The sequence below is a fragment of the Streptomyces sp. AC627_RSS907 genome, from assembly GCF_019049165.1.
This window is the reverse complement of the sequence record NZ_JAGMUE010000023.1, coordinates 1-44458: the sequence shown is the minus strand read 5'-3', so window position 1 is coordinate 44458 and position 44458 is coordinate 1. Positions and strand designations below refer to the sequence as shown.

The 44458-nt window shown below is 72.1% G+C and carries 39 protein-coding genes and 1 pseudogene; 8 read left to right on the top strand and 32 right to left on the bottom strand.

Going from position 1 to position 44458, the window contains the following annotated elements:
• Positions 1-494, top strand: a pseudogene (locus tag KUM32_RS06930) (diacylglycerol kinase); the annotation flags it as partial.
• A gap of 101 nt (positions 495-595) precedes the next feature.
• On the opposite strand, the gene KUM32_RS06925 reads toward KUM32_RS06930, so the two are convergent.
• Positions 596-1102 carry a GbsR/MarR family transcriptional regulator gene (locus tag KUM32_RS06925; protein WP_217140907.1) on the bottom strand — a complete coding sequence of 169 codons (507 nt, stop codon included), beginning with the start codon at positions 1100-1102 and terminating at the stop codon, positions 596-598.
• A gap of 74 nt (positions 1103-1176) precedes the next feature.
• Here KUM32_RS06925 and KUM32_RS06920 point away from each other — a divergent pair, with 74 nt between their 5' ends.
• Together KUM32_RS06920 and KUM32_RS06915 are read left to right on the top strand one after the other, a co-directional pair.
• Positions 1177-2085 (top strand): ABC transporter ATP-binding protein, encoded by a 909-nt coding sequence (locus tag KUM32_RS06920; protein ID WP_217140906.1) that lies wholly within the window; start codon positions 1177-1179, stop codon positions 2083-2085.
• A complete protein-coding gene (locus tag KUM32_RS06915; RefSeq protein WP_217140905.1) occupies positions 2082-3698 on the top strand; it encodes an ABC transporter permease in 1617 nt (538 codons plus the stop codon). Before KUM32_RS06920 ends, KUM32_RS06915 begins: the two co-directional genes overlap by 4 nt.
• Before the next feature lie 7 nt (positions 3699-3705).
• Here KUM32_RS06915 and KUM32_RS06910 read toward each other — a convergent pair whose 3' ends face one another.
• The 18 genes from KUM32_RS06910 to KUM32_RS06825 form a co-directional block, all read right to left on the bottom strand.
• Positions 3706-4926 carry a cytochrome P450 gene (locus KUM32_RS06910; protein WP_217140904.1) on the bottom strand — a complete coding sequence of 407 codons (1221 nt, stop codon included), beginning with the start codon at positions 4924-4926 and terminating at the stop codon, positions 3706-3708.
• Between the two features lie 211 nt (positions 4927-5137).
• Positions 5138-5812 (bottom strand): response regulator transcription factor, encoded by a 675-nt coding sequence (locus KUM32_RS06905; RefSeq protein WP_217140903.1) that lies wholly within the window; start codon positions 5810-5812, stop codon positions 5138-5140.
• Entirely contained in the window at positions 5809-7167 is a 1359-nt protein-coding gene (locus KUM32_RS06900) for a histidine kinase (protein ID WP_308408613.1), read from the bottom strand. Before KUM32_RS06900 ends, KUM32_RS06905 begins: the two co-directional genes overlap by 4 nt.
• Positions 7168-7265: 98 nt before the next feature.
• The gene (locus KUM32_RS06895) at positions 7266-7940 is read right to left on the bottom strand and encodes a response regulator transcription factor (RefSeq protein WP_217140902.1); all 675 of its coding nucleotides are present in this window, start codon (positions 7938-7940) and stop codon (positions 7266-7268) included.
• Entirely contained in the window at positions 7937-9325 is a 1389-nt protein-coding gene (locus tag KUM32_RS06890; protein WP_217140901.1) for a sensor histidine kinase, read from the bottom strand. The genes KUM32_RS06895 and KUM32_RS06890 overlap by 4 nt, the downstream gene beginning before the upstream one ends.
• Positions 9318-10727 (bottom strand): acyltransferase, encoded by a 1410-nt coding sequence (locus tag KUM32_RS06885; RefSeq protein ID WP_374227490.1) that lies wholly within the window; start codon positions 10725-10727, stop codon positions 9318-9320. The genes KUM32_RS06890 and KUM32_RS06885 overlap by 8 nt, the downstream gene beginning before the upstream one ends.
• Positions 10720-11709 (bottom strand): alpha/beta hydrolase, encoded by a 990-nt coding sequence (locus tag KUM32_RS06880; RefSeq protein WP_217140900.1) that lies wholly within the window; start codon positions 11707-11709, stop codon positions 10720-10722. Before KUM32_RS06880 ends, KUM32_RS06885 begins: the two co-directional genes overlap by 8 nt.
• A gap of 331 nt (positions 11710-12040) precedes the next feature.
• Entirely contained in the window at positions 12041-13024 is a 984-nt protein-coding gene (locus tag KUM32_RS06875) for an alpha/beta fold hydrolase (RefSeq protein WP_217140899.1), read from the bottom strand.
• 354 nt (positions 13025-13378) lie between these two features.
• Complete coding sequence (gene kynU, locus KUM32_RS06870) at positions 13379-14572, bottom strand: kynureninase (RefSeq protein WP_217140898.1); 1194 nt, start codon at positions 14570-14572, stop codon at positions 13379-13381.
• Positions 14565-15380, bottom strand: coding sequence for a tryptophan 2,3-dioxygenase family protein (locus tag KUM32_RS06865; protein ID WP_217140897.1), 816 nt, complete (start codon positions 15378-15380; stop codon positions 14565-14567). The genes kynU and KUM32_RS06865 overlap by 8 nt, the downstream gene beginning before the upstream one ends.
• A gap of 151 nt (positions 15381-15531) precedes the next feature.
• A complete protein-coding gene (locus KUM32_RS06860) occupies positions 15532-15945 on the bottom strand; it encodes a DUF3151 domain-containing protein (RefSeq protein WP_217140896.1) in 414 nt (137 codons plus the stop codon).
• 102 nt (positions 15946-16047) lie between these two features.
• Positions 16048-17079 (bottom strand): class II fructose-bisphosphate aldolase, encoded by a 1032-nt coding sequence (gene fbaA, locus KUM32_RS06855; protein WP_217140895.1) that lies wholly within the window; start codon positions 17077-17079, stop codon positions 16048-16050.
• A gap of 144 nt (positions 17080-17223) precedes the next feature.
• The gene (gene pyrE / locus KUM32_RS06850; protein ID WP_217140894.1) at positions 17224-17772 is read right to left on the bottom strand and encodes an orotate phosphoribosyltransferase; all 549 of its coding nucleotides are present in this window, start codon (positions 17770-17772) and stop codon (positions 17224-17226) included.
• Between the two features lie 10 nt (positions 17773-17782).
• Positions 17783-18571 carry an aldose 1-epimerase gene (locus tag KUM32_RS06845; RefSeq protein WP_217140893.1) on the bottom strand — a complete coding sequence of 263 codons (789 nt, stop codon included), beginning with the start codon at positions 18569-18571 and terminating at the stop codon, positions 17783-17785.
• Between the two features lie 55 nt (positions 18572-18626).
• Positions 18627-19484 carry an SRPBCC domain-containing protein gene (locus tag KUM32_RS06840; protein WP_217140892.1) on the bottom strand — a complete coding sequence of 286 codons (858 nt, stop codon included), beginning with the start codon at positions 19482-19484 and terminating at the stop codon, positions 18627-18629.
• A 111-nt stretch (positions 19485-19595) separates the two neighbouring features.
• Complete coding sequence (locus KUM32_RS06835; protein ID WP_217140891.1) at positions 19596-21272, bottom strand: polyamine aminopropyltransferase; 1677 nt, start codon at positions 21270-21272, stop codon at positions 19596-19598.
• Between the two features lie 125 nt (positions 21273-21397).
• The gene (locus KUM32_RS06830; protein WP_217140890.1) at positions 21398-21934 is read right to left on the bottom strand and encodes a DUF2617 family protein; all 537 of its coding nucleotides are present in this window, start codon (positions 21932-21934) and stop codon (positions 21398-21400) included.
• A 404-nt stretch (positions 21935-22338) separates the two neighbouring features.
• Positions 22339-22623 (bottom strand): hypothetical protein, encoded by a 285-nt coding sequence (locus KUM32_RS06825; RefSeq protein ID WP_217140889.1) that lies wholly within the window; start codon positions 22621-22623, stop codon positions 22339-22341.
• Positions 22624-22888: 265 nt separating this feature from the next.
• Here KUM32_RS06825 and KUM32_RS06820 point away from each other — a divergent pair, with 265 nt between their 5' ends.
• Positions 22889-24091, top strand: coding sequence for a pyridoxal phosphate-dependent aminotransferase (locus tag KUM32_RS06820; protein ID WP_217140888.1), 1203 nt, complete (start codon positions 22889-22891; stop codon positions 24089-24091).
• Positions 24092-24124: 33 nt separating this feature from the next.
• Here the strand turns inward: KUM32_RS06820 and KUM32_RS06815 are convergent, their stop codons facing one another.
• The 4 genes from KUM32_RS06815 to KUM32_RS06800 form a co-directional block, all read right to left on the bottom strand.
• A complete protein-coding gene (locus KUM32_RS06815; RefSeq protein WP_217140887.1) occupies positions 24125-24658 on the bottom strand; it encodes a YbjN domain-containing protein in 534 nt (177 codons plus the stop codon).
• Between the two features lie 422 nt (positions 24659-25080).
• A complete protein-coding gene (clpB, locus tag KUM32_RS06810) occupies positions 25081-27705 on the bottom strand; it encodes an ATP-dependent chaperone ClpB (protein ID WP_217140886.1) in 2625 nt (874 codons plus the stop codon).
• A gap of 314 nt (positions 27706-28019) precedes the next feature.
• Positions 28020-28355, bottom strand: coding sequence for a hypothetical protein (locus KUM32_RS06805; protein ID WP_217140885.1), 336 nt, complete (start codon positions 28353-28355; stop codon positions 28020-28022).
• 1 nt (position 28356) lies between these two features.
• Positions 28357-28536 (bottom strand): hypothetical protein, encoded by a 180-nt coding sequence (locus KUM32_RS06800; RefSeq protein ID WP_217140884.1) that lies wholly within the window; start codon positions 28534-28536, stop codon positions 28357-28359.
• Between the two features lie 116 nt (positions 28537-28652).
• On the opposite strand from KUM32_RS06800, the gene KUM32_RS06795 reads away from it, so the two are divergent.
• Together KUM32_RS06795 and KUM32_RS06790 are read left to right on the top strand one after the other, a co-directional pair.
• Positions 28653-29693, top strand: coding sequence for a helix-turn-helix transcriptional regulator (locus KUM32_RS06795; RefSeq protein ID WP_217140883.1), 1041 nt, complete (start codon positions 28653-28655; stop codon positions 29691-29693).
• 32 nt (positions 29694-29725) lie between these two features.
• On the top strand, positions 29726-30739 hold the full coding sequence (locus tag KUM32_RS06790) for a helix-turn-helix transcriptional regulator (protein ID WP_217140909.1): 1014 nt from the start codon (positions 29726-29728) through the stop codon (positions 30737-30739).
• On the opposite strand, the gene KUM32_RS06785 is transcribed toward KUM32_RS06790, so the two are convergent.
• The 7 genes from KUM32_RS06785 to KUM32_RS45220 form a co-directional block, all read right to left on the bottom strand.
• Entirely contained in the window at positions 30702-31745 is a 1044-nt protein-coding gene (locus KUM32_RS06785) for a helix-turn-helix transcriptional regulator (RefSeq protein WP_217140882.1), read from the bottom strand. The genes KUM32_RS06790 and KUM32_RS06785 overlap by 38 nt on opposite strands.
• 150 nt (positions 31746-31895) lie before the next feature.
• The gene (locus KUM32_RS06780) at positions 31896-33014 is read right to left on the bottom strand and encodes a sugar ABC transporter substrate-binding protein (RefSeq protein ID WP_217140881.1); all 1119 of its coding nucleotides are present in this window, start codon (positions 33012-33014) and stop codon (positions 31896-31898) included.
• Positions 33015-33188: 174 nt separating this feature from the next.
• Complete coding sequence (locus KUM32_RS06775; protein WP_217140880.1) at positions 33189-33644, bottom strand: heat shock protein transcriptional repressor HspR; 456 nt, start codon at positions 33642-33644, stop codon at positions 33189-33191.
• 4 nt (positions 33645-33648) lie between these two features.
• Complete coding sequence (dnaJ, locus tag KUM32_RS06770; protein WP_217140879.1) at positions 33649-34839, bottom strand: molecular chaperone DnaJ; 1191 nt, start codon at positions 34837-34839, stop codon at positions 33649-33651.
• 36 nt (positions 34840-34875) lie between these two features.
• Positions 34876-35523, bottom strand: coding sequence for a nucleotide exchange factor GrpE (grpE, locus tag KUM32_RS06765; protein WP_217140878.1), 648 nt, complete (start codon positions 35521-35523; stop codon positions 34876-34878).
• The gene (gene dnaK / locus KUM32_RS06760; RefSeq protein WP_217140877.1) at positions 35520-37370 is read right to left on the bottom strand and encodes a molecular chaperone DnaK; all 1851 of its coding nucleotides are present in this window, start codon (positions 37368-37370) and stop codon (positions 35520-35522) included. The genes grpE and dnaK overlap by 4 nt, the downstream gene beginning before the upstream one ends.
• Before the next feature lie 94 nt (positions 37371-37464).
• A complete protein-coding gene (locus KUM32_RS45220; RefSeq protein WP_374227489.1) occupies positions 37465-39075 on the bottom strand; it encodes an undecaprenyl/decaprenyl-phosphate alpha-N-acetylglucosaminyl 1-phosphate transferase in 1611 nt (536 codons plus the stop codon).
• 236 nt (positions 39076-39311) lie between these two features.
• Here KUM32_RS45220 and KUM32_RS06750 point away from each other — a divergent pair, with 236 nt between their 5' ends.
• On the top strand, positions 39312-41594 hold the full coding sequence (locus KUM32_RS06750; RefSeq protein ID WP_217140876.1) for a heterodisulfide reductase-related iron-sulfur binding cluster: 2283 nt from the start codon (positions 39312-39314) through the stop codon (positions 41592-41594).
• 156 nt (positions 41595-41750) lie between these two features.
• Positions 41751-42788, top strand: a complete 1038-nt coding sequence (locus KUM32_RS06745; RefSeq protein ID WP_217140875.1) for a YIP1 family protein — start codon at positions 41751-41753, stop codon at positions 42786-42788.
• Positions 42789-42870: 82 nt separating this feature from the next.
• Here the strand turns inward: KUM32_RS06745 and KUM32_RS06740 are convergent, their stop codons facing one another.
• Positions 42871-43368, bottom strand: coding sequence for a phosphoribosyltransferase (locus KUM32_RS06740; protein ID WP_217140874.1), 498 nt, complete (start codon positions 43366-43368; stop codon positions 42871-42873).
• A gap of 39 nt (positions 43369-43407) precedes the next feature.
• Positions 43408-43983: a dCTP deaminase gene (dcd, locus tag KUM32_RS06735; RefSeq protein ID WP_217140873.1), complete on the bottom strand. Its 576-nt coding sequence runs from the start codon at positions 43981-43983 to the stop codon at positions 43408-43410.
• Positions 43984-44458 lie beyond the last annotated feature (475 nt).

The following is a 44458-nucleotide window of genomic DNA, read 5'->3' as shown; positions in this document are numbered from 1 at the left end:
GCGCGGGGGCGGGCGCCGGACCGGGTGCCTCGGTTTCGGGTCCGGGGCGGGGCGCGGGTCCGGGTTCGGGTTTGCGTGCGGGTTCGGGTTCGGGTTTGCGTGCGGGTTCGGGTTCGGGGCATCCCTGGCTGCGGACCTGCCAGTCCCTCGTACGGACGCTGGCGTCCACGCGGCCCGTCCGGGGTACGGCCACCGCGGGCGCGACCGGTCCGACGCGGCTGCGGGTGGAGGTCGACGGGGTGACCCTGGTGGACCTGGACCAGCCGGTCGAGGCCGTGTCGGTGACACCGGGCGTCGGCGGGGTGGCCGGGGTGGAGGTGCGGCCGGTGTCGGTGGGCGCGGAGGCGTCGCCGCTGACGGCGACCGGGCGGACGGTGACCGTGTCGGGGGCGCACTTCCGGTACCGGGCCGACGCGGTGGTGTCGGGGCCGGTGGGGACACGGACGTGGGTGGTACTGGAGGGGGCCTGGGGGCTGACACTGCCGATGGGCTGACGCCGCCCAGGGGGCGACGGCGGGCACCTCATGGGGCGCCTGCGCCGACGGGGTGACGACGAGCGCCCGTGGGATACGCCGGTCAAGGACGACGGCGGCCGTCAGCCCCTGCCGAAGGTCTGCTCCCGGTGGAGTCGCCAGCGCTCCATCATGGCCGCGATCTCGCCGTCGACGAACTCGAAGAAGGCGAGCGTCTCGGCCATGCGCCGGCCCGCCGGGGTCTCGGCGCCCAGGCTCCTGACGCCCTCGCCGAGCGCCGCCTCCCATCGCTTGAGAATGGTCTCGCGGCTGGTCAGCGCCTCGTACCACTGGTCGCTGTGCACCCGGTAGCGCTCTCGTCGCGAGCCCGGTTCACGCTCCCGCGAGACCATGTGCTGCTGCGCGAGGTAGCGCACGGCGCCGGAGACGGCGGCGGGGCTGACCTTGAGCTGTGTGCCGAGTTCGGCCGAGGTCAGCGAACCCGAGTCGGAGGCCAGCAGCGCGGCGAAGACCCGGGCCGGCATCCGCTGCATGCCGGCCTCGACGAGCTGCGCGGCAAAGCCCTCGACGAACTTCGAGACCGCCTCGGGGTCACGCCCCGGACCGGTCGCTTCGGCTGGTTCCGTCATGGTCCGATCATCTCTCACCACCCTGACAGTTTCTTAACTTCACAAATTTCTGAAAGAAGCGTACTTTCCAAACCATGACGAAGGCAATCAGCGTCTCGGGACTCCACAAGTCGTTCGGCCGGACGCACGCCCTGGACGGGCTGGACCTCGCGGTCGAGACCGGCGAGGTCCACGGCTTCCTGGGCCCCAACGGCGCCGGCAAGTCCACCACCATCCGCGTCCTGCTCGGCCTGCTGCGCGCCGATTCGGGCGCCGCCCAGGTACTCGGCCGGGACCCGTGGACGGACGCCGTGGAGGCACACCGCCGCATCGCGTACGTCCCCGGTGACGTCACCCTGTGGCGCAACCTCTCCGGCGGCGAGGTCATCGACCTCTACGGCCGTCTGCGCGGCGGGCTGGACAAGACGCGCCGGGCCGAGCTGATCGAGCGGTTCGAACTCGACCCGACCAAGAAGGGCCGCACCTACTCCAAGGGCAACCGGCAGAAGGTCGCCCTCGTCGCCGCGTTCGCCTCCGACGTCGACCTGCTGATCCTCGACGAGCCCACCTCCGGACTGGACCCGCTGATGGAGGAGGTCTTCCAGCGGTGCGTGGCCGAGGAGCGCGGGCGCGGGCGGACGATCCTGCTCTCCTCCCACATCCTCAGCGAGGTCGAGGAGCTGTGCGACCGGGTCAGCATCATCCGCAGGGGACAGACCGTCGAGAGCGGCTCGCTCGCCGACCTGCGCCATCTGACGCGGACCAGCGTGACCGCCGAACTCGCCGGCGTCCCGGGCCGGCTCGCCGACCTGCCGGGCGTGCACGACCTCGACGTCCAGGGCCGCCGGGTCCGGCTCCAGGTCGACACCGACAAGCTGGACGCCGTACTCCGGTCCCTGAACGAGTCGGGCGTGCGGTCGCTGACGTCGACACCGCCGACACTGGAGGAACTGTTCCTGCGGCACTACCAGAACGACGCCGTCGAGGAGGTGGCGGCGCGATGACCGCCACCGCCGCCACCACGGCCTTCGCGGTACGGTCCGGGGGCTCGCGCCACCTGGCCGGCACCGGCACGCTGCTGCGCTTCGCGCTCCGCCGCGACCGGGTGATGATCCCGGTCTGGGTCGGGGTGAACGCGCTCATGGTGCTGTCCATGCCGAACACCCTCAAGGGCGTGTACGGCACCGCCGCCGAACGCGCCGACCTCGTGCGGCAGATGGAGACCAACCCGTCGCTGCGGGCGATGGTCGGCCCCGTCTTCGACGACTCCCTCGGCGCGCTCACCGCCTGGCGCGTCGGTGTGTACGCCGCCGCGCTCGCCGCCGTCATGAGCCTGCTGATCGTCGTACGCCACACCCGGGACGAGGAGGAGAGCGGCCGGCAGGAACTGGTCGCCTCCGGGATGGTCGGCCGCCGGGCCCCGCTGACGGCGGCCCTGCTCACCGCGGCGGTCGCGAACGGCGTCCTGGCGCTGCTGGTCGTCGCCGGACTGGCCGGGCAGGGGACGGCCGGCGCGCTGGCCCTCGGGCTCGGGATCGCGGGCGTCGGCATGCTCTTCGCCACGACGGCGGCGATCGGCGCCCAGCTGACCGAGAGCGCGCGGCCGGCCCGGGGGCTGGCAGCGGCCGTCCTGGGCGGGGCCTTCGTGCTGCGCGCGGCGGGCGACTCGGCGAGCGCCGACGGTTCGTCGGTGCTGACGTGGCTGTCGCCGCTGGGGTGGCTGGAGCACGTGCGTGCCTTCGCGGCCGAGCGGTGGTGGGTGCTGCTGCTGATCGCCGGCGCGGCGGCGGTGCAGGGGGCGGTGGCCTACGCGCTCGCCGGGCGCCGGGACCTCGGCATGGGCTTCCTGCCGACCCGGCCGGGACCGGCCTCCGGCCGCCTGGGCACGGCCGGTGCGCTGGCCTGGCGGCTGCAGCGGGGCGGCGTGCTCGGCTGGAGCGTCGGCTTCCTCCTCGCCGGGCTCGTCTACGGCGGGATGACCGAGGGCGCGGCCGATCTGGTCGGGGACAACGAGCAGGCCCGCGCGATCATCGAGCGGATGGGCGCTCAGGCCGGGCTGACCGACGCGTTCGTGTCGGCGATGGTCGGGACACTCGGGCTGGTCGCCGCGCTGTACGTGGTCGCGTCGGTGCTGCGGCTGAACGGCGAGGAGACGTCCGGGCGGGCGGAACCGGTGCTCGCCGGGGCGGTGGGGCGGCTGCGGTGGGCCGCCGGGCACCTGGTGATCGCCTTCGGTGGCGCGGTGCTCATCATGCTGCTCGCCGGCGTCGGTTTCGCCGTCGGGTACGGCCGGGACGCCGGGGCGATCCTGGGCGCGTGCCTGGTGCAGGTGCCGGCGGTGTGGGTGATCGGCGGGGCGGCGGTGCTGCTGCACGGGCTGCTGCCGCGGGGTGCGGTGGCCGCGTGGGGAGTGGCGGGGGCGGTGCTGTTGCTCGGCTGGGTCGGACCGGCGCTGGACGTGCCGGAGGGGGTGCTGGACGTGTCACCGTTCGGGCATCTGCCGAAGCTGCCGGGCGGGGCGATGAGCTGGACGCCGGTGCTGGTGCTCACGCTGATCGCGGCGGTGCTGGTGGCGGTCGGACTGGCCGGGCTGCGGCGACGGGACATGACGACGTGACCGGGGCTCAGAGTTCCACGGGCAGGTCCTTCAGCCCCCTCATCACGAAGTTCGGCCTGCGTTCCGGTTCGGTCGCCAGGCGCAGCGTCGGAGCCCGCTCCAGCAGGGACGTCATGGACGCCGCCAGTTCGATGCGGGCCAGCGGAGCGCCGATGCAGTAGTGGATGCCGGCGCTGAAGGAGATGTGGGGGTTGTCGCGGCGGGTGAGGTCGAGGCGGTCCGGGTCGGTGAAGACGGCCGGGTCGTGGTTGGCGGAGCCGAACAGCATCGCGATCTCCGCGCCGCGCGGGATCGTCGTCCCGCCGATCTCGATCTCGTCCAGCACCCAGCGTTCGAAGAGCTGGAGCGGGGTGTCGTAGCGCATCAGCTCCTCCACGGCCCAGGGGACCAGCGAGTGGTCCGCGCGCAGGGCCGCCAGCTGGGCCGGGTCGCGGAACAGAGCCAGCCAGCCGTTGGCCGTCGCGTTCACCGTGGCCTCGTGACCGGCGTTCAGGAGCAGGACGCAGGTCGAGATCATCTCCTGCTCGGTGAGCCGGTCGTCGTCCTCGTCATGGGCGGCGATCAGCCCCGAGACCAGGTCGTCGCCGGGCTCCTCACGGCGGGCCGCGATCAGTGCGCGCAGGTAGTCGGAGAAGTCGAGGGACGCGCGGACCGCCTTCGCCGCCGTCTCCTCGGACGGGTTCAGCTCGTACATCCCGCAGATGTCCGCCGACCAGGGGCGGAGCGGGGCGCGGTCGGACTCCGGGATGCCCAGCATCTCGGCGATCACGGCGACCGGGAGCGGTTCGGCCACGTCCCGCAGCAGGTCACCGCCGCCCGCCGCCACCAGCCGGGACACCAGGTCGTCCGCGAGGGCGCGCACATACGGCTTCAGCCGCTCCACCGTGCGCGGGGTGAACGCCTTGGACACCAGGCGCCGGATACGGGTGTGGTCCGGCGGCTCCAGGTCGAGCATGCCGTGGTCGTTGAGCGTGTGGAAGGGTTCGTGCTCCGGCGGGGGCGGGGTGCGGCCGAAGTCCTCGTGCGTGAAACGGTGCTGGTAGGTCCGGCCCAGGCGGCGGTCGCGCAACAGCGCCGACACGTCCGCGTGATGCGGGACCAGCCACTGGTCGCTGGGCTCGTAGTAGATCACCCGGCCCCGGGCGCGCAGCTCGGCGAAGGCGGGATACGGGTCGGCGACGAACGCCGGGTCCCACGGGTCGAACGCGAGGTCGGAGTCAGCCGTCATGGACGGACCATAGGACGCCGACCGGGCCGGTGCCCATAGTCCCGGTCCGCGCGCGGGCCGGGCCGGCCGGACCCGCACACCCTGCGGGCCGCATCCCGTTCACCCGGCCCCTCGCCGACCGGCTCACCGCCGGCGCACCGGCCGGACGACCCCGCGCCGCATACGGCGGCACGGTGGCCGGCGACGACGGCCGTCCGGGCCGGCAGGCCGGTCAGCCCGGTGTGACCAGCCGCGCCTCGTAGGCGAAGACCGCGGCCTGCGTGCGGTCCCTGAGGCCCAGCTTCACCAGAATCCGGCTGACGTGTGTCTTGATCGTCGACTCGGCGACCACCAGGCGCCCGGCGATCTCCACGTTCGACAGGCCCTGCGCGATCAGCACCAGCACCTCCGTCTCCCGTTCGGTCAGGTCGCCGTACGCCGCATGGGCCGAGGACATCGGGCGCGGGCCGTCGGACAGCTTGGAGAACTCGGTGATCAGGCGCTTGGTGACCGAGGGGGCGAGGAGGGCTTCCCCGGCGGCCACCACCCGCACGCCGTCGGCGAGCTGGCGGGCCGAGGCGTCCTTGAGGAGGAAGCCGGAGGCGCCCGCGCGCAGCGCCTGGTACACGTACTCGTCGAGGTCGAAGGTGGTGAGGACGAGGACCTTCGCCGCACCGTCGGCGGCGACGATCTCCCTGGTCGCCTCGATGCCGTTCAGCTCCGGCATGCGGATGTCCATCAGGACGACGTCCGGGGTGAGTTCGCGGACCTTCGCCACGGCCTCCCGGCCGTTGACCGCCTCGCCGACGACCTCGATGTCCGGCATCGCGTTGAGCAGCACCGAGAAGCCCTCACGGACCATCATCTGGTCGTCGGCGATCAGTACGCGGACGGTGTGGCCGGTCATGCTTCACCTTCGCCGGGTGCGGCCGTGACCGGAAGGAACACCGCCACCTCGTAGCCACCGTCTTCGGTGGGGCCGGCCGTCATCTCGCCGTTCAGCATCGACACGCGCTCGCGCATGCCCGTGATGCCGTGTCCGGCGCCGGGTGAGGGCTTGACCAGGGAGGGCTCGGGCATCGGGCCGTTGACGATCCTGAGGCCCAGTCCGCCCAGGACGTAGGAGACCTCGACGCGGGCGGTCGCGCCGGGCGCGTGCCGCAGCGAGTTGCTCAGCGCCTCCTGCACGATCCGGTACGCCGACAGCTCCACGCCGGGCGGCAACTCACGCACCGCACCGGTCACGACCTTCTCCGCGCTCAGGCCCGCGTCGCGCACGTTGGCGAGCAACGCGTCCAGGTCGGCGAGCGTGGGCTGCGGGGCGTCCGGGGCCTCGTAGTCCTCGGCGCGGACGACACCGAGGACGCGGCGCAGCTCGGTGAGGGCGGCCACCGCGTTCTCCCGGATGGTGGCGAAGGCGCGCTCCAGCTCCTCCGGCGGGTTCTCCACCCGGTAGGGCGCGGCCTCCGCCTGGATGGCGACCACCGACATGTGGTGGGCGACCACGTCGTGCAGCTCACGCGCGATGGTGGTGCGCTCCTCCAGCAGGGTGCGCCGGGACCGCTCGTGCGCGGTGACCGTCTCCTGGGCGGTGACCTGCCGCCGGGCGTCGCGCCGGATGTGCCAGACGGAGACCACGAGCAGGGCAAAGGCGGTGAAGACCAGCAGCGGGGCGGAGTTGGTGTTGTACCGTCCGCTGCCGAACAGCGTCTCCGTGACAAAGCCGTAGACCGCGGTCAGGGCCCACATCCACGCGGCCGTACGGGGCCGGGTGCGTATCGCCACGATCACCAGGACCGATACATGACACAGGAACGCGCCGGGCCCCCATGGCCAGTCGCCCCAGCTGCCGCCCATCACCGCGACCACCGGGGTGGCCGCCATCGACAGCCAGAACGCGCCGACCGGCCGGACCAGCGTGGCCAGCACCGGAACGGCGTACAGCACCCCGGTCAGCAGGGCCAGCGGACCGTCGGAGGAACCGCTGGCCGTCGACCCGGCGTAGAAGCACAGCAGTGCGACGGCGGCCACCACCGCGAGCGGGAACCGGTACGCGTACGACCGCATCCGGCCGGGAAGGCGGCGGGCCAGAGGGCCGTCCGTGGCCATCCGGGGCATCGGACGGTAGGCGAAGGCGTCGTGGAACAGGTCCTCGCGCAGTCCGCTCAGCGCGTCCATGGCCAGCCGGTACTCGGGGCTGCGGGGCCCGCCTCCGTCTCCGTCTCCGGGGGGCACGGTCCTCGTCTGGGTCGTCTCGGTCACGTTGGCAACGGTAGGCGCAGCCGGGGTACACCGTCGTCACCACTGAGAGGGGTCCCTGGGTATCCGTCTCAAGTACTACGGTCGGTCCCGGCCCCCGGTCAGTGTCCGGAGGGCCGCACCAGTCCCGACTCGTACGCGAACACCGCCGCCTGCGTGCGGTCTCTCAGGCCCAGCTTCACCAGGATGCGGCCCACATGGGTCTTCACCGTCTGCTCGGCGACCACCAGGTGCTGGGCGATCTCCGCGTTCGACAGGCCCCGCGCGATCAGGGCGAGCACCTCGGTCTCCCGCTCGGTCAGGTCGCCGACGCGGGCCTTCAGCGGGGCGCGGGGCCGGTCGTCCAGCCGGGAGAACTCGGCGATCAGCCGCCGGGTGATGCCCGGTGCGAGCAGCGCGTCCCCCGCCGCCACCACCCGGACCGCCTCGGCGAGCTGGTCGGCGGACGCGTCCTTCAGCAGGAACCCGGACGCGCCGGCCCGCAGCGCCTCGTACACGTACTCGTCGAGGTCGAAGGTGGTCAGCACCAGCACTTTGATCTCCGGGGTCGTCCCGGTGATGCGGCGCGTGGCCTCGATCCCGCCCAGCTCGGGCATGCGGATGTCCATCAGGACGACGTCCGGCGCCAGCTCGGCGACCTTGGCCACGGCGTCCAGGCCGTCCACCGCCTGTCCGATCACCTCGATGTCGGGCTGGGTGTTGAGGAGCACGGTGAAACCCTGCCGGACCATCTGCTGGTCGTCGGCGATCAGTACGCGGATGGTGCCGCTCGTCATGGGGTGTCGTCCTCGGTGGAGTGGTGGGTGGGCCAACCGTCGTCGGTGGGGTCGGTGGGGTCGGCGTCGGACGGCAGGAACGCGGCCACCTGGTAGCCGCCGTCCGGCAGTGACTGCGCGGTGAGACTGCCGTCGAGCATCGCCACCCGCTCCCGCATGCCGAGCAGCCCGTGTCCCGCCCCCTGCGACGGCGACGGGGTCCGCGTCGGGCGGGTGTTGGTGACTTCCACGCGCAGCCCGATCGGAAGATGCGTGAGGTGGACGCGGGCGGTCGCGCCGGGTGCGTGCCGCAGGACGTTGCTGAGCGCCTCCTGCACGATCCTGTACGCCGACAGCTCCACCCCGGGCGGCAGGGGTCTGCGTGTCCCGCTGGTCCCGGTGGTGACGGTCAGCCCGGCGGCCCGGGTGTTCTCCACCAGCGCGTCGAGCCGGTCGAGCGTGGGCTGCGGTGCGTGCGGAGCGGTTCCCGTGGTGTCGGTGGCAGCGGACGGCTCCGACACGTCGGGGTGCTCCGAACGCAGCACGCCGAGCACCCGGCGCAGCTCGGTGAGTGCCTCCAGCGCGTTCTGCCGGATGCCCGCGAGGTTCTCCTTCAGCTCGTCCGGCGGGTTCTCGACGAGGTGGGGGGCGACCTGGGCCTGGATGGAGATCACCGACATGTGGTGGGCGACCACGTCGTGCAGCTCGCGCGCGATGCGGCTGCGCTCCTCCAGCAGGGTGCGCCGGGCCCTCTCCTCGGCGGTGAGCGAGGTCTGCTGCACGAGTTCCGCGCGAGCCTCCCGGCGTCCGCGCAGGGCGGCGCCCAGGACCACGACGACGGCGAAGAGGATGGTGGCCAGCTGGCCGGTCGGCTGGTAGTCCACCGCGCCCACGAGGCCCTGTATGACGTAGGTGCTGAGGGCGGTCAGGGCCAGCGCCTCCACGGTCACCCGGGTGCGGACCCGCAGGGCGAGCAGCAGCAGGACGAACAGGTGCGCGATGATCCCGGCGGCCGTCCAGGGCCAGGTGAACCTGTAGTCGTCCACGGTCATCTCGGCCTTCAGGGCGAAGGCACCCACCAGCATGGCCGCCATCGACATCCACCACGCCGCGACCGGCCGCCACAGCGCGAAGACCATCGCGCCGGCCTGGGTGGAGGCGATCAGGAAGGCGAATCCGGGGTCGATGCCGCCGTTGTCGTTGAGTTGGGCGGCGTCACCGAGCAGTACGCCCAGGGCGGCCAGCCAGACGATCCCGTGGGGCAACCAGCGCAGCCACACCGACGGTGGCAGCGGGTCCGCCCGCCAGGTCCACAGGTCGTCGTGCAGCACCCGCAGCACGCGCTCGACCCGGCCCGCGGCCCCCGGCCGGCTCCCCCTTGACATCACGCGCTCCACCCTAGACATGACGGCGCCCCGCCGTCGTCGCAGGGAGCTCCGCCGCACGCTCCGTCGGACGCGCCGCCGCGCGCTCCGTCGGGCGGTGGATCGGGCGATGGACCGGGTGATGCGTCCGGACGACGCGGGAGCGGCGTCGGCCGCCGCCACCGTGCTCGTGGGAGCGAAAGGCGGCCCAGCAGCCGGTCAGGACCAGCGCGAACACCGGGAGCCAGAGGAGCCGGGCCGCGACCCAGTCCAGGCCGTCCGGGAGCGTGTGCAGGCCGGGCAGGCGACCCGCCAGGAGGCCGGTGGCCGTGGTCGCCATCAGGGCCGTCTGGTGCCACAGGAAGATCGTCATCGCGGAGAGGTTGACCACCGCGACCGCCGCCCAGGCCACGGGTCGCCGCATCGTGCGGCGCAGCCGCTCACGCAGCAGCAGGGCGAGGCCGCACTGGGCCAGACCGAAGGTGACGGCGGCCAGCGTCGGCGGGTTGAGGTTGGAGACCGCGGCGCCCGGGACGCCGACCATGGACGCCGGGTAGCCGGCCCAGGCGACGAGCGCCGCGGTCGCCGTCGTACCGCCGGCGAGCAGGACCCAGCCGGCGCGGCGGCGGTCCAGCTCGCCGCGGGTCCAGGCCGCGCCGAGGGTGTAGGGGACCAGCCAGCCGGCGGCGAGGTTGATCCAGCCGAGCCAGGACGGGGCGTCGAAGCCGAAGCGCAGCAGGTCGACGTGGAGGACGACGACCAGCGGCCACAACGGGTGCAGCCGGGTCAGCAGCGGCGTCATCGCGGTCAGCGCGGCGAAGACCAGGAGGAACCACAACGGGGACAGGGCCAGCTTCACCAGCGTGTGGACCGTCACGAACTCCGCGCCCGTCAGCAGCAGCAGTGCCGCCGTCACCGTCCACAGGGTGAGGACGGCCGCGACCGGGCGGAACAGCCGGGACAGCCGGGCGGAGAGCCAGCGGCCGTAGGACGTGCCGCGGGCACGGGCCGACGCGTGACCCCTGGTGGCGACATGGCCGCCCACCAGGAAGAACACGGCGAGGGTCTGGAAGGCCCAGGAGACCGGGGCCAGCCAGGGCATGTCCTGCAAGGGGCTCGCCGCGTGCAGGCCGTTGCCGTCGGCGACCAGGGCCGTCACCAGCCAGTGGCCGAGGACCACGCCGAGAATGGCGAAGGCGCGCAGGGCGTCGACGGCCCGGTCCCGCTCCCGGGGAGTGGCGTCGTCGATCCGGCCGGCGGTGCGGCGCAGGGTGTGCAGAAGGCCGCGCGGCGGGCCCGGTCGGAGCCTTCGCGTCCGTCGCGTTCCTCGCGAGCCAGTCGTCTCCCTGGCCTCCCTGGCCTCCCTCACCTCCCGGGCCTCCCTGGCCTCCCTGGCCTCCCTGGCCTCCCGGGCCTTCCGCCACGCTCGTGCCGAGTCACTCATGGGTCACCTCCGTGGTCTCGCCCAGGGCGATCCGGGCCAGGTTCCTCAGGGAGCGGGAACCGGTGTCGAAGTAGTCGCTGTGGCCGCCGTCGCCCGCGTCGAAGACCCGGGCGCCGAAGTCCGCGGAGACCGGGTCGGTCCCGAAGCCGACGGTGGTGCCGAAGAGGTCGGCGCTGACGTGCGGCACGTGCTCCACCCAGTCGTCGGTCCCCCGCGCCGCCCAGATCCGGGCGCCGGTGTGCAGGCCGGCGACGGTGTCGGCACCCGTGCCGGGGCTGCCGACCAGAGCGATGTCGGTGACGTCCAGGCCCTCGGCGGCGCGGGCGCAGACGACCGAGCCGTAGGAGTGGCAGACGAGGGCGAGACGGGTGCCGGGGCCGGTGATCCGGCGCAGGTCGTCGACCAGGGCACGCAGCTTCGGAGCGGCCCGGTCGGCGCGGTCGGTCGTGGTGACCGTGGTGCTGATGGTGCCCGGCGTCTCGTAGCCCAGCCAGGCCACGACCGCGGTGCGCGTCCCGTCGGGCGCCTCCGTCACGAGCTGCCGGTGCAGGGCGAGGGCGGCGGCCCTGAACCGGCCGTACGTGTCGAGGCCGGTGTCGGAGCCCGGGACCAGGACGGCGACGCGGTCGGCGTGCGCCAGGTCACCGAGCACCTCGGTGACCAGTCCGGCGCCCCGGCCGTCGAAGGCGAGGAGGCGACGGGACGGGTCGGCCATCGAACGGTCCACCGCCGCGCGCTGACGGTCGCCGTGGTCGGCGGCCATCCGGGAGGCGTCGGCGGCGTTGGCCCGGTTGGCGGCGTACGTCTCGTCCAGCGTCCCCGCCGTCGGGGCCGCGAGCACGGCGGGTGCCGGGGCGGGAATCCGGGGGTGCGCGGCGGCCGAGAGGGGCACCACCACGGCACCGACGATGAGGGCGGCGCAACCGGCGCGGCACCATCTGCCCACACGCCGCCGCCAACGTACCGCCGCACCGGGCCGCATGGCCCCTCCCCTCCAGCTCGCCCGCCCATCGGGCTCGTCTGCAAGGGAAGTTATGAACCGGCCCGGGTAACTCGCGTCCCGCCAGGGGACTCACCTGCGGGGTAGCTCTCAAGTACTACGGGTACGACCCGGAAGCGCCTGGCGATGCCGACGGCAACGGCGACACCGGCCGCAACCCGGCAGACCCGGGGACAGACCCGGAAACAGGCCCGGAAGCAGACCCGGGAACAGGCCCAGAAGTACGCCCGGGAACAGGCATGGAGAGCAGGCGCCGAGGGGCAGGCCCGCAAGCAGGCCCGGAGCCCGCCCGCGGCCCGGCCGGCCCCCGCGTTCACCAGGCCAGCTGCGCGATCTCCTCCGCCACCACCGCGCACGCGTCCGCCGCCGGATCGATCAGCGGGAAGTGGCCGACGTCCTCCAGCAGCGTCACGCCCACCACCTCCCCGGCCTTCGCCGCCGCGTCGGCGTACGCCTCGGCGACCGCCTGCGGAACGTCCACGTCCGCGCGGCCCTGGACGAGGGTCGTCGCGATCCCGGTGGGCAGCAGCAGGGCCGGGTCCGCGTAAGGGCGGCGATCGGCGAACAGCTCGCGCCCGCCCAGCAGTTGACGCGTCGCGCCGCCGCACACGTCGAGCTTGTCGGCGACCTCGAAGGCGGCGATCGGCGCGAGGGCGACCACCCCGCGCAGGGGCGCCGGACGGTCCAGGCGCCAGGGCGCGTCGGCGGGCAGTACGTGCCGGGCGGCGGCCCACAGGGCGAGGTGACCGCCGGCGGAGTGGCCGGTGAGCACCACACGGCGCGCGTCGGCCTGCGGCAGGTGCCGCCGTACCAGCGCGGGCAGCGCGTCCAGCGCGGCGGCCACGTCGTCGAAGGTGTCGGGCCAGCGTCCCGCGACGGGCCCGCCCGCGCCCCCGTCCCCACGGACACCCTCCGCACCCGCGTCCTCGCTCCCCGCGCCCCCGTCCCCACCGGCACCCTCCGCACCCGCGTCCTCGCTCCCCGCGCCCCGCGCACCGCGCCGGTACTCCACGCTGGCCACGGCGAAGCCCCGGTGGGCCAGGAACCCGGCGAACGGGCTGACATGGCGCCGGTCGTACGGGGCCCGCCAGGAGCCTCCGTGCAGGAGCACCACGACGGGAGCGGCGCCGCCCGGACCCGCCGCTCCGCGCGGCGCGTAGAAGTCGATCACCTGGTCGGGGTGGTCGCCGTACACCGCCGTCCCGTCGGGGTCGACTGCCGGATGCGAGAAGACCGACTTCTCCTCCGCGGCGTTCCGCGCGGCAGCGGTGCCCGGCTCTGCGGCGGCGTCCGACATGCTCAACCTCTCAGCGACGAAACGGTGTTGGCGGACCGGGGGAAAGGAATCGGCCGTTGGCGGGACCGTATCAGGCCGGTGACGTGCGCCGACACGCGGATGTCACGCAGGGTGAGGGCAGCCGGGGCGCGGACCGGCGAGAGGAGGGCGGCCGGGAGCGCGGACCGGCGAGAGGAGGGCGGCCGGGAGCGCGGACCGGCGAGAGGAGGGCAGCCGGGGCGCGGACCGGCGAGAGGAGGGCGGCCGGGGTCGGTGACTCCGGCCCCACCGTGCGGGACGTACTCCGCGCCGCAGCGCAGGAAGAAGTCCGTCGGCGCCGGTGACCTGGCCCGCGCCGGAGCCCGCCACGGTCCCTCAGCCCCGCTCCCCCAGGGTCCGCGCCAGCACCCGCGCCGCCCGCTCCACGTCCGCGAAACCGACGTACAGCGGGGTGAAGCCGAAGCGCAGCACGTCCGGGGCGCGGAAGTCCCCGACCACCCCGCCTTCGATCAGCCTCTTCATGACGTCCCCGGCGCCATCGCAGCGCAGCGCGACCTGGCTGCCCCGCTCGGCGTGGGCGACCGGGGTCAGTGACTCCACCCTGCCGTGCGGGACGTACTCCCCGACGCAGCGCAGGAAGAAGTCCGTCAGCGCCAGGGACTTGGCCCGCACCGCCTCGACCGACACCCCGTCCCACACCTCCAGCGCCGCCTCCAGGGCGAGCATGGAGAGGATGTCCGGAGTGCCGACCCGGCCGCGCACCGCGCCGGGGGCCGGGGCGTACGCGGGCCGCATGCCGAACGGCTCGGCGTGCGAGTTCCAGCCCGGCAGCGGGGAGTCGAAGCGGTCCTGGAGGTCACGGCGCACGTACAGGTACGCGGGCGAACCCGGGCCGCCGTTGAGGTACTTGTAGGTGCAGCCGACCGCGAGGTCGACGCCGTGTTCGTCCAGCCCCACCGGCAGCGCGCCCGCGCTGTGGCACAGGTCCCAGACGACGTACGCCCCCGCCGCGTGCACCGCGGCCGTGAGCGCGGGCAGGTCGTGCAGCCGGCCCGTGCGGTAGTCGACGTGGTTGAGCAGCACGGCGGCGGTGCGGTCGCCCAGCGCCGACGGCACCTCGGCGGGGGTGACCGGGCGCAGGGAGCAGCCCGTCATCCGGGCCGCGGACTCGGCGATGTACCCGTCCGTGGGGAAGGTGGTGGCGTCGACGAGGACCTCGTGCCGCCCGGCACCTGCCATCCGGACCGCCGCGACGAGCGCCTTGAAGACGTTCACGCTCGTCGAGTCGCCCACGACGACCTGCCCGGCCGCCGCCCCCACCAGCGGGGCGATCCGGTCGCCGATCCGCTCGGGCGCGGTCCACCAGCCGCTCTCCTCCCAGGACCGGATGCGCAGCTCGCCCCACTGCCGGCGTACGACGTCCGCCACGCGCGCGGGGACACCGGCCGGGAGGGCGCCGAGCGAGTTGCCGTCCAGGTACGTCACGTCGTCGAGGAGGAACCGCTCGCGCACCGCGGCCAGCCCGTCGGCGGCGTCCAGGCTCTCCGCCTCGCTCATCAGCTCAGACATAGGACCGCGCCGTCCACAGCTCGGGGAACACGTTGCCGCGGGCCCGCTTCTCCAGCCACGCCACCCCGGCCGAGCCGCCCGTGCCGGTCTTGGCGCCCATCGCGCGGCGGGTGGCGACCAGGTGGTCGTTGCGCCAGCGCCACACCAGTTCCGCGACGTCGGTGAGCGCCTCGCCGAGGCGGACCAGCTCGCCGTTCTGGTCGCCGGCGTAGACGGCCGTCCAGGCGGCCTCCACCTCGGGCGCCGCCTCGTACTTCCGGGTGACGTCGCGCTGGAGCACGGTGGCCGGGATGTCGTACCCGCGCCGGGCGAGCAGCCGGACCACCTCGTCGTACAGGCTCGGCTCGTGCAGCGCCTTCTCCAGCTCGGCGTGGACACGCGGGGCGCCGCGGTGCGGGACGAGCATCGACGCGGACTTGTCGCCGAGCAGGAACTCCATCCGGCGGTACATCGCCGACTGGAATCCGGAACCCTCGCCGAGGGCGCTCCGGTAGGAGTTGAACTGGGCGGGGGTGAGTCCCGCGAGCGGCGTCCAGGAGGCGTTCAGCGCCTCCAGTTCCCGCACCGACCGCTTCAGCGCGTCGGTCGCCACCTGGACCCGGTCCTCGCGCAGGGCGCCGGCCGCGGTCTCCCACTCGTGGACGATGACGGTGAACCACAGCTCCATGACCTGGGTCGTGACCAGGAAGACCATCTCTCCGGGATCGTCGGAGAGGGTGTGCTGGAGATGGGTGAGCACGTCCGCCTTGACATAGTCCTCGTACGGCGTGCTGCCCTCGAAGTCGAGATTCGGGGCCTCGTGGGACATCGCTGTCTCCTGCTGTGCACTACGGGTAGCGGTCCGCCCTGCCGTTACCGGCACGGGGCCCCGGTCCCCGACGGCATCCTCCGCAATCCTCCCAGGAAACCGCAAGGCCCGCCTGCGCACGGCAGACGGGCCAGGACGTGCCGTCCCCGGTTCAGCCCAGCACCTCGGCGGCCGTCGGCGAGGAGTCCTTCAGGAACTGCGTGCAGCGCTCGTACTCCTCCTTCTCGCCGATCGCCTGGGCGGCGCGGGCGAGGGCGTGCAGGGCGCGCAGGAAGCCGCGGTTGGGCTCGTGTTCCCACGGCACCGGCCCGTGGCCCTTCCAGCCGCTCCGGCGCAGGGCGTCCAGGCCCCGGTGGTAGCCGGTACGGGCGTAGGCGTACGACTCCACGACGCCGCCCCGCTCGTACGCCTCGTCGGCCAGCCGGGCCCAGGCCAGCGAGGACGTCGGGTACTTCGCGGCGACGTCGGTGGGCGAGGTGCCGCCCGCCAGGAGCTCGCGCGGCCCGGGGTCGTCGGGGAGGTGGGTCGGGGGCGGTCCCCCGAGGAGGTTCTCGTTGATGGGCATGGGGACAAGTCTGCTCCATGCCGCCGGTCCACGTGCGCGGGCCCGGCACCGCAGGGAGATCCTGCCGGTGCCGGGCCCGTCGCGGGCGTGCCGGAGTGGCCGTTACTTGATCTTCTGGCCGGCCGAGCGCAGGTGGCCGCAGGCCTCGACGACGCGCGCGGCCATGCCGGCCTCGGCCAGCTTGCCCCAGGTGCGCGGGTCGTAGGTCTTCTTGTTGCCGACCTCGCCGTCGACCTTCAGGACGCCGTCGTAGTTGCGGAACATGTGGTCCACGACCGGACGGGTGAAGGCGTACTGGGTGTCCGTGTCGATGTTCATCTTGACCACGCCGTTCTCCAGCGCGGTCGCGATCTCCTGCTCGGTGGAGCCGGAGCCGCCGTGGAAGACGAAGTCGAACGGCTTGCTGCCGGCGGGCCGGCCGTACTTGGCGGCGATGCCCTCGTTCAGCTCCTTGAGCAGCTCGGGGCGGAGCACGACGTTGCCCGGCTTGTACACGCCGTGCACGTTTCCGAAGGACGCGGCGAGCAGGTAGCGGCCCTTCTCGCCCAGGCCCAGCGCCTCGACGGTGCGGACCGCGTCGTCGACCGTCGTGTACAGCGAGTCGTTGATCTCGTGGGAGACGCCGTCCTCCTCGCCGCCGGTCGGGGTGATCTCGACCTCAAGGATGATCTTGGCGGCGCGGGCGCGCTCCAGGAGCTCCTGGGCGATGGAGAGGTTGTCGGACAGCGTCTCCGCGGACCCGTCCCACATGTGGGACTGGAACAGCGGGTTGCGGCCGGCCCTGACGCGCTCCTCGGAGACCGCCAGCAGCGGACGGACGTACCCGTCGAGCTTGTCCTTCGGGCAGTGGTCCGTGTGCAGGGCGACGGTGACGTCGTACTTCTCGGCGACGATGTGCGCGAACTCGGCGAGGGCGACGGCGCCGGTCACCATGTCCTTGTTGTGCTGGCCGCCCAGGAACTCGGCGCCGCCGGTGGAGATCTGGACGATGCCGTCGCTCTCCGCCTCAGCGAAACCGCGCAGGGCCGCGTGCAGCGTCTGGGAGGAGGTCACGTTGATGGCCGGGTAGGCGAACTGTCCAGCCTTCGCCCGGTCCAGCATCTCGTTGTAGACCTCGGGAGTTGCGATGGGCATCTGTCCGCTCCTTGTATGTGCGGGTGGGCGTGGTACGTGCTTACGGCCCTGTCCTGGAACTGGGGGGCGACGTCATCGTCGGCCCCATCCTTCCAGACGGGACGGGATACTCCGAGTGGACCTCGGTCCGGTCCCGGCCGGACGTCAGTCCAGGCCCAGCTCGTCCTTGCCGTACGCGTACAGGTACGGAACCCCGGCGCCGTCCTGGATCTTCTCGGCGGCGCCCGTCGCCCGGTCGACGATGGTCGCGACGGCCACGACCTCGGCACCGGCCTCGCGCACGGCCTCGACGGCGGTGAGCGGGGAGCCACCGGTGGTGGAGGTGTCCTCGACGACCAGGACGCGGCGGCCCCTGATGTCCGGGCCCTCGACGCGGCGCTGCAGTCCGTGCGCCTTGGCCGCCTTGCGGACGACGAAGGCGTCCAGCTTCCGGCCCCGCGCGGCGGCGGCGTGCAGCATGGCGGCGGCGACCGGGTCGGCCCCCATGGTCAGCCCGCCCACCGCGTCGAACTCCAGGTCGGCGGTCAGGTCCAGCAGCACCTGCCCGACCAGCGGCGCGGCCTCGCCGTCCAGGGTGACGCGGCGCAGGTCGACGTAGTAGTCGGCCTCCAGCCCCGAGGAGAGGGTCACCTTGCCGTGCACCACGGCCTTGTCCTTGATCTGCTGCAGCAGCGCCGCACGAACGTCCGTCATGCCCACCAGCTTAGAGCCGGGTCCAGCTCCAGGTGGTGGTGGCCTCCAGCGGCTCCAGGGGCGTGACCAGGCGCGGGAGGGTGTTCAGGCCGTTGGGCGGGCCGGTCTGCGGCTCCACGCAGACGGCGGCCTCCTGCTCGTCGTAGACCACGGCCCACTGCTCCGGACTGGTCACCTTCAGCTCCAGCCGCCGCGGCCAGGTGAGGGTGACGTCGACGCCGTCCGGCATGCCGAAGCAGTCGTCCCAGGGGCCCGGCTTCGGGTCGACGCGGTTGCCGGTGGGCAGGTGGTCGTCGCCGCGCTCCTCCTGCCAGGCGGGGTCGAAGGAGATCGTCACGTCCGCGCCGCCCAGGGTCCGGTTGAACCAGGGGTGCCAGCCGATCTGCGCCGGGAAGGACGACTCGTACGTCTCCACGGACATCGTCAGCGTCAGCGTGTCCTCGGCGAGCGCGATCACCTGGGTGACGCGGCCGGAGTAGGGCCAGGGGTCGACGAGGTCGTAGGTGAGGACGGCCTCGTCGGCGGTGACGCGGGCGGTGTGCCAGGCGCCGTCGCGGGCGGTGCCGTGGATGGCGTGCGGCGGGGAGTTGAGCGGCATCTGATGGACGAGGGCGCCGTCCCGGAAGCGGCCCTCGCGGATCCGGCCGCACCAGGGGACCATCGGGAAGCAGCCGTAGCGCTCCCCCTGGCGGAGCAGTTCCGTGCCGCCGACGCGGAGCCCGCTGATCCGGCCGCCGTTGCCCGGCAGCACGGTCGCCTCCGCGTCACCCGCGGTCAGCGTGATGGGTTCGTTACTCACGCCATGACCCTACTGGGGCGATCAAGGGCGTCCCGTCCGACCGGCCGACGGCGGTTCAGCGGCGCCTGCGCAGGGCCCGGCCCACCACGATCGCCGACGCCACGGCCAGCGCGGCGGCCGGGGCCGCCCAGCGCAGGGGCGTGGCGGACCCGGCCGCCTGGGGCGCGGGGACGGGGGCGTACCGGCCGCGCGGCGGTGCGTGGTCCACCTCCTCGGCGCTGCGGCCGATCATCGTGCGGCGCGCGTGCGCGGCCTCGGCGGGGGGTTCGGGGGCGCCCGGCTCGTCCTCGGCGGCGGCGTCCGTGCTCTTGCCCTTGCCCCTGTCCTTGCCCTTGTCCTTGTCCGCGTCCATGTCCCGGTCCGCCGTCTCCATGTCCACGTCCATGTCCATGTCCGGGTCCGCGAGGGAGGACGGGGGGACCTCGGTGTCGAAGACGGAGGTGTGCCGCGGCTCCTCCTGTGCCTTGGGCTGCCCCTGCTCCTGCTCCTGCTGCGCCGCCGTACCCAGGTTCTCCGCGAAACGGGTCAGCAGCCGGGTCGCCGACGACATCACCGCGTCCGCCGGCAGTTCCGTGACCCTTCCGGCCGCCGTGGCCGTCCCGCCGATCGCGAGGGTGCAGCCGCCGTCGGCGTCCGCGACGCGGAGGGTGAGCGCGAGCGCGACCGTGCCGGTCCCGCGCGACTCGGCGGCCTCGCCCTCGACGGCGTACGTGCCGTCCTCCCGCGCGGACAGGCGCAGGGAGCCCCGGTAGGTGATGGAGTGGCTGCCGATACGCACCTTCAGCCGCCCCGCGACGGGCTCGGCGCCGGCGTCCTGCTGGAGACCCGGAACCGCCCGGGCGACCCGGACGGGGTCGGCCAGTACGTCCCTGAGCCGCTCGGCCGGAACCGGAACGAACACCTCATGCTCCATGTCTGGCCACCCTACCCAGCGGGCGCCCGGTACACCCCCCGCCGGCCCGAAGTCACCTGCACACCCTCGCCCCGCCCCGGCCCACCCGGCCCGCACGCGCACCCGCGGGGTTCAGTACCGCGGATGTGCCAGTGTCGACGGTGGCAGGTCCGGGATCCGGGTGCGGGACGCCGAGTGGGCGCTCCGTGTCAGGGACCGTGCCGTGAGGGTGTGCGGGCGGGGGGCCCTCGGGTCGAGGCGCAGGGTGGGGGACGTGCGCGCGGCCAGGAGGAAGCCCCAGTCGCGGGGGGCGTGCGGGGTGGCGGCCGTGCGGTCGGGGCCCGGCGCGAAGCCGGCGTTCCGGGCGCCGGCGCGGTAGGGGGTGGTCCGCAGACCCGCCGCGCGGAGCGTCGCGTCCACGGTCCAGAAGGCGCGGGGCCGTGCGGAGACCGGGCCCGCGTGGACGACCAGCCGCCCGTCGGGGGCGAGCACCCGCCGGAGCAGGCCGTAGAACTCCTGCGAGTACAGCTTCGTGCTGGCCGTGATGCCCGGGTCGGGCAGGTCCGAGATCACCACGTCGTACGTCGCGGTGGAGGCCGAGCGCAGTCGGCGGAAGGCGTCCGCCGTGGTGACGTGGAGGCGGGCGTCGCCGTAGGCGTGCTCGTTCAGCGCGGACAGGCCGGGGTCGTGCCGGGCCAGCCGGGCGAGCCCGGGGTCGATCTCGACGACGTCGACGCGCCGCACGTCCGGGTGGCGCAGCACCTCCCGCGCGGCGAGGCCGTCACCGCCGCCCAGGATCAGCACGCGCGCGTGCGGGCCGCTCATGGCGGGGTGCACCAGGGCCTCGTGGTAACGCCGCTCGTCGCTGTCGCGGACCCGGAGCCGGCCGTCCAGGAACAGGTCGAGGGGCCGGCCGTCGGTGTCGCCGGTGAGGACCACTTCCTGCACGTCGGTCTGGACGGCCACGCGGACGTCCTGGCCGTACACGGCGTGCCGGGCGGCGCGTTCGAAGTCGTCGGCGAGGACGGTCGCCGTGGTCAGGAGGACCAGCACCACGGCGTTGGCGGCGAGCAGCAGCCGGCGGGCCCGGCGCGTCAGGTCCCGCCGGAACAGCCCGAGGACCAGGGCGGCGCCGACGACCGCGTTGACGGTGCCGGTGAGCAGCGTGCCGGTCAGCTGGCCGAGGAAGGGCAGCAGGACGAACGGGAAAGCGAGGCCGCCGACGAGCGCGCCGACGTAGTCCGCGGCGAACAGGTCGGCGACGGCGCCGCCCGGGTCCTGGCGGCGGACGCGTTGGATCAGCTCCATCAGCAGCGGCACCTCGGCGCCGATCAGCACGCCGATGACGAGCGAGAAGACGACCAGGAGCACGCGCGGGCCGTCGGCCCACAGGCCGCCCCAGCCGCCGGTCCAGGCGAAGACGGCGTGCAGCACCATGGCGCTGGAGCCGCCGACGAGGGCGAGGACGGCCTCGACCGCGCCGAAGCCGGCCGCCGCCAGGCGGCGCAGCCGTTTGGCGGCGAGCGAGCCGAGGCCCATGGCGAAGACCATGACGGACAGGACGACGGACGCCTGGGTGACCGAGTCGCCGATCAGGTACGAGGCGAGTGCGACGAGTGCGAGTTCGTACACGAGCCCGCACGCCGCGCAGACGAACACGCCCGCCAGGACCAGGAACCGCCCGGTGGCCGGGCGGACGGGAAGCCACGCCGGCCCTCCGGGGCCGGTGGGGCCACCGGGACCGGTGGGGCCGCCGCCACCCCAGGACGACCTTGAGCCGGGCGGGGCGGGCGCGTGCGATTCGATCACGCAGTGACGTTACGTCACTCTCGCACTGCGCTTCGTCACCCACACGTGTGAAACTGACGTTCCATCGAGCGTCAGAGGTTTATCCCGTCACGCGGTGGCCCCGGATCCGTCGCTCGCCCGCCCGCTCACACCCCGGACGGACTGAGCCGCGCCGTCGGCACCCGGATGCCGACCCGGGTCCGGGTCGACACCAGCTGGCCGTCCTGGGGGTAGGCGTGCCAGGTACGCCAGTGCACCTGCCCGTCGTGCCGGTGGGCCAGCAGCGCCGTGAAGGCGTTGGGGCTGCCCGGGAAGACGCCGGCCAGGCCGTGCGGATGGTCGGCGACCAGGGCGAGCAGCTCCTGGGCGCGGCCGGCGAAGGAACCCGGCGTCAGCACCTCCACCCGGGCGGCGAACTCGTACTCCCAGTCACCCACGCGCTTGGCGACGCCCAGGGGAAGCGGGGTGCTGCTGCCGGGGATGCACGCCACCGTCTCCGAACAGCCACCCCCCTCTTCCTCGAGCAGGACTTGATGGGAGGCGCCGAGCAGCCTCAACTGCAGCTTCGCGCCCGACAGTTCGAGGTCGAGACTGGCGAGCGCCGGCAGCGGCTCGCGCCCCAGGGCCCAGGCGAGGTCTGCGGCGCGCGTGTCGGTGTAGGCGGTTTTCAGGGTCGTGAGCATGGATGGGCTCCGCAAGCACACAAGAAGAGGAAGGTGTGGGGCCTGCGCACCCCGGACACTGTCGGGGATGCGGCCCGGTCAGCCCAGTCGGACGGTCAGGAGGGGGGTCAACAGGTCGTCCCCGGAGCTGCGTTGGTGATGGAGAGGGAATCACGAACGGTGGCGCCGCCACAGCTTTTTTACCCAACTTCGTAACGTTTCCATCCCTCAGAGGGCTCCACAGCTCAACTGTTCAACCGGGGCGCACACCTTGCCCGCACGGCGCACGCCGGAGCACGGGAGCGCGGGAGCGCCCGCCGGGGTGTTTCCCGGCGGGCGCTCGGTGGGGTGCGGGGCCCGGCCCCAGGCGCCGGGCCCCGTGGCGGGGATGCGGTTCCCCCTGGCCGGAGCTCAGCTGCCCCGTGTCAGCTGCCTCCACCGCATCCGCCGCCCCCTCCCCCGCAGGACGACCCGCCTCCGCAGGACGAGCCGCCGCCGCAGGAGTGGCCCGAGTGGTGCCCGCCCGAGGACGACCCGCCGTCCCCGGCCCACCAGCTGTTGCCGCCGCTGTCACTGCCGCCCCCGCCCCCGCTGGACGACCACTCGCTCCGGCCGCCCCTCGCCCGGCCCAGGCGGGACGCGCTCCGGCGCGCCGCGACCGCCCCGGTCACCAGGGCCGCGAGCACGATCAGGATGCTGGCGATCACCATGGCGTCACCCTCCTTCCGTTCCGGGAACACGCCCGGAAGGTCCCCCGAAGCGCCCCCCGTTGGGTGCCTCGCACTGTGCGGAACTCCGCGTGAAGCTCTGTTCGGATCCGAGTGAAGCTCTGTTCGGAACCCCGCGGGGGGCTCCTGTTCGGAACCCCGCGTGAAGCTGTGTTCGGAGCTCGTTGCGTGAACGGGAGATGCCCCTCGCCGCCACGCCCCAAAGCAGAGTTGAGGAACTCCAGAGCTTCGGCGCAGGATGACCGCCATGACCCCCATGAGCTCCAGCGCCCGCCCCTTCCTGAACCGCCGGCTCGCCGAGTTCGGGACGACGATCTTCGCCGAGATGTCCGCCCTGGCCGTGCGGACCGGGGCGATCAACCTGGGCCAGGGCTTCCCGGACACCGACGGCCCCGAGGAGATCCGGGAGGCCGCCGTACGGGCGCTGCGCGACGGGCGCGGCAACCAGTACCCGCCGGGGCCCGGCGTCCCCGAGCTGCGCACCGCCGTCGCCGGCCACCAGCACCGCCGCTACGGCCTGGCCTACGACCCGGACACCGAGGTCCTGGTCACCGCCGGCGCCACGGAGGCCATCGCCGCCTCCCTGCTGGCCCTGCTGGAGCCCGGCGACGAGGTCGTCGCGCTGGAGCCCTACTACGACTCGTACGCGGCCTGCATCGCGATGGCGGGCGGCACGCGCGTGCCGGTGACGCTGCGCCCGCACACCACGGACGGGGACGCCGCCTTCCGCCTCGACCTCGACGAGCTGCGCGACGCGGTCACCGACCGCACCCGGCTGCTGCTGCTGAACACCCCGCACAACCCGACGGGCACGGTCCTGACCCGCGACGAACTGGCGGCGATCGCCGAGCTGGCCGTGGAACGGGACCTGCTGGTGGTGACGGACGAGGTCTACGAGCACCTGGTCTTCGACACGGCGGTCCACATCCCCCTGGCGAGCTTCCCGGGGATGCGCGAGCGCACGGTGACCATCGGCTCGGCCGGCAAGACCTATGCGTTCACGGGCTGGAAGGTCGGCTGGGTCACCGCCACGCCCGCGCTGGTCACGGCGGTCCGCTCGGCCAAGCAGTACCTGACGTACGTGGCCTCGGGCCCCTTCCAGTACGCCGTCGCCGAGGCCCTCGCACTGCCCGACTCGTACGTCGCCGCGTACCGCGAGGACATGCGGGCCAAGCGGGACCTGCTGGCGACGGGCCTGGAGGAGGCGGGCTTCGGCGTGTACCGCCCCGCCGGCACCTACTTCGTCACCACGGACATCCGCCCCCTCGGCGAGAGCGACGGCTTCGCCTTCTGCCGCACCCTGCCGGAACGCGCGGGCGTCGTCGCCGTCCCCAACGCCGTCTTCTACGACCACCGGGAGGCGGGCGCCCCCTTCGTCCGGTTCGCGTTCTGCAAACGGACGTCGGTGTTGGAGGAGGCGGTACGGCGGCTGAAGACACTGGCCGGCTGAGCCGCACCGACCGACCGCGCAGTGCGGGGCGGACTACTCGCCGTCCTCGTCCGTCGGCTTCTCCGACTCGTCGACCTCCTCTTCCAGGCCGAGCTGCTCCACGAGCCACCGGTCGAACTCGATGGCGGCCCGCACCCAGCTGACCGTCGAGGAGACGAAGTGCTCCAGGCTGACGCCCGTGCCGATCAGCATCTGCGCCTCGCCGATCAGGCGGACGGTGCCGTCGTCGTGGGTGTGGGAGTACACCTTGGGCCACAGGGTGCGCCGGTTCCAGTCGTCGATGGACTCCAGCAGCTGCGGCTTCTCGTCGATCTGGTGGGGACGGTCGTAGAACGTCCGCACCGAGAAGATCTGCTGTTCCCCCTCGCCGCGGAACATGAAGTACGTGCGGAACTGCTCCCACGGCGCCGCGAGGTCACCCTCGTCGTCGACGACGTACTTGAGCTCCATCTGCTCCAGGAGCTGCTTCACAAGATCCTGGTCCGGGACGACGGGGCCCGCCGGTCCTTGGGGCTGCGGCTCGGGCTGGCCCCCGAAGTTCGGAATCGAGGACGGGTCGATGCTCACCGTGAATTTCCCTTCGTACGGATCTGGTCATCCTCCCCCATGCGGGGAGGGGCGTGGCAAGCCCGCCGGGGGCCTGTCAGCCCTGGGCTGACATGATCCGGCCGGTCGGGTGGACGCCGGCGGGCGGGGGCGGGCCCTCGGCGGTCGTGCCCCCGGCGTCCACCACCCCGCCGTGGCCGCCGTGGACCGCGCGGCTCCCCCGCCGGGAGCCGCACGCCCGGACGGCCCGCCACCCCACAGGGGTGACGGGCCGCACGCACCGCGCCGGAGCCACGGCGTCCTGCCTCTCACCGGTTCCACGATCGGGGCCGCTCACCGGTTCCCCGGTCAGGGCCGCTCATCGGGCCCACGATCAGCGACCCCGGCCCCGGCGCCGGCCCCTCGCCGGCTCCACGATCAGCCGCCGCTCGCCGGTCCCACGATCAGCCGCCGCTCGCCGGTCCCACGATCAGGTCGTCCTCGAAGCGGTCCACGCGGACCGTGTCGCCGTCCTTGATCTCGCCGGAGAGGATCTCCCGGGCGAGCCGGTCGCCGATCGCGGTCTGCACCAGGCGGCGCAGCGGTCGGGCGCCGTAGGCCGGGTCCATGCCCTCGTCGGCCAGCCACGCCAGCGCGTCGTCGGTGACCTCCAGGGTGAGGCGTCGCTCGGCGAGCCGCCGGGCGAGCGCACCGATCTGGAGCCGCGCGATCCGGCTCAGCTCGTCCTTGCTCAGGGCCGAGAAGACGACGAGGTCGTCGAGGCGGTTGAGGAACTCCGGCTTGAAGGACGCCCGGACCACCTCCAGGACCCGCTCCTTCTTCTCGGCCTCCCCGATCGCCGGGTCGACCAGGTACTGGCTGCCCAGGTTGGAGGTGAGGACCAGGATCGTGTTGCGGAAGTCGACGGTCCGGCCCTGTCCGTCGGTGAGGCGTCCGTCGTCCAGCACCTGGAGGAGGATGTCGAAGACCTCGGGGTGCGCCTTCTCCACCTCGTCGAGCAGCACGACGGTGTACGGGCGCCGCCGCACGGCCTCCGTGAGCTGGCCGCCCTCCTCGTACCCGACGTACCCGGGCGGGGCGCCGACCAGGCGGGCGACGCTGTGCTTCTCGCTGTACTCCGACATGTCGATGCGGACCATGGCCCGCTCGTCGTCGAAGAGGAAGTCCGCGAGCGCCTTGGCCAGCTCGGTCTTGCCGACGCCGGTCGGGCCGAGGAAGAGGAACGACCCGGTCGGCCGGTCCGGATCGGAGATCCCGGCCCGCGAGCGCCGTACGGCGTCGGACACGGCCCGTACCGCCTCGGTCTGCCCGATGAGCCGCCTGCCGAGCTCGTCCTCCATGCGCAGCAGCTTCTGCGTCTCGCCCTCCAGCAGGCGCCCGGCGGGGATGCCGGTCCAGGAGGCGACGACGTCCGCGATGTCGTCGGCGCCGACCTCCTCCTTGACCATGGTGTCCTTGGCGCCGCCGGAGGCGGAGGACGCCAGCGCCTCCTCGGCCTCGGAGGCGGCCTCCAGGTCCCGTTCCAGGGCGGGGATCTCGCCGTAGAGGAGCTTGGAGGCGGTGTCGAAGTCACCGTCGCGCTGGGCGCGCTCGGCCTGCCCGCGCAGCTCGTCGAGCTTCTCCTTCAGCTCGCCGACCCGGTTCAGGGACTGCTTCTCCTTCTCCCAGCGGGCGGTGAGCCCGCGCAGCTCCTCCTCCTTGTCGGCGAGGTCGCGGCGCAGTCGCTCCAGGCGCTCCACGGAGGCCGCGTCGGTCTCCTTGCCGATCGCCAGCTCCTCCATCTTCAGCCGGTCGACGGCGCGCTGGAGCTCGTCGATCTCGACCGGGGACGAGTCGATCTCCATGCGCAGCCGGGAGGCGGCCTCGTCGACGAGGTCGATGGCCTTGTCGGGCAGGAAGCGGGAGGTGATGTACCGGTCGGAGAGGGTCGCGGCGGCCACCAGCGCGCTGTCCGCGATCTGCACCTTGTGGTGGGCCTCGTAGCGGCCCTTGAGCCCGCGCAGGATGGCGATGGAGTCCTCGACGGTCGGCTCGGCGACCAGCACCTGCTGGAAGCGCCGCTCCAGGGCGGGGTCCTTCTCGATCCGCTCGCGGTACTCGTCGAGGGTCGTGGCGCCCACCATGCGCAGCTCGCCGCGCGCGAGCATCGGCTTGAGCATGTTCCCCGCGTCCATGGCGGAGTCCCCGCCGGCACCGGCGCCGACGACGGTGTGCAGCTCGTCGATGAAGGTGATGATCTGCCCGTCGGAGTCCTTGATCTCCGCGAGGACGGTCTTCAGCCGCTCCTCGAACTCCCCGCGGTACTTGGCCCCGGCGACCATCGCGCCGAGGTCCAGCGCGACCAGCCGCTTGTTCTTGAGCGACTCGGGCACGTCCCCCTTGACGATCCGCTGGGCGAGCCCCTCGACGACGGCGGTCTTGCCGACGCCGGGCTCACCGATGAGGACGGGGTTGTTCTTCGTACGGCGGCTGAGCACCTGCACCACGCGCCGGATCTCCTGGTCCCGCCCGATGACGGGGTCGAGCTTCCCGTCCCGTGCGGCGGCGGTGAAGTCGGTGCCGAACTTCTCCAGCGCCTTGTACTGCCCCTCGGGGTCGGCGGTGGTCACGCGGCGCCCTCCCCTCGCCTTGCGGAAGGCCTCCTGCAGCTTCTTCGCACTGGCTCCCTGCCCCTCCAGTACCTCACCGGCCGCGCCGCCCTTCGCGGCGATGCCGAGGAGCAGGTGCTCGGTGGAGAGGTACTCGTCCCCGAGTTCCTTGGCGCGGGCCTGGGCGTCGGCGACCACGGCGAGCATCTCACGGTTGGGCTGCGGGGGTGCGACCGTGGCCCCGGTGACGCTGGGCAGCCCGGCGAGGATGCGCTCGGCGCCGGAGCGCACGGCGGCGAGGTCGGCCTCGACGGCGGCGAGCAGGTCGGTGATGTTCTCGTTGTCCTGCCGTCGGCCCTGCCCCTGGAGCAGAGCCAGGAGCAGGTGTGCGGGGGTGAGGTCGGCGTGCCCCTCGGTCACGGCCCGGTTGCTCGCCGCGTTGATCGCGTCCCGGCTCCGGTTGGTCAGCTCGGCGTCCACGTTCTGGCTTCCCTCCTAGCGTCGGCCGTCGGCGGTCCGGCCGTGTCTCCCAGTGCTGACTCAGACAACGTACACAAAGTTGAGTCTATTCCACTCAAGGGAGCGACGCGGGTCGGGTTCCCGGCGCCCGGTGGCACCGAACCCCGCGTCGCGGCCGGCCCGGCGCCGCACGAGGGCCTTTTCGGCCAGGCCTGGAACGGGGCGGTATCCCGAAATGTCGCCGCAAACGACAGCGGCGTCACCGTGTTCAGGTCACGGTGACGCCGCTGCCGGGGGGAAGCACCTGAGCGATTTGTTACGACGGGGGAATCGCGTCAGGCGCTGCGGGGGGTGGCCGAGATGGTCCTCACTTCGGAGAGCTCCGGCTCCGCGAGCCGGTGGTCCCTCTGGTCCAGGTTCACAAAGATCATTCCGTAACGGATGGCACACCGCACGGGCTGGGGCGCCCCCCGAGGCCGCCGCAGACACCGGTACGCCCGCACGTCACCGTCCTCGTCCAGCGTGACGACGACCGGCTCACCGAAGACGGTCACCATCAGCGAGTCCCCGGCACGGGGGATCGCGGTGACCAGATCGATGAAGTGCCAGCCGGAGCGGTAGGCGGTGGCCATCTCGCGACGGAAGGAACGGTCGTCGGGTGGAGTGGTCATGTCACGACCACACCGTGTCGTTCGTGATGGCGGTCGTGTCCTGTCCGGCCGGCGCGGCGAACACCACCGTCACTGATTCGGCACCGTTCGCTCGCTCGTCGCCCTGCGCAGTAACGAGGCCATTCAGCGCTCCGAAGGCCACAACGGCGGAGAAGGCGGCGACAAGCACCGAGCGAAGCATTCTCTTTGGCATAGTCGGCTTCGTCCTCACTTGAAGGTCCCCTCTTCCCCCGTCGGATAAGACGATGGCTCATTCAGGCACGTCATGGCCACACGATCGGTGCATCATGTTCCTGCATGTTCAGGACCCTGGGGGGTGGAGATTTGACAATAAATCGGACCAATGAGGCACATCCCCACGGGATTACCGAACTGTGCGAGGAGGGAGGGCGTCTCTACGCGAACGCGCTGCGCACCGGACGTATCGCCCGTGCCGAGGTGAGTCACGCCCAGTGCCTGATGGAGCTCGCCCTCCTGCACCCGGACCCCGACGACGCCAACTGGCTGCGTCCCGTCCCCCCGTCGGTCGCTCTGGCACAACGGCTCAATCCGATTGAACGGGAGATCGCGGACCGCCGACGGACGTCGATCGCGCTGACGGAGGCCTTCGAGCCGTTCATGGCCCTCAGCGCGCAGGGCGCGGCGGCGATTCACTCGATCACCGTGCTGGAAGGGCTGGACCGTATCAACTCCGCTCTCGACCTGGCCACATACCAGTGCAAGAACGAGGTACTGACCGTCCAGCCGAGCGCCCGCCATCCCGAGCGCCGGCTCGTCGAGGGCATGGAGCGCGACAAGACGCTGACCGAGCGCGGCGTACGCATCCGGACCCTGTACCAGCACACGGCCCGCTACAGCGCGGAGCGCCTCGCCTACGTGGACCGGTTCTCCAACGGGAAAGCCGAGTACCGCACCATCGACGAACTGGTCGAGCGTCTCATCATCTGCGATGACACGGTCGCCTTCATCCCCGTCCGCGACGACCGGCAGGTCGCCCTCGAGATCCGGCACCCCGGCCTCGTCGCCTATCTGATCAAGGTGTTCGAGTTCATCTGGAGCAGAGCGGTCCCCCTCACCGCCGGCGCCCCCTACGAGACCGCCCCCGACGGCATCACCGACATCCAGCACTCCATCGCCAAGCTCCTCGTCGAGGGACACGTCGACGAGGCCATCGCCCGGCGGCTGGGGATGAACGTCCGCACCTGCCGGGCGCACATAGCCAAACTGGCCACGGCCCTGGGAAGCGGCAGCCGAGCCCAGCTCGGCTACCTCATAGCCCAGTCGGGGATCCTCGACCAGGAACAGCAGCCGCAGGCCCCGGAAACGAGCCGCCCGTGACCGGGGAGACGCACGGCCGGGAGGCGGACGGGATCCTTCCTCCCCACCCCCGCCACGGCCCCGTTCCTTCCCACCCCCGCCACGGCCCGGAGGACCTCTGCGCCCTCGGAACCGACCTGTACGTACGGGCCCTGAACGAGGGCCGGCTGAACGCCCGGGACGCCGAGGACGCCCCCTGCCTGGTGGCGTTCGGCCTGCTCCAGCCCGCCATCGGCACGACGGACCGGCTGGAACCGGTACCCCCGGCCGTCGCCTTGCACCGGCTGCTGGGCGACTCCGCCCAGCGCGTCGCCGACGAACGGCGACGGGAGGCCCGGCTGAGCGAGACGTTCGAACCGCTCATGCGGATCGACGGCCGCCGCACCGCGGGAGACGACGCGGGACCCATCCGCGTCCTGAGCGGCATCCCACGCATCAACCAGGCCATCAGCGAGGCCATGGAAGACGCCACGAGCGAACTGCTGTGCATACAGCCCAACGCCCACTACGCCGACCCGCGCGGCGTGGTCGCGCACAGACTGTCGCTGCGCCGGGACCAGGCCATGCTCGACCGCGGGGGACGCATTCGCACCCTCTACCAGCACACGCAGCGTCACCTGCCCCTGGTCCGCGCCCGCTACGAGCAGTTGCGCGGTGACGCCGAGGCCCGGTCCCTGGACGAGGTGACCGACCGCCTCATCGTCGTCGACCGCAGGATCGCCTACATCCCGGCCGGGGAAGAGGCCACCCTGGCCCTGGAGGTCCGGCACCCCGCGCTGATCTCCTACTTCGTGACCACCTTCGAACGCCTGTGGCGGCTCGCCACGCCCATGTACCCCGAAGCCGCCCCCCGACCTTCCCTCAACGGCGTCACACCCCGCCAGCGGACCATCGCCGCCCTCCTCGTCGAGGGGCACACGGACGCCTCGATCGCCGACCGCCTCGGTATGAACGTCCGCACCGCCCGTGTCCACATAGCCAAACTCGCCGCCACCCTCGGCAGCGAGAGCCGTGCGCAGCTCGGCTACCTCATCGGACGGTCGGGGATCCTGGATCAGGAACACTGACGGACGGGGGCGCCGCCGCGCCGCGGGGCGAGCCGTCCAGGCCGGCCTGGGCGATGCGCACCCCGAGCTGCGTACGGCTCGCGGCACCCAGCGTCTCCGAGAGGCGGGCGATGTGCGCCCTCGCCGTCCGCACGCTGATGCCCAGCCGTTCGGCGATCACCGCGTCCTGGTGCCCCTCCGCCAGCAGCGCCGCGATGGACTGCTCGCGGTGGGAGATGCCCTCGATGCCGGTGTCCGGAAGCGGGGCTGTCAGCGGGATCGCGAGGCGCCACAGGCGCTCGAAGACCGTGACCAGGTAGGCGATCAGCGCGGGATGCCGCAGTTCGAGGGCCATCGTGCGGTCGGTGTTGGCGGGGATGAAGGCCACCGTGCGGTCGAAGAGGATGAGGCGGTCGATCACCTCGTCGAGGGTGCGGGCCTCCACCGCGTCGCCCATCAGCTCCAGGTAGGTGAGCAGTCCCTGCCCGTGCCGGGCCACGTGCGTGTACAGGTCCCGCATCCGCACCCCGCGCCCGCGCAGCGCCAGCGCCCGGTGCAGCCCCTCCGACAGCTCGTGCTCACGCCGGATGCCGCCGGGCTGGACGGTGAGCACCTCCGTCGTGCACGCCTGGGTCGCCTCGTCCATCGCGGCCTGGATCCGGGACAGCCCGTCCAGCACCCGGATCGCCGTGCCCTCGGCCCCGGTGGGCGTCTGGATCTGGCGGCCCAGGACCGCGTACCACTCGAAGGCCTCCACCGCCGAGCCCACCCGGCGCTGGCTGGAGCTGACCTCGTCGTAGACCCCGCGCAGCAGCCGGGTCATGACCTCCTGCGGGGAGGTCGGCACCAGCCAGTCCATGTCGTCGGGGTCGGGGTGCAGCAGGGCGAGCTCCAGCAGGCAGGGCACCGGCTCCGCGTCCCGGCGCGGCACGCGGCCACGCCGTACGGCCCGGGAGTAGACGCGGTCCCCGGCCGCGCACAGCCGGTCGGCACCGTGTGGATGCTCTTCCGCCCCGTGCCCGGCCATCGCCCATCCCACCCCCGGTTCCGGCTCTTTCCGCAGCGCAACTATGCGCGGCCCGGACCCGCTCCGCAACACGGCTCCGCGCGGGACGGCGACCGGAAGACACCCGTTGCGACCGGTATGCCCGGGCGGCGCACCGGGCGCGGCCAGGGACTAGTCCAGCTTGATCTGCGCGCAGTCCGCCGCGTACTTGGCGGTGCAGATGTCACCGACCTCGTAGATGCCGTCGGCGACGACGGTCTCCTTGATGTTGTCCCGCGTCAGGGCGACGACGGGGACGAGCTGTGCGGGGATGCCCTTGTGGGTGGGGCTGTCGACCTTGTCGCGGGCGAGCGCCTCGAACTGGATGTCCCGGCCCTGGACCCGCGCCACGGCCATCTCCGCGGCCATCTCCGCCTCCTGCGGGTAGGACTTGTACACGCTCATGTACTGCTCGCCGGTGACGATCCGCTGCACCGCGGCGAGTTCCGCGTCCTGGCCGGTGACCGGCGGCAGGTCGGTGACGCCCGCGGCCTCCAGGGCCTTGATGACGCCGCCCGCCATGCCGTCGTTGGCGGAGTAGACGCCCGCGATGTTCTTCTTGCCGATCTTCTCGATCGCCTCGGCCATGTTCGCCTCGGCGATCTCCGGCTTCCAGTCCTTGGTGTCGAAGGACTGGGCGATCGTCACCTTGCCCTGCAGTTCGGACAGGGCGCCCGCCTTGAACTGCTTGGCGTTCGGGTCGGTGGGCGAGCCGTTCATCATGACGATCTTGTCGGAGCCCTCCCCCTTGTCCCCGAGCGCCTCGGCGAGGGACCGGCCCTGGACCTCGCCGACCAGCTCGTTGTCGAAGGAGATGTAGCCGTCGATCGGCCCCTCGGCCAGCCGATCGTAGGCGATGACCGGGATGCCGGCGTCCTTGGCCTTCTGCACGCCGTCCCCGATGGCCTTCGCGTCGACCGCGTCCAGGACGATCACGTCGACCTTGTCGTCGATCATCTGCTGCAGCTGCTCCGCCTGCCGGGGCGCGCTCGACTCGGCGTTGGCGTACTTGACCTCGCCCTGGTCACGGGTGAGGTCGGCGACCTTCGCCTTGAAGAACGGGTAGTCGAACAGCTCGTAGCGGGTGTTCTCCTTCTCCGGCAGCAGCAGACCCACCGTGATGTCGTTGCCCTTGGCCGGGCTCGCCCCGTCGCCGCTCTCCGAGGCGTTGAGCACCCCGCACGCGGCCAGCGAAAGGGTCATCACGGACGCGGCCATGGATATGGCGATACGACGGGCACGGCTGCTCACTGCGCTTACCTTCCGACACACGGGTGGTGCTTGGGACCCAGGTGAAGGAAGCCAACGCGGTCTTCACGAAATCGTCAAGAAGTACTGGACCAATGAGACAGCAACGTTGCGAACGGGCCCGGAGGTTCGGTTGAACCTCCGGGCCCGTCATCGCCGTTTCCCCTGGTGGCACGGTCAGTCCGCGGGCTGACCGTGCCGCTTGGGCCGCCACACCACCAGGGCGCTGGTCTGCTGTACCTCTTGGTACGGCACCAGGTCGCGCCGGTACGAGGCGTGCACCGCCGCCTCGCGCTGGCGCATCGCCGAGGCCGCGCCGTCGAGGGCGTCCGCCAGCTCCGCCACCCGGGACTGGAGCGCGGCGACCTGGTTCTCCAGTTCGATGATGCGCTTGATGCCGGCCAGGTTGATGCCCTCGTCCTGCGACAACTGCTGCACCTGGCGGAGCAGTTCGATGTCGCGGGCCGAGTAGCGCCGGCCGCGCCCGGCCGTGCGGTCCGGGGAGACCAGGCCGAGACGGTCGTACTGGCGCAGGGTCTGCGGGTGCAGACCGGAGAGCTGGGCCGCCACCGAGATGACGTAGACCGGGGTGTCCTCGGTCAGTTCATACGGGTTGCGTCGACGACCGTCCATCTCCTCAAGCTCCCTTCGCGGCCTGGAACAGCTCCGCCCGCGGGTCCTCCTCCGCGGTCGCCTCGCGATACGCCTCCAGCGCGTCACGAGCCTTCCCCGACAGGTCCCCCGGAACACTCACCTCCACGGTGACCAGGAGGTCGCCGCGGGTGCCGTCCTTGCGGACCGCGCCCTTGCCCCGGGCGCGCATGGTGCGGCCGTTGGGCGTGCCCGCCGGCAGCTTCAGCGTGACGGGGGGGCCGCCCAGGGTCGGCACCCGGACCTCGCCGCCGAGGGCGGCCTCGGGGTAGGTGACCGGGACGGTGACGGTGAGGTTGTCGCCCTTGCGGCCGAAGACGGGGTGTTCCTTGACGTGCACGACCACGTACAGGTCGCCCGCCGGTCCGCCCCGCTCGCCCGGCGTGCCCTTGCCGCGCAGCCGGATGCGCTGCCCGTCCGACACCCCGGCCGGGATGCGGACCTGCATCGTCCGGGAGGACTTGGCCCGTCCGGAACCCTTGCAGACGTCGCAGGGGTCCTCCGCGATCAGGCCACGGCCCTTGCAGTCGGGGCACGGGTCGGTGAGCGAGAAGCCACCGCCCGAGCCCCGGGCGACCTGCCCGGTGCCGACGCAGGTCGGGCACACGCGCGGTGTGCCGTTCTTGTCGCCGGTCCCCGAACAGGCCTTGCAGGGTGCCTGCGAGGACATCCGCAGCGGGACCGTCGCGCCCTCGATGGCCTCCGTGAAGCTCAGGGTGACCTCGGACTCGATGTCCTGGCCGCGCCGCGGCTGGGTCCGCGCACCGGTGCCGGGTCCGCCACCGGTGCGGTTGAACAGGCCCCCGAAGACGTCGCCGAGCCCGCCGCCGAAACCGCCGGCGCCCTGACCACCGCCCTGGGCGCCGCCTCCGAAGAGGTCGCCCAGGTCGAAGTTGAAGGTGCCGCCGCCCGCGCCCGGCCCCGGGCGGAAACCGCCGTTGCCGAAGAGGGCGCGGGCCTCGTCGTACTCCTTGCGCTTCTTGGGGTCACCGAGGACGTCGTTGGCTTCGGAGATCTCCTTGAAGCGCTCCTCCGCCTTGACGTTTCCCTTGTTGGCGTCCGGATGGTTCTCGCGGGCGAGCTTCCGGTAGGCCTTCTTGATCTCGGCCTCGGTGGCGTCCTTGGGGACGCCGAGGACCTTGTAGTAGTCCTTCTCGATGAAGTCCTTGGTGCTCATCCCCGACGTCCCTCCTTCCCGGCTCCTGTACTGACGTCAGCCCTCCTCCGGGCCACCGTTCTCCTTGTCTTCGGCCGCCTCGGACGGCTCCTCGGCCTTGACGGTCTGCGCCCCCGGCTGGGGCTCGGCGACGGCCACCCGCGCGGGGCGGATGGTGCGCTCGCCGATCCGGTACCCGGGCTGCAGGATCGCCACGCACGTCGTCTCGGTGACGTCCGGTGCGTAGGAGTGCATCAGGGCCTCGTGGATCGTCGGGTCGAAGGGCTCGCCCTCCTTGCCGAACTGCTGGAGGCCCATCTTGGCGATGACCGACTCCAGCGACTCCGCGACGGACTTGAAGCCGCCGACCAGCTCTCCGTGTTCCCGGGCGCGGCCGACGTCGTCGAGCACGGGAAGCAGCTCGGTCAGGAGGTTCGCGACGGCGATCTCCTTGACCGCGACGCGGTCCCGCTCCACCCGGCGGCGGTAGTTCTGGTACTCGGCCTGGAGGCGCTGGAGGTCCGCCGTGCGCTCGTTCAGCGCCGTGCGCACCTGGTCCAGCTGGGCCACCAGGCCCGCGTTCTCACTCGCGTCCCCGGCCGGGGCCGCCCCCTCTTCGGAGGCGGCCTGCGGCTCGGCGTCGTCAGGGGTGGCGCCGGAGGGGACGTCGGGCTTCTCCTCGAAACCCGGGGTCTCCTCCGTCACGCGGCACCGTCCTTGCGCTCGTCGTCCACGATCTCGGCGTCGACGACGTCGTCGTCGGCGTTCTTGTCGCCGGCACCGGCGCCCGGGGCCTCGCCGCCGGCGGCCTGCGCGGCCTGGGCGTCGGCGTACATGGCCTGGCCCAGCTTCTGCGAGACGGCGGCGACCTTCTCCGTGGCGGTGCGGATCTCGGCGGTGTCCTCGCCCTTGAGCTTCTCCTTCAGCTCGGCGACGGCGCTCTCGACCTCGGTCTTGACCTCGGCCGGGACCTTGTCCTCGTTGTCCTTGAGGAACTTCTCCGTCTGGTAGACGAGCTGCTCGCCCTGGTTGCGGGACTCGGCGGCCTCGCGGCGGGCGTGGTCCTCCTCCGCGTACTTCTCCGCCTCCTGGCGCATGCGGTCGACCTCGTCCTTCGGCAGCGAGGAGCCGCCGGTGACGGTCATCTTCTGCTCCTTGCCCGTGCCCAGGTCCTTCGCGGTCACGTGCATGATGCCGTTGGCGTCGATGTCGAAGGCGACCTCGATCTGCGGGACGCCGCGGGGCGCCGGCGGCAGACCGGTCAGCTCGAACATGCCGAGCTTCTTGTTGTACGCCGCGATCTCGCGCTCGCCCTGGTAGACCTGGATCTGCACGGAGGGCTGGTTGTCCTCGGCGGTGGTGAAGATCTCCGAACGCTTCGTCGGGATCGTCGTGTTCCGCTCGATCAGCTTGGTCATGATGCCGCCCTTGGTCTCGATGCCGAGGGACAGCGGGGTGACGTCGAGGAGCAGGACGTCCTTGACCTCGCCCTTGAGGACACCGGCCTGCAGGGCGGCGCCGATGGCGACGACCTCGTCCGGGTTGACGCCCTTGTTGGCGTCCTTGCCGCCGGTCAGCTCCTTGACGAGCTCGGCGACGGCGGGCATACGGGTGGAGCCACCGACGAGGACGACGTGGTCGATCTCGGACAGCTGGATGCCGGCGTCCTTGATGACGTTGTGGAACGGCGTCTTGCAGCGCTCCAGCAGGTCGGCCGTCAGCTGCTGGAACTGGGCGCGGGTGAGCTTCTCGTCCAGGTGCAGCGGGCCCTCGGCGGACGCGGTGATGTAGGGCAGGTTGATCGAGGTCTCGGTGGACGAGGACAGCTCGATCTTGGCCTTCTCGGCGGCCTCGCGGAGGCGCTGGAGGGCCATCTTGTCCTTGGACAGGTCCACGCCGTGGCCGGACTGGAACTGCTTGACCAGGTAGTCGACGACGCGCTGGTCCCAGTCGTCACCACCGAGGTGGTTGTCACCGTTGGTGGCCTTCACCTCGACGACGCCGTCGCCGATCTCCAGCAGCGAGACGTCGAAGGTGCCGCCGCCGAGGTCGAAGACGAGGATGATCTGCTCGTCCTTGTCGAGGCCGTACGCCAGCGCGGCGGCCGTCGGCTCGTTGACGATGCGCAGGACGTTGAGGCCCGCGATCTCACCGGCCTCCTTGGTGGCCTGGCGCTCGGCGTCGTTGAAGTACGCCGGGACGGTGATGACCGCGTCGGTCACCTTCTCGCCCAGGTAGGCCTCGGCGTCCCGCTTCAGCTTCTGCAGCACGAAGGCGCTGATCTGCTGCGGGTTGAAGTCCTTGCCGTCCAGGTTGATCTTCCAGTCGGTGCCCATGTGGCGCTTGACCGACCGGATGGTCCTGTCGACGTTCGTGACCGCCTGGCGCTTGGCGACCTCGCCGACGAGCACCTCACCGTTCTTGGCGAAGGCGACGACGGACGGCGTGGTCCTGGCGCCCTCGGCGTTGGTGATGACGGTGGGCTCGCCGCCCTCCAGAACGCTGACGACGGAGTTAGTCGTGCCCAGGTCGATGCCGACCGCACGTGCCATGGTGATTTCCTCCAGCTGACTTGAGTGGAACAGGCTCAAGTGTGCATGACGCCTCCGGCTGGGTCAACAGACGTGAGTCGGGCAGACTCAACTCTTATCCGTTCCTTACGCGCAACGACGCGCTGACCTGCGCATTCTCGGCGCTCCGAGCCTGACGGACCGGAAAAATCCCCGCCCGGGAAGGTGCTCGAACAGGCACACCGGCCGACTCGGGGACCTCCCGGGACGGCTCCTGCGGCTGCGCCCGGAGCTGACGGACCCGGGCGTCCGCACCCGTCTGGGGCCCCTGGGGCGCACGGGTGTCGGGGCCCGTGCGGGGGCCCTGAGGTGCACGGGTGTCGGGGCCCGTGCGGGGGCCCTGAGGTGCACGGGTGTCGGGGCCCGTGCGGGACCCCCGGACCATGCCATCGTCCGCCCCTGCCCGGACCCCACGCACCATGCCGGTGTCCACCCCCGCCCGGGACACGCGGTCCATGCGCCCGTCCATCCCCGCCCGGGGATCACGGCCCACACGTCCGTCCATCCCCGCCCGGGGGTCACGGCCCACACGTCCGTCCATCCCCGCCCGGGGGTCACGGCCCACGCGCCCGTCCATCCCCGCCCGGAGGTCACGGCCCACACGCCCGGCCGCCGCCGTCCGGATCCCGCGACGCACGTGTCGGTTCGCCCCCGACCGGGGACCCCGCGCCGCGCGGGCGTCCGTACCCGCCCGCCGCGGCTCGTACACCCGCACCCGCAGCAGCGCCGCCACTCCGACGGACACCCCGCCCGCCACCCACAGCGGCGTCGTCTCCCGCGCCCAGCCGACGTGCACGAGCACGCCCGCGAGCACCCCGCCGAACGAGGTCGCGCCGAGGACCACCACCGCGCCCTGCGGGGTGAGGCCGAGCCGTCGCAGCCGGTGGGCGAGATGGTCGGGCCCGCCCCGCAGCAGGGGCCGCCCGGCCAGCAGGCGCGAGAGGAGGACCAGCAGGGCATCTGCGACGACGGGCACGGTGAGCGCGAAGAGCACCCCCACGCCGGCGCGCGGATCGTGCCCCGTCCGGGTGAACACCGCCGCCCCGGCGAGCAGGAAGCCCGCGAAGAGCGACCCGCACGCCCCGAGCGCGATCCGGGCGGGGTACCGGTTGTGCAGCAGGAACCCGGCCAACGCGGCGGCCAGCGCGCTCAGCAGCACCGCCAGCCCGTCCATCAGCTCCGCCACGGCGCAGGCCGCGATGCCGAAGGCGGTCACGACACCCACCGTGCCGGCCACCCCGTCGGCGTGGTCCAGCCCCCGGAAGGCGGCGGCGACCGCCACGATCCACACCACGGCGAGCACCCCGGCCACCGCCCCGCCCTCGCCGTCGTACGGCACCACGCACGCCGCCGCCACGGCCGTACCGGCGACCAGCCACCGCCGCCGCAGCCGCCAGACGTCGGCGGCCAGGCCGAGCGCGCCGACGGCGGTGCCCGCGACGAGCAGCCGGCCGACCCCCGGGCCGAGCGGCACGACGCCGGTCCGGTCGCCGGCCCACACGACCAGTCCGGTGACGAGGACCACGGCCACCCCGCCGAGCAGGGGGACGGGCCGCAGCCGTCGCCGGTCGACGAGGCCGAGGCGCAGGGCGAGCACCCTGAGCAGCGCGGCGAGCAGGGCGGCGAGGAGAAAGGAGGCGGCGGCGGTGGCGAACGAGGCGGTGACGGCAGCGATCCCGTAGAGCACGGGCACAAGATATGCCGAATATCATGATTTGCGACGAATGGCGCGTCGAGTTCGGCGTGGCGCCGGGCCCGCCGGTACGCGCCGGCACCCCGCCGGTCAGGGTGGCCTCAGCGACGCAGATCACCGCACGTCCGACTACAGTGCGGCGGAGGATGGGGGTAGTCTCAGACGAACTGAATAAGTTACCGCTTAGTAATACCGCCCTCTCGAACCTCGCAGGCCCGAGGAGCCCCCAAATGCAACTCGCCGCGATCATCGTGTCGCTGGTCCTGATCGTGGTCGGCGTCGCACTGTTCGGCCGCGCCGTCCTGCAGATCTACACCTACATGCGGCTGGGCCAGCCCGTGCCGGCCGGAACGCGGACCAACGACCCCGTGGACCGCACCGTCACCGTGGCCAGGGAGTTCCTCGGCCACACCCGGATGAACCGCTGGGGCGTCGTCGGGGTGGCGCACTGGTTCGTGGCGGTGGGCTTCTTCTCCCTGCTGCTGACGATCGTCAACGCGATCGGCCAGCTCTTCCAGGCCGACTGGATCCTGCCGGTCATCGGCGACTGGGCGCCGTACAACGTCTTCGTCGAGTTCATCGGCACGATGACGGTGCTCGGCATCCTGGTCCTGATCGCGATCCGCCAGGTGAGCAAGCCGAACAAGCCGGGCCGCAAGTCCCGCTTCGCCGGTTCCAACTTCGGCCAGGCGTACTTCGTCGAGGCCGTCATCCTCATCGTCGGCGTCTGCATCTTCATGCTCCACGCGCTCGAGGGCGCCCAGCACCACGTGGACGGCTACGAGGCGTCGTTCTTCATCTCGTACCCGGTGGTGTCGTGGCTGGGGGACATGGACCTCTCCACCCTCCAGAACCTCACCTACTTCTTCGCCGGCCTGAAGATCGCGACCTCGTTCATCTGGATGATCACGGTCGCCCTGAAGACCGACATGGGCGTCGCCTGGCACCGCTTCCTCGCCTTCCCGAACATCTGGTTCAAGCGCGACGCGAAGGGCGGTACCGCGCTGGGCGCGCTGCTGCCGATGACGTCCGGTGGCAAGCCGATCGACTTCACCGACCCCGGTGACGACGACGTCTTCGGCGTCTCGCAGGTCGAGCAGTTCTCCTGGAAGGGCCTGCTGGACTTCTCCACCTGCACCGAGTGCGGACGCTGCCAGTCGCAGTGCCCGGCGTGGAACACCGGCAAGCCGCTCTCGCCCAAGCTCCTGATCATGTCCCTGCGCGACCACGCGCACGCCAAGGCCCCCTACCTGCTGGCCGGCGGCGGCAAGACGATGGAGGGCGAGGAGAAGGCGTCCGAGGAGCAGCTGGCGGGCGTACCCGCGGCGGCCCTCGCGGAGGCCGAGCGCCCGCTGATCGGGACGGCCGAGGAGAACGGCGTCATCGACCCGGACGTCCTGTGGTCCTGCACCACCTGCGGCGCCTGCGTCGAGCAGTGCCCCGTCGACATCGAGCACGTCGACCACATCGTCGACATGCGCCGCTACCAGGTCATGATCGAGTCGTCCTTCCCCTCCGAGGCGGGCACGATGCTCAAGAACCTGGAGAAGAAGGGCAACCCCTGGGGCCTGGCGAAGAAGCAGCGCCTGGAGTGGACCAAGGAGGTCGACTTCGAGGTCCCGGTCGTCGGCAAGGACATCGAGGACCTCACCGAGGTCGAGTACCTCTACTGGGTCGGCTGCGCCGGCGCCCTGGAGGACCGCGCCAAGAAGACCACCAAGGCCTTCGCCGAACTCCTCCACATGGCGGGCGTGAACTTCGCCATCATGGGCGGCGACGAGAAGTGCACCGGCGACTCCGCCCGCCGCCTCGGCAACGAGCCCCTCTTCCAGGAGCTCGGCATGGAGAACGTCATGTCCCTCAACGCCGCCTTCGGCGAGGAGATGGACGACGACGGCAAGGTCACCGAGGAGTCGCGCAAGCCGAAGTCGGCGAAGAAGATCGTCGCCACCTGCCCGCACTGCCTCAACACCCTCGGCAACGAGTACCCGCAGCTCGGCGGCGACTACGAGGTCATCCACCACACCCAGCTGCTCCAGCACCTGGTCGACGAGGGCAAGCTGGTCCCGGTCACCCCCGTCGAGGGCATCATCACCTACCACGACCCCTGCTACCTGGGCCGGCACAACAAGATCTACACGCCGCCGCGCGAGATCATCGCCGCCGTCCCGGGCGTCCGCAACGAGGAGATGCACCGCCACAAGGAGCGCGGCTTCTGCTGCGGCGCCGGCGGCGCCCGGATGTGGATGGAGGAGCGGATCGGCAAGCGCATCAACAACGAGCGCGTCGACGAAGCCCTCTCGGTCAACCCCGACATCGTCTCCACCGCCTGCCCGTTCTGCCTCGTCATGCTCACGGACTCCGTGAACGGCAAGAAGAACGACGGCAAGGCCAAGGAGTCCATCCAGGTCGTCGACGTCGCCCAGCTCCTGCTGGACTCCGTCAAGACCCCGGCCGACCCGGCCGGCGAGCCGGAGGCGGAGAGCGCCCCGGAGCCCGAACCGGTGAAGTGACCGGCCCCGCGCCGGCAGTGTGACGAGGAGCGGCCCCTGACCCCTGGCTTGGGTTCATGGGGCCGCCGCCGTCTCCCGCCCCGGTGGGCAACTCGCCCACCCGGGCCCGGAAGACGGCCGGCCCCTAAGGGACGTCCCGGTCAACTCCCGTAAGGGATGTCACAGCTCGGCCGCAAAGGCCTCCCCGAAAGGCCGGGCCCCGCACGTCACTCTCCGGGACCAGGTACGTTCGAAGGCGTGGCTGGATTCAGGATCGGACGCGGCCGGGACAACGGCGCTCCTCACGCGCGACCGCAACACCCTCCGTACGGACAGCAGGCGCCCCAGGGACCGTCGTACGGCGGCCCCGCCGCGCCTCGACAGCCGTACCCGCAGCAGCCGTACGGGGGTGGCGCCCCCGGCGGGTCCCCGTGGCCGCAGGCGCACGGCGGGCACGGTGGGCACGGCGAGCCGGAGTACTTCGGTGACGGCGGCTACCCCCAGGGCGGCCCGCACCACCCGCACGCTGGACACACCCCGCAGGCCCCGCAGGCCCCGTACGACCCGTACGCGGCCAACAACCCGGGCCACACCCAGGCCTTCCGGATCGACGACCCCTACACCCAGGGCGACACCTACCGCGCCGGCTCCGCCGCCCCGCCCGGCCCGGTCGGCCCCCGCCTGCACTGGAAGAACCTGCTGAAGGGCGTCGTCCTCGCCCCCAACCAGACCTTCCTCCAGATGCGGGACTACGCGATGTGGGTCCCGGCGCTCATCGTGACGTTCCTCTACGGCCTGCTGGCGGTCTTCGGCTTCGACGGCGCCCGCGAGGAAGCGATCAACGCCACGCTCTCGAACGCGGTCCCGATCGTGCTGACCACCGCGGTGGCGATGGTCCTGAGCGCCTTCGTCCTGGGCGTGGTCACCCACACCCTGGCCCGCCAGCTCGGCGGCGACGGCGCCTGGCAGCCCACCGTCGGCCTCTCCATGCTGATCATGTCCATCACCGACGCGCCCCGCCTGGTCGTCGCGATGTTCGCCGGCGGCGACGCGCCCTTCGTCCAGATCCTGGGCTGGGCCACCTGGGTCGCGGCCGGCGCCCTGCTGACCCTGATGGTCAGCCGCTCCCACGACCTGCCCTGGCCGAAGGCGCTCGGCGCGTCGGCGATCCAGCTGGTCGCGCTGCTGTCGATCGTGAAGCTGGGCACGTTCTAGCCCTCCGGCTCCCCGTGCCCGGTATGTGAAGGGCCCCCGGCGTCGCGCGCCGGGGGCCCTTCACATACCGCGTCCTCGCCGGTCAGGCGTCGAGCACCTGCCCGTGCCGCCGCACGACCGGCGGCTGGACGGACCACGGGAAATTGATCCACTCATCGGTACGCTTCCACACGTACTCGCACTGGACGAGCGAGTGGGACTTCTCATAGATCACGGCGCTGCGGACCTCGGCGACGGTGTCGAGGCAGAAGTCCCGCACCAGCTTGAGCGTCTTGCCGGTGTCGGCGACGTCATCGGTGATCAGGACCTTCTTCTCGGAGAAGTCGATGACGTTGGGGACGGGCGCGAGCATGACCGGCATCTCGAGGGTGGTCCCGACGCCCGTGTAGAACTCCACGTTCACGAGGTGGATGTTCTTGCAGTCGAGGGCGTACGCCAGCCCACCGGCCACGAAGACCCCGCCGCGGGCGATGGAGAGCACTATGTCGGGCTCGTACCCGTCGTCTGCGACGGCCTGCGCCAGCTCGCGCACGGCGACGCCGAACTGCTCGTAGGTCAGATTCTCCCGAACGTCACTCATACCCGCGTCCTGCCTGCGTTCTCGCTGCTCATGCCCGGCTCATACCTGGGTCCGATGGAAGTTGATGAAGGACCGGGAGGCGGTCGGCCCCCGCTGCCCCTGGTACCGCGACCCGTACCGCTCGCTCCCGTACGGGTGCTCGGCCGGCGACGTGAGCCGGAACATGCACAGCTGCCCGATCTTCATCCCCGGCCACAGCTTGATGGGCAGGGTGGCGAGATTGCTGAGCTCGAGCGTCACGTGTCCGGAGAATCCGGGGTCGATGAACCCGGCGGTGGAGTGCGTGACGAGCCCGAGCCGCCCCAGCGAGCTCTTCCCCTCCAGCCGCGAGGCGAGATCATCGGGCAACGAGACGACCTCGTACGTACTGGCCAGCACGAACTCACCGGGATGCAGGATGAAGGGCTCGTCCCCGTCCGGCTCCACGAGCCGGGTCAGGTCCGCCTGCTCGACGGAGGGGTCGATGTGCGGGTACCGGTGATTCTCGAACACCCGGAAGTAGCGGTCGAGGCGCACGTCGATACTCGACGGCTGCACCATGGAGTCGTCGAAGGGATCGATGCGGACCCGCCCGGAGTCGATCTCGGCCCGGATGTCCTTGTCTGAGAGAAGCACGCACCGAGGATACGCAAGGCGCGCGGAACAGCGACAACCGCCGCCGCGCCGCGCGCCTGACCCCGCTCGGGAATGTGCTACCGCTTCTGCGAACCCACCGGCACGGCACTCCGCAGCCGCGCACACCGCGGACATCGGACGAGCCGGCCGGGGCCGAGTCGCTCGGCCTGCTGCATCGGGAACGAGCTGGCGGTGAACACGTGCCCATCGGCACAGCGGACGACGGTGCGCTCCATCAAGTCCTTCAAGTCCCTTCCCCAAGAGCCGCGTCTGGCTTACTACCCTGACGACAAAAGCCACACTACGGGATAAAAGAGACGACTCTCCAGGCGGCACTCCGCCTTCGCGACCACCCTCCCCGAAGCCCCCACCGTACGCCCCAACTCCGCCCCGACGCAGCCGGATCCCACCCCCCGAAACCCCCGCAGACCCCACGGCGCGAACACCGGGGGCCTGCGATGGGGTAGAGTGAGCG

What these genes read in the sequence shown, in the direction of transcription:
- KUM32_RS06925 (WP_217140907.1), bottom strand. Translation starts at nt 1,102, where the DNA reads ATGACGGAACCAGCCGAAGCGACCGGTCCGGGGCGTGACCCCGAGGCG.
- KUM32_RS06920 (WP_217140906.1), top strand. Translation starts at nt 1,177, where the DNA reads ATGACGAAGGCAATCAGCGTCTCGGGACTCCACAAGTCGTTCGGCCGG.
- KUM32_RS06915 (WP_217140905.1), top strand. Translation starts at nt 2,082, where the DNA reads ATGACCGCCACCGCCGCCACCACGGCCTTCGCGGTACGGTCCGGGGGC.
- KUM32_RS06910 (WP_217140904.1), bottom strand. Translation starts at nt 4,926, where the DNA reads ATGACGGCTGACTCCGACCTCGCGTTCGACCCGTGGGACCCGGCGTTC.
- KUM32_RS06905 (WP_217140903.1), bottom strand. Translation starts at nt 5,812, where the DNA reads ATGACCGGCCACACCGTCCGCGTACTGATCGCCGACGACCAGATGATG.
- KUM32_RS06895 (WP_217140902.1), bottom strand. Translation starts at nt 7,940, where the DNA reads ATGACGAGCGGCACCATCCGCGTACTGATCGCCGACGACCAGCAGATG.
- KUM32_RS06890 (WP_217140901.1), bottom strand. Translation starts at nt 9,325, where the DNA reads ATGTCTAGGGTGGAGCGCGTGATGTCAAGGGGGAGCCGGCCGGGGGCC.
- KUM32_RS06885 (WP_374227490.1), bottom strand. Translation starts at nt 10,727, where the DNA reads ATGAGTGACTCGGCACGAGCGTGGCGGAAGGCCCGGGAGGCCAGGGAG.
- KUM32_RS06880 (WP_217140900.1), bottom strand. Translation starts at nt 11,709, where the DNA reads ATGCGGCCCGGTGCGGCGGTACGTTGGCGGCGGCGTGTGGGCAGATGG.
- KUM32_RS06875 (WP_217140899.1), bottom strand. Translation starts at nt 13,024, where the DNA reads ATGTCGGACGCCGCCGCAGAGCCGGGCACCGCTGCCGCGCGGAACGCC.
- kynU (WP_217140898.1), bottom strand. Translation starts at nt 14,572, where the DNA reads ATGTCTGAGCTGATGAGCGAGGCGGAGAGCCTGGACGCCGCCGACGGG.
- KUM32_RS06865 (WP_217140897.1), bottom strand. Translation starts at nt 15,380, where the DNA reads ATGTCCCACGAGGCCCCGAATCTCGACTTCGAGGGCAGCACGCCGTAC.
- KUM32_RS06860 (WP_217140896.1), bottom strand. Translation starts at nt 15,945, where the DNA reads ATGCCCATCAACGAGAACCTCCTCGGGGGACCGCCCCCGACCCACCTC.
- fbaA (WP_217140895.1), bottom strand. Translation starts at nt 17,079, where the DNA reads ATGCCCATCGCAACTCCCGAGGTCTACAACGAGATGCTGGACCGGGCG.
- pyrE (WP_217140894.1), bottom strand. Translation starts at nt 17,772, where the DNA reads ATGACGGACGTTCGTGCGGCGCTGCTGCAGCAGATCAAGGACAAGGCC.
- KUM32_RS06840 (WP_217140892.1), bottom strand. Translation starts at nt 19,484, where the DNA reads ATGGAGCATGAGGTGTTCGTTCCGGTTCCGGCCGAGCGGCTCAGGGAC.
- KUM32_RS06830 (WP_217140890.1), bottom strand. Translation starts at nt 21,934, where the DNA reads ATGCTCACGACCCTGAAAACCGCCTACACCGACACGCGCGCCGCAGAC.
- KUM32_RS06825 (WP_217140889.1), bottom strand. Translation starts at nt 22,623, where the DNA reads ATGGTGATCGCCAGCATCCTGATCGTGCTCGCGGCCCTGGTGACCGGG.
- KUM32_RS06820 (WP_217140888.1), top strand. Translation starts at nt 22,889, where the DNA reads ATGACCCCCATGAGCTCCAGCGCCCGCCCCTTCCTGAACCGCCGGCTC.
- KUM32_RS06805 (WP_217140885.1), bottom strand. Translation starts at nt 28,355, where the DNA reads ATGACCACTCCACCCGACGACCGTTCCTTCCGTCGCGAGATGGCCACC.
- KUM32_RS06800 (WP_217140884.1), bottom strand. Translation starts at nt 28,536, where the DNA reads ATGCTTCGCTCGGTGCTTGTCGCCGCCTTCTCCGCCGTTGTGGCCTTC.
- KUM32_RS06795 (WP_217140883.1), top strand. Translation starts at nt 28,653, where the DNA reads ATGTTCAGGACCCTGGGGGGTGGAGATTTGACAATAAATCGGACCAAT.
- KUM32_RS06785 (WP_217140882.1), bottom strand. Translation starts at nt 31,745, where the DNA reads ATGGCCGGGCACGGGGCGGAAGAGCATCCACACGGTGCCGACCGGCTG.
- KUM32_RS06775 (WP_217140880.1), bottom strand. Translation starts at nt 33,644, where the DNA reads ATGGACGGTCGTCGACGCAACCCGTATGAACTGACCGAGGACACCCCG.
- dnaJ (WP_217140879.1), bottom strand. Translation starts at nt 34,839, where the DNA reads ATGAGCACCAAGGACTTCATCGAGAAGGACTACTACAAGGTCCTCGGC.
- dnaK (WP_217140877.1), bottom strand. Translation starts at nt 37,370, where the DNA reads ATGGCACGTGCGGTCGGCATCGACCTGGGCACGACTAACTCCGTCGTC.
- KUM32_RS06750 (WP_217140876.1), top strand. Translation starts at nt 39,312, where the DNA reads ATGCAACTCGCCGCGATCATCGTGTCGCTGGTCCTGATCGTGGTCGGC.
- KUM32_RS06745 (WP_217140875.1), top strand. Translation starts at nt 41,751, where the DNA reads ATGTCACAGCTCGGCCGCAAAGGCCTCCCCGAAAGGCCGGGCCCCGCA.
- KUM32_RS06740 (WP_217140874.1), bottom strand. Translation starts at nt 43,368, where the DNA reads ATGAGTGACGTTCGGGAGAATCTGACCTACGAGCAGTTCGGCGTCGCC.